This is a genomic window from Mycobacterium sp. E3198 (assembly GCF_001667015.1).
Lineage (GTDB): Bacteria > Actinomycetota > Actinomycetes > Mycobacteriales > Mycobacteriaceae > Mycobacterium.
In genome coordinates this window covers 1-46,573 of the sequence record NZ_LZIS01000158.1, presented here as the reverse complement: position 1 = coordinate 46,573, position 46,573 = coordinate 1, and the positions used below count along the sequence as shown (strand labels likewise).

The following is a 46,573-nucleotide window of genomic DNA, read 5'->3' as shown; positions in this document are numbered from 1 at the left end:
CAGCGACCCTATGAGCCAGACACCAGGTGATCAGGATCCAACCACCGCAACAAGCGGCAACCTCACCCTGACACTGACCAGACCCTACCGCGCCGATGAGCACAATGCGCGAAAGTCGGCCGGCCGTTGTCCCGGCGGCACTTTCGTGCCGTGCCGTCAGAGTTCGCGCGGCATCGGCGCGCCCGCCGCCGATTCCACGTATTCGGTGACGGCCTCGCGAGCGACCAGCCCGAAGCGGACCTGTAGGTCGATGGGGTTCAGCCCGAAGTACTTGGCGGCCCTGATCAGGTTGTCCGCGGTGATCAGCCTGCCCTCGCGGGCCGCCTTGTAGTAGGCAGACTTGCGGTACCCGAACGCCTCGTAGACCTCGGAGGCGGCGAGGGGCCGGCCCACCAGGTACCGCAACACCACCGTCGGGTCCTTGTCGCGGTCGTCCATAATCCGAAAACAGTAGCCGACGGCGGTGGGCGGCGCCTGTCATGCGGACACCGTCCGTCTCGGCGGATCGCACCGCCTACTATCAGCGCATGCGCGGCTCAAAGATCTTGATCACCGGCCCGACCGGCCAACTCGCCACCCCCATCGCCCTGGCACTGGCCCCCGAAAACGAAGTGTGGGGCATCGCCCGCTTCAGCAACCCCGCCGCACGAGAAGGCCTCGAGAAGGCGGGGATTCGGTGTCAGACCGTCGACCTGGCGGCCGGCGACTTCACCGGCGTCCCGGACGACTTCGACTACGTCCTGAACTTGGCGGTCGCCAAGAGCGGACATTGGGACAAGGACCTCGGCGCCAACGCGGAATCGGTCGGCCTGCTGATGGCGCACTGCCGCGGGGCGAAGGCCTTCCTGCACTGCTCCTCGGCGGCCGTCTACGACCCGCCCGGCGACGAACCCCGGACCGAGCAGGCCGCCCTCGGCGACAACCACAAGTTCTTGTTCCCCACCTATTCGATCTCCAAGATCGCCGGGGAGGTCGTCGCCCGCGCGATGGCGCGCATCCTCGACGTGCCGACGACCATCGCCCGCCTCAACGTGCCCTACGGGAACAACGGCGGGTGGCCCTACTACCACATGGAGATGATGCTGGCGGGCATCCCGATCCCGGTCCCGCCCGGCGGGCCCGCCCGCTACAACCCGATCCACGAGGACGACATCATCGCGACCGTCCCCAAGCTGCTCGAGGCGGCGTCGGTCCCGGCGACCACCGTCAACTGGTGCGGCGACCAGGCCGTGAGCCTCCAGGAATGGTGCGCCTACCTCGGCTCGCTCGTCGGCAAGGAGCCGGTGTTCGAGGAGAGCGCGCACGCTTTGCGGGGCAACCCTACCGACGGGGAGCGGATGCACGAGCTCATCGGCGGCACGACGGTCGACTGGCAGGACGGGTTGCGCCGGATGGCGGCGAAGTTCCACCCCGAGCTGGTCGGCGCGTAGGCGCTCGACGGGTCGGGCGGTACGCGCCGACGGCAACTCTTCCCGCGACACATAACCAGTTGCGAAGAATCGCCGACACACATCGCAGTGGCTTATGTCTCGGGGCCGGCGGCCCTGGTGGCAACATCGCGTAGGTGACCGCGAGCTCGGCCGAACAACAGCTGCGCGACCTGGCGCTGCTGCGCCGTGTCCGCGACCGGATGGACCGGGACTACGCGCAACCCCTGGACGTCGAGGCGCTCGCCCGCGGGGTGCACATGTCCGCCGGGCACCTGAGCCGTGAATTCCGGCGCGCCTACGGCGAATCGCCCTATTCCTATCTGATGACGCGGCGCATCGAGCGGGCGATGGCGCTGCTGCGGCGCGGCGACCTGAGCGTCACCGAGGTCTGTTTCGCGGTCGGCTGCTCATCGCTGGGCACCTTCAGCACCCGGTTCACCGAACTGGTCGGCATGCCGCCCAGCGCTTACCGGCGCCAGGGGGCCGACGTGAGCGCGGGGATGCCGCCGTGCGTCGCCAAGCAGGTGACCAGACCGATCAGGAATCGAGAAGCGCGGGTCGCCGGGCCGCATTTAGCGTAAGGCCATGGACATCACGATTCACTCGAGTTTCCTCCCGCACGACGACCCGGAAGCCTCGCTGGCCTTCTATCGCGACACCCTCGGCTTCGAGGTCCGCCTCGACGTCGGCCAGGGCAAGATGCGCTGGATCACGGTCGGACCTCCGGGTCAGCCCGGCACGTCCATCGTGTTGAACCCGCCGGCCGCCAATCCCGGCATCACCGACGACGAGCGCCGCACCATCGCGGAGATGATGGCCAAGGGCACCTACGCGATGCTCCTGCTCGCCACCAAGGACCTCGACGGGGCCTTCGAGCAACTGCAAGCCGCCGACGCCGAAATCGTCCAGGAGCCAACCGAACAGCCCTACGGTCTCCGCGACTGCGCCGTGCGCGACCCGGCGGGCAACCTCATCCGCATCCAGCAACTGCGCTGAGCCGGCCACGGGAAAAGTCCCGAATCTCAAGCAGATTCGGGACTTTCCGCTTCCAGCGGGCCGGATCAACTCCCCTTGAAATAGCGGGTCAGGAACGCGAAGGCAACGACCCCCGAGATGGCACCGATCACGACCCAGAGCAGCAGCTGCGGAATGATGGCGCCGGCGACCCAATCGAAGGTCATCGCCAGGTAGAACCCCCAGATCACGCGGTAGACGCTCCAGACCGCAACCAACGCGTTGGCGATCCCGATGTACAGGCTGCGCTGACGGTCGACGCGGTTGACCTGCTGTTCGAGGCTGGCGGGAACGAGCTTCATCTGTCTGACTTCCTTTCACGTGGCGCCGCCTGGGTGGCGTCGTCGTTGCGGTAAGTACAGAGCGCGCGATCGGCTACCGATCCCAAGAACCTCAGCCGGGGAGCGGCGTCAGGCGGCCTGGTCGAGCTCGGCCTGGAATTGGCGGTACCGCTCGGCGCGGCCGGGCCGGCGCCGGACCACGAGCCAGCCGGCCGCCAGGACCACGAACCACAGCGGAAACCATGCCAGGGCGATCGCGGTTTCGTGTTCGGTGCACAGCGTCCAGATCACGAACGCGAAGAAGCCGAGGATGGCCCAGCACATCACCGTGCCGGCCGGCATCCGGTAGGACGAGTCGGCGTGACGTTGCGGGTACCGGCGCCGGTAGGCGAGGTAGCTGACGACGATCACCGCCCACACGAACATGAACAACAGCGAGGCGACGGTGGTCACCAGCGTGAACGCACCCATGACCGAACCGCCGACGTAGAGCAGCGGAATGGAGGTCAGCAGCAGCGCCGCGGTGAGAAAGAGGGCGACCGAGGGCACGCCGCGGCCGTTGAGCCGACGAAAGGGCGACGGGGCGCTGCCGTTGTCGGCCAGACCGAACAGCATGCGGCCGGTGGAGAAGACCCCGGAGTTGGCCGAGGAGGCGGCCGCCGTGGTCACCACGAAGTTGACGATCGATGCCGCGGCGCCGAGCCCGGCCAAGGCGAACATCATGACGAACGGGGACTGGCCGCCGGCGAAGTGCCGCCACGGGACGACGGTGAGGATCGCCAGCAGCGCACCGAGGTAGAAGATCGCCACCCGGATAGGGACGGCGTTGATCGCGCGGGGGAGGGTGCGGCAGGGATCGGCGGTTTCGGCCGCCGCGGCGCCGACGAGTTCCACCCCCACGAATGCGAAGAACGCGATCTGGAACCCACCGACCACGCCCATGAACCCCGTCGGGAAGAACCCGCCGTCGTTCCACAGGTTCTCGACTGTCGCCCGATTGCCTTGCGGCGACACGAAATCCGTCGCCACCAGCACGGCGCCCACCACGATGAGGCACCCGATCGCCGCGACCTTGATCAGGGCGAACCAGAACTCCATCTCCCCGAAGTTGCGGACGCTGGACAGGTTGAACACGAGGATGACGCAGCCGGTCACCAGCGGCGGCAGCCACAAGGGCACGTCGGGCCACCAGAACTTCGAGTAGCCGGCGATCGCGACGATCTCGGCGATGCCCGTGACGATCCAGGCGAACCAGTAGGACCAGCCGACGAAAAAGCCGGCCGCCGGGCCCAACAGGTCGGCGGCGAAGTCGACGAACGACTTGTAGTTCAGGTTCGACAACAACAGTTCGCCCATCGCGCGCAGCACGAAGAACACGAAAAACCCGATGAGCGCGTACACCAGCAGTACCGCCGGGCCGGCGAGCGAGATCGTCTTTCCGCTGCCCATGAACAGCCCGGTGCCGATCGCCCCGCCGATCGCGATCAGCTGGATGTGCCGGTTGGCGAGGCCCCGGCGCAGCTGCGGGGCGGCGTCCGCGGCCGTCGTGGGTGAGGGAACGCCGGATGCCATGGCGAAGACATTAGAGGCGCGGCCCGCGGGCCGCGACAGTTGTGACGCGTCTCGGATTACGCCAAAAAGACGCCTGACGAGGTGATCACGTCCCCGGCGGCGAGATCGTTTTTGTCGAGCGCCTTGAAGAGCAATCCGACGTTGTCGCCGGCCGTCGCGGTGTCGATCTTCTTGCGGAAAGCCTCGATCGCATCCACCCGCACGGTCGGGCCGTTGTTGATCTGCACCTGGTCGCCGACGCGCAGCTCCCCGTATTCCACGCGGCCGGTGGCCACCGCCCCGCGACCGCGGATCACGAACACGTCCTGGACCGTCATGCGAAACATGCGGTAACGGTAGTGGCCGGCGGCTAGTTCGACAGCTTCACCACGAGCTTGCCGACGTTCTTGCCGTCGAACAGCATGTTGATCGCCGTCGGCAGCTGTTCGAAGCCCTCGACGACGGTCTCGAGCGGCGTCAGCGTGCCGTCGGCGATCAGGCCGGCGATCTCGGTGGCCGCCTCCGGCGCCCGCCCGAGGTGGTCGAGGACGATGAAGCCCTGCACCGTCGCGCGCTGGATGAGCAGGTTGCCGAAGGCGCGCGGTCCCGGCGGGGGATCGGCCGCGTTGTAGCCGGAGATCAGGCCGCACAGGGCAACGCGTGCACCGATGTTCAGCCGCGCGAAGACGGCGTCCATGATGTCGCCGCCGACGTTCTCGAAGTCGACGTCGATGCCGTCGGGGGTGGCCGCGGCGAGCTGGGCGGCCCAGTCGGCGGCGCGGTGGTCGACGGCCGCGTCGAGGCCGAGTTGGTCGGTGAGCAGGGCGCACTTCTCGGGTCCGCCGGCGATCCCGACGACGCGGGCGCCGGCGGCCTTGGCGAGCTGCCCGGCGACCGACCCGACCGCGCCCGCCGCGGCGGACACCACGACCGTCTCGCCCGGCTTGGGCTTGCCGATGTCGCGGATGCCGATCCAGGCGGTCAGGCCGGTCGATCCCAGCGCGCCCAGGTAGGCGCTCGGCGCAATGCCCTCCGCGATGTCGACGGGCATCACGAACGCGGTGGGCGAGATGACGGCGTAGTCCTGCCAGCCGAGCAGGCCTTGCACGGCCTGACCGACCGGATAGTTCGGATTCTTCGACGCGACGACCTCACCGAGGCCGGCGGCGCGCATGACCTCGCCGATGCCCACCGGCGGCAGGTAGGTCGGCGTGTCGTTGATCCACATGCGGTTCGTCGGGTCGAGCGATATCCAGTCGACGCGCACCAGCGCCTCACCGTCGCCGATCTCCGGGACCGCCTCCTCGCTCAGCTCGAAGGTGCCGGGGCCGATGCGGCCGGTGGGGCGTTCGCGGAGCAGAAAACGGCGGTTTCGATCGGACATATGCGCACCGTACCCTTCAATAATGTCGCGAGTTGCCCTGATGCCCCTTGCCGTAATGGCGGCGGCGGTTTTGTCGCTGCCGGTCCCCGCCGCCGCCGATCCGCCGCCGACCCAGCAGATCAGCGTGATGGCCGTCGGGCCCGACGGCCAGCCGATGAACGGATACCGGGAGTCGCCCCCGGAGGGCAACGTCGTCACCGTCGAAGGCTGCGAACCGTCGCCGTCGGCGACGGCCGACAACGTCTACTCCTGCTCGCCCAGCGCGGCCGGCGCCGGCACCTGCTGGCCGTCCACGCCGGGATCGCTGCTGTGCGTGAACAATCCCTGGACCAAGACCATGCACCGGGTGAAGTACCAGGGTTCGCTGCCGCCGGTGCAGCCGACCGCCACGCCAGAGCCGTTCGCATTGACCCTCGACGACGGCACCCAGTGCCGGCTGCGCAACGGCGGCGCGGGGGGTGGCCGCGCCGACGGGTACGTGGCCGCCTATTACTGCGCCGACCCCTACGCCAACGTCAACGTGCTGTGGCTGCCCAGCCAGGGCGCCGGGAGCTGCATCGACCGCTCGTCGGCGACGTGGACGGTCAAGGTCGGTCCGCTCGGCACGCCGGACACCGTCTATCCACCACCCCAGACCCGCGCGGTGACAGAAGTGTGGTTCGCCGGACCCAAGGCCGGTCAGTAGGGCGGCGATGTGGCTGCTATAACGCACATATGTCAGCCCCCAGACACACGATCACCCACGTCTCGGACACTGCTCGGTGGACGGCGTTGCACCGGGCGACCGAATCGGCCCGTCCCGACGCGCTTTTCAGCGACCCGCTTGCCGAGCGCCTCGCGGGCGAACACGGCCGCGAAATCGTCGCCAACGTGCCGCGGTCGACCCGTAACGGCTGGTGGCTCGTCGCGCGCACCAAGATCATCGACGACGCCATCGCCGAAGCGATCGCCGCCGGCTGCGACCGGGTGCTGAACCTGGCCGCGGGTTTGGACACCCGGCCATACCGTTTGGGCCTGCCGGCCGACCTGACGTGGATCGAGGCGGATCTGCCGAAGTTGCTCGAGGAGAAGACGCAGCTGCTGGCCGACCAGACGCCGCGCTGCCGGCTGACGCGGACCGCCGTCGACCTGGCCGACGCGGCGGCCCGGGGCGCGTTCCTCGATGAGGCGCTGGCCGGCGCCCGCAAAGCGCTGGTACTGACCGAAGGCCTGTTGATGTACCTGGACGAAAGCGACGTCATCGCGCTGTCGGCGGCGTTCACGCGCCCCGAAATCAATTGGTGGATGCTCGATTTCGCGGGCCCGGGCCTGAAGCGGATGATGAATAAGAAGATGGCCGGCATGCTGCAGAACGCGCCGTTCAAGTTCGCGCCCGAGAACGGCCTGGCCTTCTTCGAGGGCCTCGGCTGGCGCACGGTCGAGGTGCAAGCGCTCTACGTCGCCGCCCACCGGTTCCGCCGCTTGCCGCTGTGGATGCACCCGATGACCTGGCTGCCCGAACCGGACCCGCGTCGCCCGGGCCGCAGGGTCTGGAGTGCAACCGCGCTCCTTGCGCACTGACACCACGATGAGTCGGGCCAACGACAAGGTGGACGCCAGGCTGCTGACGGGCGTCTCGGAGACCGCACTGTTGACCCTCTACGGCAGGGCCGACCAGGCGGGTCGTCCAGACCCGATCATCGACGACCCGATGGCCGTCGAGCTCGTCGAGGCCATCGACTTCGACTTCGAGAAATTCGGCCGTAAAGGCCAGGAGATGGCGTTGCGCTCACTGGCCGTCGACCGGTGCGCGATCGGGTACCTCACCAAACATCCCGAGGCAACCGTCGTCGCACTCGCCGAAGGCTTCCAGACGAGCTTCTGGCGTCTGGACGGCGCGCTGCCACACGCGCACTTCCGTTGGGTCTCAGTGGATCTGCCGCCCGTCGTCCAACTTCGGCAGCGCCTGTTGCCGCAATCCTCGCGGATCACCCACCTGGCACAGTCGGCGCTCGACTACAGCTGGATGCCCGCGGTTAACAGCAGCAACGGCGTATTCATCACCGCCGAGGGCCTGCTGATGTACCTGCAACCACACGAGGCTATGGGGCTGATCGCAGAATGCGCCAAACGGTTTCCCGGGGGGCAGATGTTCTTTGACCTGCCGCCGATCTTCGTCAAGAAGCTGGCTCCGAGGGGACTGTTGTCGTCCAGACGCTACCGGGTGCCGCCGATGCCGTTCAGCCTGTCGACGCGTCAACTGGCGGATCTGGCGAACACCATGCCCGGGGTCCGAGCGGTGCACGACATCTCGATGCCGAAAGGGCGGGGCTTGTTTTTCGGGACCCTGTTCCCCGCGTTCTGGCGGTTCGGCCCCACGAAGCCGCTCCGCGGGGCGTACACCCTGCTGGAATTCGGCTGACGCCGGTCCTACCAGACGCGTATCCAGTCGATCAGCATGTCGGCGGGATAGGTTCCCGGTCCGGGGTCCTCTCCGCCGGAACCGGCGACCGCGAGGTTGAAGACCGGGAAAACGGTGTAGCCGGGGCGGTTGAACGGCCAATCCGGCAGCGAGCTCGCCGGGACGTCGAAGTAGGGCGCCGCCCCGTCGGTGTAGTCCTTCCAGAACCGGATGCCGGCGTCATCCCACTGGGTGCGCCAGGTGTGCCAGGCGCTGTCCACCGCGATGTTATGGGTCTTCCATTCGCCGCCGTTCGCCTTGGCGTGGACGGTGGTGGCCGAGGGCCACTTGCCGTTGCCGTACCACTCCATGACGTCGATCTCGCCCTGATCGTCGTTGCCCAGCCAGTAGGCCGGCCAGGCGCCGGCGGTCAGGCAATTGAGCTTGATCCGCGCCTCCCAGGTGTGCCCCACGCCGCCGCGCCACAGGCTTTGGACCTTGCCGCTGTAGTAGGTGGGTCCGTCCTTCGCGGCGCGCAGGACGAGGTTGGAGTTGCCGTCGAGAAAGACGTTCTTGCGGTCATCGCGGTACTGCCCGATGTGCTCGGGCAGTTCCCAATACGTCGGGTCCTTGATCGTCTCGCGGGCTTTGGCCACGCCCCACTTCGACGCATCGGGGGCCGAGCCGGCCGGGCCGTCGAACTCGTCGGAGAAGATGTAGGCCCCGGCCTGGCCGCTGGGCGCGGCGGGCGGTGGGGCCTCGGGCGATCCGGGTCGGCGCGGGTGGGCCCGGGCCTCGGGGAGCGGCAGCGCGGCTGCCAGCACTCCGATCCCGGCCGTCAGGATCATGCGGCGGCGGTCGATCTCTGGCATAAGCAACGCACGATAGCAGCAGGCGCAGTGCGGATGCGAAACGGGAAATGTTGTCGGTGACCGCCGTTAGGGTGTGGTTCGCCGCCGGACGCAATCGGACGACGGCAGGTTAGCGGTTTTGGATTGCGCCGAAATTCATGGCTAATTCTCACCTTGGCGTGTGGTTTGGTCTCAGGATTGGCAGGGCATTCTGGAATCACGAACCGATAACCACTGTTGATAGCTTTGCGGGTTGCTCGGGAGGAGTTGGAATCGTGGCGGATGCACCGGGGGCGACGGTCATTTTCCTTCAGTCTCATCCGGCGTGGATTGCTGCTCGCCGCCAGGAACGCGAGCGCCGCGCGGCGATGCGCCGCCATCCGTCTTATTTAGCTCGTCGGCAGGCCGCCGCGTCGGGCGGCCGGGTTACCCGCGACTTCAAGCTGTACTCGAGCACCGACACCCCCGCCTGAATTCCGCTTCTTTTAGATCACGAGAGTGCAACTAGCGACGGTGCTTCTCGCGGAAAATGCGTCGGCAGTTGCACTTTCGCGGGTCGGCCGGCCGATTTAAGCCGTTTTCTTCGCGTCGAAAGCACCCAAACGACGGCGCTCGTTGAGCGCGATATCGAGGCGCACACCTGAGATAGCCGCCGGCCGAGCCGACCGGAAACGGAAATTTCACCAGCGACATGGTGACCGTGGTATATGGTCCAGCCAGGTCTGGGTTGATCAAGCAGTCGGTCCCCCAAATTTTCATGACGCGCTCCTGGTGAGCGAGGGGGACCGATGGCTGTTACTACCGGCGACGCACCCAAGACAACACCCCTGTCTCTGGGAGCCAGGCTGTCGCGAACGACCATTCGCCTCGCCATCGCGGCGCTCCAGCGCCGCTACGGGCTGGACGATCAGGCGGCCTTCGACGTGTTGCGGGACGTCTCGCAGCGTCGCAATGTGAAGCTGCGTGCCGTGGCCGCCGAATTGCTGTCGCCTGGTAGCGACGGACGATCGACGCCCTCCGGGTCGCCGCCGCCCCTGCCATTCACTATCGGGGGCCGCGCGTGTTCGAACCGCAGCGAGGTGCTGACGGAGTTGATGCGGGCTGCGGTCACCCGCTGCGGCACCGACCGGGGCACCGTTCAGCTGCGCGACCCGGTGCACGGCGGGCTGCAGATCGAAGGCACGCGCGGTTTCGGGCAGGACTTCGCCGACGCGTTCAGCTACCTGGACGAACCCGGAACGCCGTGCGGGCACGCGTTTGGCGGTGCCCGCCAAGTGGTGGTCGCCGACGTTGACAGCTCGCCGTTGTTCAGCGAGGCCGCCCGGGAAATCCTGCAGGCGAACGAGGTCCGCTCGTGCGTGTCCACCCCGATCGTCGACGACGACGGAAAGGTCCGGGGGATCGTCTCGACCCACGACCGTCGCCGCGACACCGTTCCGGACGATGCCGACCTGCGGCACGTCCGAACGCTGGCGAATCAATGCGGCCGCTGGCTGCAGTGGTACGACGGCGCGGTGCTGCCCGGGATCGTGGGCGAGGTCCATCAGGCCGCCGCCGCCCAAGCCAAGCGCGCGGGTCCCCGTCGGGCCGCGAGCCGGAGTAACCCGGCTGCCAACATCGCGGCCGCCGCCCGGCTGCTGTCCGAGCGCTACGGTGTCGCACCGAGTCACGCCTCCGACGTGCTCGCCGCGCTCGCGGCCGCGCGCGGGATCGCGCTCGACGACCTGGCCGCGCAATTGACCGATAGCTGCGTTAAGCCGCCCACCTGATTGACGCCGCGGGTGGCGCTAGTTCGTCGCATTGGGGGCATTCGGCCCTACTGCTTCTCCACTGACGGTGGGAATGTGCGCAATTGAGCACTCGAGGTGGGGAGACGGGGTTGACGGAAGCGCCCGACAAATTGACCGACTTGCCGCTGCCGCAGCTGCTGACCGAACTGGACAGCTCCGCGGCCGGTTTGACCGCCGCCGAAGCGCTGCAACGGCTTCAGCAGTACGGCCCGAACGAAATCGTTGAGCGCCAACGCAATCCGGTGCTGGAATTTCTGGGATACTTCTGGGCGCCCATCCCGTGGATGATCGAGGTCGCACTGGCGCTGTCGCTGGCCGCCCGGCACTGGACCGACGCGGTGATCATCGGGGTGCTGTTGGCGATGAACGGGCTGGTGGCCTACTTCGAGGAACACCAGGCGGCCAACGCGATCGCCGCGCTCAAGCAGCGGCTCGCTACCTCCGCGCGGGTGTTGCGCGACGGCGCGTGGGCAACGGTCGCGGTGCGCGAGTTGGTGCCGGGCGACGTGGTGCGGGTGCGGCTCGGCGATGTGGTGCCCGCCGACCTACGGGTGCTCGACGACGTCACGCTCGAGGTGGACCAGTCGGCGCTGACCGGCGAATCGCTGGCCGTGCACCGCGGGCAGGGCCAGAGCCTGTATTCGGGGTCGGTGCTGGTGCGCGGCGAAGCGGACGCGCTGGTGTGCACCACCGGGGCGTCGTCGTTCATGGGGAAGACCACCGCGCTCGTGGAAAGCGCCGGCACGGTCAGCCACTTCCAACGCGCGGTGCTGCGCATTGCCAACTACCTGATCGTGATCGCGGTCGCCCTGGTGACGTTGACGGTCGCGGTCTCGCTGGTCCGGGGCAATCCCGTGCTGCAAACCCTCGAGTTCGCGCTGGTGGTGACGATCGCGTCGATTCCGGTGGCGCTGCCGGCGGTGCTGTCGGTGACGATGGCGGTCGGTGCGCGTCAGCTGGCGCGCCAACAGGCTGTCGTCAGCCACCTGCCCTCGGTCGAGGAACTGGGCGGCATCGACATGTTGTGCTCGGACAAGACCGGCACGCTGACCCAAAACCGTCTCGCGGTCGCCGCCCGCTGGACCGTCGCCGCCGTCACCGACGACGAGCTGCTCGCGGTCGCCGCGCTGGCGTCGCGCGCCGAAGACAACGACCTCATCGACCTGGCCGTGCTCGCCGCCGCCGGCGAGGCACCGGCCATGCGGGTGGACCGGTTCGTCCCGTTCGACCCGGTCAGCAAGCGCACCGAGGCATCGGTGCGCGACCCCGGCGGTCGGGCGTTCCGGGTCAGCAAGGGCGCCCCGCAAATCATCGCCGCCCTGTGTGACGGCGACGGCGCCGCCACCGAGGTCGGCGACGTGGTCGAACGGTTCGCCACCCACGGCTACCGATCCCTGGCGGTGGCCAGGACGGACGGCGATGGCTCGTGGCGCCTGATGGGGGTGGTGGCCTTGGCCGACCCGCCCCGCGAGGACTCCGCGGCCACCATCAGCGCCGCGAAGGAACTCGGCATCGACGTCAAGATGGTCACCGGCGACCAGGTCGCGATCGGGCGCGAGATCGCCCGCCAGGTCGGCCTGGGCGAGCAGATCCTGGACGCCGGCACCCTGGACGACGGCGCCGACGACGACCATGCGGGCGCCCGGGTCGAGGCCACCGACGGTTTCGCACAGGTGTTCCCGGAGCACAAATACCGCATCGTGCGGTTGCTGCAGGCGCGCGGGCACATCGTGGGGATGACCGGCGATGGGGTCAACGACGCCCCCGCACTCAAGCAGGCCGACGCCGGCATTGCGGTGGCCGGGGCCACCGACGCGGCCCGGGCCGCGGCCGACGTGGTGCTGCTCGCGCCGGGGTTGTCCGTGATCGTGGCCGCGATCGCCCAGGCCCGCGAGATCTTTGCCCGCATGACCAGTTACGCAACCTACCGGATCGCGGAAACCATCCGCGTGCTGCTGCTGATCACCCTGGCGATCGTGTTCATGAATTTCTTTCCGGTCACCGCCGTGATGATCGTGTTGTTGGCGCTGCTCAACGACGGCGCGATCCTGGCCATCGCCTACGACCGCGCGCGCGGCTCCGCTAAGCCCGTCAAATGGGACATGCGCAGTGTGCTAACCATCGCCACCACCCTCGGGCTGCTGGGCGTCGTCGAGACCTTCTTGCTTTTCGCGCTGGCAGACAACGTCTTCGGCCTCAGTCACGACCTGATCCGCACACTGATCTACCTCAAGCTGTCGGTCTCGGGACATTTGACGGTGTTCGTTACCCGTACCCGTGACCGGTTCTGGTCGCGACCCCTTCCATCCCCTGTCTTGCTCACGGCGGTCGTCGGGACCCAGGGCATCGCCACCGTGATTTCTGTCTACGGCGTGGCGATGACGCCACTCGGTTGGGGCTTGGCCGGGGTCGTATGGGCCTACGCCGTGTTTTGGTTCCTCGTCGAAGACCGGGTCAAACTGATTGTCCACCACTGGCTCGACCACCATCCCGCCGGGAAAACCCAAACCGTCCGCGCGACAGGCTGATTCGACGCTCGCGCCCAACCGGAGCCGCGGCGACACGGGCACGCTCGCCGCCGGCATTGCGGCCGCCTGTTCAATGGATACAAAAGGACTGGGAGGCGAATGTGAGCAGCGACTGGAAACGGCTGGCGGACGCGACGCGCGTCAAGCCGGGCTCCAAGGTCGACCTCGCCAAGGATTTCGATCCCGGCCGCCGCGACGAAGGGCTCGGGAAGGACGCCGGCCTTGCGGCACTGGCCGATGCCACCGCCGCATTGGTGGAACTGCAGGACCGCTTCTTCGCGCAGGCCGATCGCGCGCTGCTGATCGTTCTTCAGGCGATCGACGCGGCCGGTAAAGACGGCACGATCAAACACGTCATGAGTGGGCTGAACCCCGAGGGTGTCGACGTGCACAGCTTCAAGGCGCCGTCGGCGACCGAACGGGCGCACGACTACCTGTGGCGCCACCACAAGGCGTTGCCGGAACTCGGACGGATCGCGGTGTTCAACCGATCCCACTACGAGAACGTCTTGGTCACCCGTGTGCACGCCGACCAGTTGTGGCCGCCGGCGGTGACGCCTGACTCGAAAGGCATTTGGAAGCGGCGGTTCCGCGACATCAACAACTGGGAGCGCTACCTCACGGACAACGGGACGATCATCGTCAAGATCTTCCTCAACGTGTCCAAGGACGAGCAGAAGCGCCGGTTTCTCCAGCGCATCGAGGAACCCGAGAAGAATTGGAAGTTCTCGGTCGCCGATCTGCGCGAGCGCGCGTTTTGGGACGACTACCAGCGTGCCATCTCAGACATGCTGAGCCACACCAGCACCCAGTGGGCGCCGTGGCATGTGATCCCCGCCGACCACAAATGGTTCAGCCACCTGTCGACCTCCGCGGTGCTTGTCGAGACGCTCAACGGCCTTGATCCGCACTATCCCCGGGTCGACGCCGCGACCACCCAGGAGCTGGCCGACGCAAAGCAGAAGTTGCTGGCTGCGGATTAGAGCTTGCCCGCGACGAAGTCGGCGGCCTGGTTGGCCATGCCGGCATCGATGTACGCGCTGGCCAGGTGCTGCGGCCAGTTTTCTTTCCAGGTGTTCGGGTCGGCCGGGTTGCAGATGGGATCCGCGCCGTGGCACAGCTCGATGGTCCGGTCGTTGTAGGTCGGGTTGAAGTTCGTGATCGGACCGACCCACTGGCTTCCGTTGCCGAACAGCGCGACGGCGGCGATGTGCTGATCGATCCCCGGCGGCAGCGGGCTGTCGAAACCGAACGCGCTGATGGGCGCCGCCAGCACTACGTCGGTGACCGCCGCGCCCAGCGAATAGCCGCCCAGCACCAGGCGGGTGTTCGGGCAGTCGTTGACCATGCCCTGGATGTGGTGGCTCATGTCGTTGGCGCCGATGTCGATCTGCGTGTCGGCTGGGTAATTCACGGCATAGACGCCGATGTTCTTCGACACCTTGGACCGCAAGGCGCTGATGAACGCGTTGCCGAGCGCGCCGGTGCCCGGCGATTCGTAGCGGCCGCGCGCGAAGACGACCTGCACCGGGGGACAGCTCGCCGCGGCGGCCGTCGGCGTCGTGGACGGCAGCATCGTGAGCCCGGCTGCGATCACGACCACCGCCACGCCGGCATCGACCCAGTTGCGGGCAGACACGCGCACAGCACGATGGTAAAGCGATTCGGACGATCCCGCTGGCCGGGGGCTTGAAGGCGCCAGCTAGGTTCGGCTGATGAGCCGCGCCGACGTCAGTCCAACCGAGCGCCTGTTCGCGATGGCCGAGCGGGTGCAGGGCTTCATGCCGCCCGACGAGGGGCGCGCGCTCTACGACGCCGCGCTGCGCTACCTCGGGGGCGGCGTCGGCGTCGAGATCGGCACCTACTGCGGCAAATCCACCCTGTTGCTCGGCGCGGCGGCGCAACAGACCGCCAGCGTGCTCTACACGGTCGACCATCACCACGGCTCGGAGGAACACCAAGCCGGCTGGGAGTACCACGACGCCACGATGGTCGACGACGTCACCGGGCTTTTCGACACGCTGCCCACCTTCCGTCGCACGCTGGACGCCGCGGGCCTGGACGACCACGTCGTCGCGGTGGTGGGCCGCTCACCGGTGGTGGCGCGCGGCTGGCGAACACCGCTGCGGTTTTTGTTCATCGACGGCGGCCACTCCGAGAAGGCGGCGACCGAGGACTTCGACGGCTGGGCCAAGTGGGTGGACGCCGGCGGGGCGCTGCTCATCCACGACGTCTTCCCGGACCCGCGCGACGGCGGCCGCCCGCCCTACTACATCTATTGCCGCGCGATGGATTCCGGTCAGTTCCGCGAGGTGTCGGCCACGGGGTCGCTGCGGGTGCTCGAGCGCACCGGCGGGCGGGCGGGCGAGCCCATCCTCAGCCGCTGACCACGCATTCGCAGTCGAAGTCGGTCTGCAGTCCCATCGGCAGCCCGTCGCCGCGGAAGATCGCGCTGCCTCCGGTGGTGTCCGACAGCGCGTCGGCCGCCAGGATCATCGCCGCGCCGGTCCAGGTGGTGCGCTCCTCGGGCCAGCGCTTCCCGTCGGCGAAAACCAGTCCGGTCCAATAGGACCCGTCCTCCTCGCGCAGGTGCTGCATCGCGGCGAACTGCCGATGCGCGGCCGAGCGGTGCCCGATCGCGTCGAGGGCCATCACCAGCTCGCACGTTTCGGCGCCGGTCACCCACGGCCGGTCGCCAACGCAGCGAATGCCGAGGTCGCCGACCACGAAGGCGTCCCAGCGCTCCCTGATGCGCGCGGCGGCCGCCGGGCCGCGCAACGCACCGCCGAGGATGGGGTAGTACCAGTCCATCGAGTAGCGGTCCTTCTCGGTGAACGCCTCCGGATGCGCGGCGATCGCGTGGCCCAGGCGCCCGAGTGCCAGTTCCCACTCCGGTTGCGGTTCGCCGACCAGCGCCGCCAGCGCCAGGGCGCAGCGGATGCTGTGGAAAACGCTGGCGCATCCGGTCAGCAGCGCTTCCGGCAACGGGCCGTCTTCGCTTCGGGCCCAGGCAATCTCGCCGTAGCCGAACTGCAGGTCGATGACGAAATCGATCGCCTTGTGCACCACCGGCCACATCCGTGCGGCGAACGACTTGTCGCCGGTGATCAGCACGTGATGCCACACGCCGGTGGCGATGTAGGCGCAGAAGTTGCTGTCGCTGTTGTGGTCTTCGACGACCCCGGCGCGGGTTTGGATCGGCCAGGAGCCGTCGGGGCGCTGCGTGCGGCGACTCCAGTCGAACGCGGCCCGCGCCGGCTCCAGCAGCCCGGCGACCGTCAGCGCCATCGCGCATTCCACGTGATCCCACGGATCGGTATGCCCGCCCTCGAACCAGGGGATGGCACCCGACGGCTCTTGGGCGGCGGCTATCGACCGCGCGGTCTGCCGGCATTGGTCGGAGGTGAGAACACCCGGAACGGCCGGCGCGCTACCCTGATGCAACTGAATACCCCAGGGCCGCTTCGCTTTCCGTCACGCTCGATTTGGTGAAGTACATCGCCACGCTCTTGCCGACGAGCGGGTTGAGCAGCGATTCGGCCAACTGAGTGACCTTGGGCCGTTGCATCAGGTCCCACACCAGCAGCTTGTGGTAGGCGGCCACCGCGGGATGGTCGGGGTTCGACACGCCGACAGCGCATTTCAGCCACCAGAACGGCGAGTGCAGCGCGTGCGCGTGATGTGCATGCGTCAATTCCATGCCGCCACCGGCGATCTTGCGTCGCAGCTCGCTCGCCTTGTAGATGCGCACGTGGCCGCCCTCGTTGGCGTGGTATTCGTCGGAAAGCAGCCAGCACACGCGCTCGGGCAGCCAGCGCGGGACGCTGACCGCCAGCGTGCCACCGACTTTGAGGACCCTGACCAGTTCGGCGATCGCGGCGTCGTCCTGGGGGATGTGTTCGAGGATCTCCGAGGCAATGACGCAGTCGAACGTCTCGTCGGGATAGGGCAGGCTCAGCGCGTCCCCGAGGACGACCTTTGCCGACGCCGCCGCCGGCGCCTCCCCGGTTTCGGCCATCGCACGCAGAATGGTGTCGACGGAACGCAATTCGGACCCGTCGCGATCGAAGGCGATCACGTCGGCGCCTCGCCGGTAGGCCTCGAACGCATGCCGGCCCGCCCCGCACCCGACGTCGATCACCTTCGTGGACGGCCCGATAGCGAGCCGATCGAAATCGACGGTCAGCATCGCGCGATCGCCCGCTCGTAGACCCGCACGGTCTGAGCGGCCACCGCCTCCCAACTGAACACGCTGATCGCGCGCTCGCGGCCGGCCTTGCCCATGGTGCGGCGCTTTTCCGGCGAGTCGAGCAGCTCACCCAGCGCGCGGGTGAGGGCGTCGACGTCGGCGGGCGGCACCAGCTCGGCGCAGGCGCCGTCGGTGCCCAGCACCTCGGGGAGCGCGCCCACCCGGCTCGCCACGATCGGCGTTCCGCTGGCCATGGCTTCCACCGCGGGCAGCGAAAACCCTTCGTAGAGCGACGGAATGCAGGCGACCTCGGCCGAGGCGAACAGCGCGGCGAGCGCCTCGTCGGACAGCCCGCTGGTGATGTGGACGATGTCGGAGATCCCGAGTTCGGCGATGAGTTTGTGGGTGGGGCCGTTGGGTTCCACCTTGGCCACCAGCCGCAGCTCGACGTCTCGGCGGGCGCGCAGCTTGGCGACCGCGTGCAACAGCGTGCGGACGCCCTTCAGCGGGGTGTCGGCGCTGGCGATCGCGATGACCCGGCCCGGGTGCCGGGGCCGCGAACTCGGCTGGAACAGTTCGGTGTTCACCCCCAACGGCACCACGTGCAGTTGTTCGGGGGAGACGCCGAAGTCGGCGACGATGTCCGCGGCCGACGACGACGAGACCGTCAACAGGTCGGGGATCCGGCGCGCCACCTGTTCCTGCATCTTGGAAAAGCCATACCAGCGGTGCACCAACGGCTTTCGCCACCATCGCGCGGCGGCCACGTCGAGCACCCGGTCGCGGGTGATGGGATGGTGCACGGTGGCCACCACCGGGAGGCCCGCGTCGGCGATCGCCAGCAGGCCGGTGCCCAGGCTCTGGTTGTCGTGCACCAGGTCGAAGTCGTTGGCCCGTTCGGCCAGCAGCCGGGCGACGCGCATGGTGAACGTCCGCGGTTCGGGGAAGCCGGCCGTCCACACGGTCAGCAGTTCCAGCAGGTCGATCGAGTCGCGGATCTCGCTGGGGCGCGGCACCCGGAACGGGTCGGGCTCGCGATAGAGGTCCAGGCTGGGCACCTTGGTCAGCCGCACCCGCGGATCGAGCAGCTCCGGATAGGGCTGGCCGGAGAAGACCTCGACCTCGTGGCCGAGTTCGACCAGGCCGCGGCTGAGATGGCGCACGTAGACGCCCTGTCCGCCGCAATGGTCCTTACTGCGATAGGACAGCAGGGCAATTCGCATACTCAACTCTTATCCGCCGACGAAACAACGCGGGCGACCGCCCCCCGATCCATCGCTCTCAACGGACTCCCGAACCCCGCGACAGCAAACTGGACATGTGTCCAGACTATAGTTCGCCCACCTAAATGACGCAACGAGGCCCGAGCGCACCGCGTTTGGGTGTGCTGCCAGGGCTTTCCGGGTGAGCCCAGGGCGCGATCGGGCGCCGATTTGCGCCCTGAGCTCACACTCGAAGCCGCCAGCGCACAACGGCGTGAACCCCTCGGCTCGCCGATTCGTGGATTAGGTATAGGTAGCTATACCCAGCCGCGATCGAGGAGCAATCAGTGGGTGCTGTGTTGGAGGCGCGTTACGACGTCATCGTGTGCGGGGCGGGATCGTCCGGCTCGGTGATCGCCGGCCGGTTGGCGGCGAACCCCGACGTCAAGGTGCTGCTGCTGGAGGCCGGCGGCCCCGACGACGTCCCCAGCGTCACCGAGGCTGGCCAGTGGCCGCTGAACCTCGGGAGCGAACGCGATTGGGGGTTCGCGTCCGAGCCCGACCCGCGAATTCACGGCCGCTCGATCCCCTTTTCGATGGGCAAGGTGCTCGGCGGCGGATCCGGCATCAACCTGATGGTGTGGGCGCGGGGGCACCGCAGCGACTGGGACCACTTCGCCGCCGAGTCCGGCGAACCGGCCTGGGCGTACGAACAGGTCCTCGATCTGTACCGGCGCATCGAGGATTGGGACGGCACCGGCGAGCCCAACCATCGGGGCAGGGGCGGTCCGGTGTTCGTGCAACCGGCGCCGGAGGCGCATCCGCTGGCCGCGGCGACGCTGTCGGCAGCGCGGGCGGTAGGGATCCCCACCTACCAGAGCCCCAACGGGCGCCTGATGGAGGACGCCCGCGGCGCGGCCATCGCGGACCTGCGCTGGCGAGCCGGGAAGCGCCTGTCGGTGTTTCGCACCTACACCGCCCCATACCTGGACAAGCCGAACCTGACGGTGCTGCCGCACGCGCTGGTCGCGCGGGTGGTTTTCGAAGGCAAGCGGGCCGTCGGCGTCGAGGTCGTCCACGGGGGGGCGGTGCACCGGATCGCCGCCGATGTCGAGGTGGTGCTGTCGCTCGGCGCGATTCACACGCCCAAGGTGCTGATGCAGTCCGGCGTCGGCGACGACGCGGAACTGCGTGGCGTCGGGGTGACGGTCCGCCAGCACCTGCCCGGCGTCGGACGCAACTTCCAGGACCACTTCGGATTCGATTGCGTGTGGGAATTTCCCGAGGATCTGCGCGGCAACACCCAGGTCGCCGCGGCGCTGTTCTGGGACTCGGGGGCGGCCGACATCGGGGGCCCGGATCTGTTCGCGTGCCTGGGACCCTTTCCCAAATCCACCCCGGAGAGCGTCGCGAAATACGGCCTGCCACAAAACAGTTGGATCCTGTTCGGCTCGCCCACGCACCCCAGCAGCCGCGGTCGGTTGCGCTTGTCCGGCCCCGACCCGTCCGATGCGATCCGGATCGAGGCCAACGCGCTGTCGGACCCCGAAGACCTCAAGACCGCGATCGCCTGCATCGAGACCCTGCGCGAGATCGGCAACGCCCCGGAGCTTCGTCCGTTCGTCGCGCGGGAGGTCATGCCGGGCGACCTGTCGGGCGCCGAGTTGGACAGCTACCTCCGCGACGCCGTGACCACCTACTGGCACGAATCCGGAACGGCGAAGATGGGCCGCGACACCATGTCGGTGGTCGACGGACGCCTGAAGGTTTACGGTCTGGAGAACCTCCGCGTCGCCGACGCATCGATCATGCCGCGCATCACCAGCGCCAACACGATGGCGCCCTGCGTGGTCATCGGCGAGCGGGCCGCGCAATTCATCGCGGCCGAGCACGGAATCTGACTTTGTTACCATCGCGCCGTGCGATCGGTCTCACGGCGCGACGTCCTCAAATTCGCCGCACCGGTTCTCCTGGGCCTCGGCGCGGCGGCCGCGCCGGTCAACGAGGCGCGGGCCGCCGACGTGCAGCTGATCGATTTCGCCGAGAAGCGCATCGCACCCGAGGAGATCAAGGGGGCCGGCTACGCCGGGGTGGTGAACTACGTGTCCGAGTCGCGGCCGGGCGCGAACTTCGAGGCGAAGCCCCTCACGCGCCAGTACGCGGACTCGCTGCGCGCGGCCGGTCTGCAGATCGTCAGCAACTTCCAGTACGGCAAGCCCGGCTGGCCCGATCCGTCGGACTCCACCCGCGGCTACGACGGCGGCGTGGCCGACGCCCAGACCGCGCAGCGGCTGCACGCCGCGGCCGGGGGACCGGCTTCGGCGCCGATCTTCTTCAGCATCGACGACAACATCGACGAGAACTTCTGGAATACCTCTGGGGTGCAATGGCTTCGGGGGATCAACTCGGTGCTCGGCGTCGGCCGCACCGGCGTCTACGGGCATGCCCAGACCTGCGGGTGGGCGATCCGGGACGGCGTCATCGGCAACTCCAGCACACCCGGCCACCGGTGGGCGTGGCAGACGAGGTCGTGGTCGAACGGGGCGCGCGAACCGGCGGCGGTGCTGTATCAGGCCGTCGTCAACAGCCCGTCGAACCCGAGTCCGCTGCTGGGCGGGATCAACGTCGACATCGACGACGTCCTCGCGCCCGACTACGGCCAGTGGGATTTCGCCCGCTGACCGCGACATAAACCTGTGCGACCGCCCGCGGCGCGTCGTGTGCGTGAGTTATAGGTCGCGGAGAATGACCGGCCTGAGCACCCGTACGCACGACACCCCGCGAGCCGATGGCCCGCGGGGTGTCGCTTGGTATCCGGCTATTACTTCAGGTCGAACCGGTCGGCGTTCATGACCTTGACCCAGGCCGCGACGAAGTCCTCGACGAACTTCCCCGCATTGTCGTCCTGGGCATAGACCTCGGCCAGCCCGCGCAGCACCGAGTTCGACCCGAACACCAGGTCGTTGGCGGTGGCCGTCCACTTCTTCTGACCCGACTTGCGGTCGACGACCTCGTAGACGTTCTCCGCCGACTCCGACGCCTTCCACGCGTTGTCCATGTCGAGCAGGTTGACGAAGAAGTCGTTCGTCAGGACACCGGGCCGGTCGGTGAACACGCCATGCTTGCTGCCGCCGTGGTTGGCATTGAGCGCGCGCAGGCCACCGACGAGCACCGTCAGCTCGGGACCGGTCACGCCCAGCAGGTAGGCGCGCTCGTGCAGCAACTGCTCCAGCGGCGCCTTCTCGCCGGCCCGGATGTAGTTGCGGAACCCGTCGGCCCGCGGTTCGAGCACCGCGAACGACTCCACGTCGGTGCTCTCCTGCGAGGCGTCGGTCCGCCCCGGCGCGAAGTGCACCGTGATCTCGTAGCCGGCGTCCTTGGCCGCCTTCTCGACCGCCGCGGATCCGGCCAGCACGATCAGGTCGGCCAGCGAGATCTTCTTGCCGCCCGACGCCGACGCGTTGAAGTCCTGCTGGATCTTCTCCAGCACGGGCAACACCTTGTCCAGCTCCGACGGCTCGTTGACCTCCCAGCTGCGCTGCGGCTCGAGGCGCAGCCGCGCCCCGTTGGCGCCGCCCCGCTTGTCGGTGCGCCGGAAGCTGGACGCCGCGGACCAGGCCGTCTTGACCAGCTGCGGCACCGACAGGCCGGAGTCGAGCACCTTTTGCTTGAGCGCCGCGACGTCCTTGTCGCCGACCAGCTCATGGTCGACGGCCGGGACCGGGTCCTGCCACAGCTGCGGCTCGGGAATCCACGGCCCGAGGTAGCGGCTGATCGGGCCCATGTCGCGGTGCAGCAGCTTGTACCAGGCCTTGGCGAACGCCTCGGTCAGCTCCTCCGGGTGGTCCAGCCAGCGCCGTGTGATGTCGCGATAGATGGGGGACTCGCGCATCGAGATGTCGGTGACCAGCATCGTGGGGGCGCGACCGGGGCCGCCGAACGGGTCGGGGATGGTGCCCGCACCGGCGCCGTCCTTGGCGACGAACTGCCAGGCATCGCCGGGGCTCTTCTGGAGCTCCCACTCGTAGCCGTACAGCGTCTCCAGGAAGGTGTTGTCCCACTTGGTCGGAGTCGGCGTCCAGACCACCTCCAGGCCGCTGGTGATGGCGTCCTTGCCCACGCCGGTGCCGTGCGAGCTCTTCCAGCCCAGGCCCTGTTGCTCGATCGGGGCGGCCTCCGGCTCGGGGCCGACCAGATCGCCGCTGCCGGCGCCGTGGGTCTTGCCGAAGCTGTGCCCGCCGACGATCAGCGCGGCGGTCTCCTCGTCGTTCATCGCCATCCGCCCGAACGTCTCGCGGATGTCGATCGCGGCGGCGATGGGATCCGGCTTGCCCTCGGGGCCTTCGGGATTGACGTAGATCAGGCCCATCGTGGTCGCGCCGTAGGGCTGGGCGAGGTCGCGCTTACCGGAGTAGCGCTTGTCGGTGCCCAGCCAGGTGTCCTCTTCGCCCCAGAGGATTTCCTCGGGCTCCCAGACGTCCTCGCGGCCGAACGCGAAGCCGAAGGTCTTGAATCCCATCGACTCCAGGGCGCAGTTGCCGGCGAAGATGATCAGGTCGGCCCAGGAGATCTTGTTGCCGTACTTCTTCTTGACCGGCCACAGCAGCCGGCGGGCCTTGTCCAGGCTCACGTTGTCCGGCCAGCTGTTGAGCGGGGCGAAGCGCTGCATGCCCTGGCCGCCGCCGCCCCGGCCGTCGAAGATGCGGTAGGTGCCGGCGGCGTGCCAGCTCATCCGGATGAACAGGCCGCCGTAGTGGCCGTAGTCGGCGGGCCACCAGTCCTGCGAGGTGGTCATCACCGAGATCACGTCCGCCTTGAGCGCGTCGACGTCCAGCTTGGCGAACTCCGCGGCGTAGTCGAAGTCGTCGCCGAGCGGGTTGGACTGCGGGTTGTGCGGCTGCAGCGTCGACACGTCGATCTGGTCCGGCCACCAGTCCCGGTTCGTCAGGGGCGCATGCGATTTAGGCTCGGGCGCGGGAATTACCGGGTTTTCGCTCTCAGACACAACATTCCTTTCGGTGTTAGGTGAATCGGGCTGTGATCACCGGAGTGATCAAGAATCTGCGGTCGAGCAATCGGGGCACATTCCCCAGTAGATGACTTCGGCCTCGTCCAGGACGAAGCCCTCCAGCACGCGGTTGTCGTCCAGCGGGGTCAAGCACGGCGCCTCTCCGACCGCGCAGTCGACGTCGGCGATGACCCCGCAGGCGCGGCACACGACGTGGTGGTGGTTGTCGCCGACCCGGGCCTCGTAGCGGGCGACCATGCCCAGCGGCTGGATCCGGCGCACCAGGCCCACCGCGGTCAGCGCGCTGAGCACGTCGTAGACGGCCTGGCGCGAAACGTCGGGCAGCTCGTCCCGCACCGCGGTGAAGATGGTGTCCGTGTCGGCATGGGGGTTGGCGTGCACCACCTCGAGGACGGCAAGCCTGGGCCGGGTCACCCGCAGGTCGGCCATGCGCAGCCGATCCGCGTTGCTCGGCGATGAGGACACGTGGTCCATATCACTCTCTTATTTGGAATCAGTCAAGACTTTCCGGGGAGGGCGTTGCGCGAATACGCGGTGAACGTTGACCATCCGGTCGTCGAGCGGCGCGGCTGTGGCGTCGAACGACGTTGACTGCGAGCGAAACTCGGCGCAGCCCCTAGGACGCCGGCTGCAACGCGCTGCCCTTGCGCCACTGGTCCCAGCTCAGCGTCCAGTCACCGTTCTGGGCGAGCGTCAACGGCGGTCCGCCGCTGTTGCGGACCTCGACCACGTCGCCGGGTACCGAGAAGTCGTAGAACCACTTCGCGTTGTCGGCGTTGAGGTTCAGGCAGCCATGCGAGGTGTCCCGGTGCCCCTGGGCCCACACCGTCGCGTCGAGCTCGTGCAGGTAGATGCCGTCGATGCTGATCTTGGTGGCCCAGTTGATCGTCTCGCGATAGCCGAGGCGTGAATTCTTGGGCAGCCCGAACGTCGAGGAGTCCATCACGACCGGGTTGCCTTTGCTGAGCACGGTGTAGACCCCGGGCGGGGTCCACAACGAGATGGTGTGCCCGGCGACGTCCTCGGTGCCGCCCATCCCCATCGACGTGGGCATGGTCCTGACCAGGGCGCCGTTGTCGAACACGCTGACCTGATGGGTGGCGTCATCGGCGATGGACACGTGGGCGTCTCCGATGCGGAACGACACCCGCGTGTCGTCCTGCCCGAATAGCCCGTCGCCCAAGGCGATTCCGTAGATCTTGGCCTCGGCGGTAACGGTGGTGCCCGGGGCGTAGTAGCGCTCGGGGCGCCAGTGGGCGTTCTGGTCGTCGACCCAGAACCACGAGCCGGGCACCGGTGGGTTGGTCGTCACCTTGAGCTGCCGCTCGGCGGCGGCCCGGTCGGCGATCTGCTCGTCGAAGTGGGCGACGACCACGGTCCCGACGCCGTAGGTGCCGCCGTCGTGCAGGGCGGCCTCGGCCGTCGTGGTGAACGAAACCCTGGTCTGGTTGGAAGGCCGCAGGGTCGAGAATGACGAAACCTGCGTGACCGCAACGCCGTTGGCGCCCTGGCCGGTGGCGGTCAACGTGTAGGTGCGACCGTACCCCAGCGGGACGGTGGGCTTCCAGACGGTGTTGTCCGGGGTCATCACGCCCTGCACCGATTTGCCGCTCTCGTTGACCATGCGCACGTCGGTCAGCGTCCCCGCGTCGGCTTTCACCATGACCGGTGCCAGCGGGTCGACGTCGCCCGCGCCCGCACCCGGCGTGATCGTTATGTGCGCGGCGGCAGGCGTTTTCGCGGCGGCCCCGGGGCGGTGGCAGGTGCTGTGCGGGCACGACGTCAACGACGCTGTCTCGATCACGCCCATGATGCCGACGAAGACCAGCACGGCCAACACGAACCGGCGAGGCCAAACCTGCGAATCCGCGTTCGCATCGCTTGCGGGCATGACCATCACATAGCCCCGTGCGTTCACAACGAAACGTCAGCCGGGGATCATGGCGTCATGGCCGACGACGAACTCGACCGTCTGTACTCGGCGGAACCCGACGCCTTCACGGCACTGCGCACCGAGTTGGTCGCCGACGCGAAGCGCCGCGGCGACGCCGCGGCCGCCAAGCGGATCTCGGCGGCGCGCAAGCCGACGACGGCGGCCTGGATCGTCAACCGGCTCGCGCTGCGGCGCACGGACACCAAGAAGCGCCTGTCCGACCTCGGTGACCGCCTGCGCGCCGCACACGCGGAGATGGACGGCGAACGCATCCGTGACCTGTCGGCCGAGCAACGCAAACTGATCGACGCGCTCACCCGGGCCGCACTGGAAGCCGCCGAGGTGAAGCGGCCGTCGGCGTCGGTGCGCGAGGACCTCACCGGCACGCTGCAGGCCGCGGTCGCCGACCCCGGCGTCGCCGAGCGGCTCGGCCGGCTGACCAAGCCCGAAAGCTGGTCGGGGTTCGGCGTCGGCGACGCGGCGCCCGCATCGACACCCCCCAAGCGCCCCACGGCCGCGCAGCGACGCCTGGACAAGCTGAAGTCGGCCGTCGCCGATGCCGAGCGGGACAAGGCCGAAGCCGCCGACGCCCTGGCGCGGCGGAAAGCCGAGCGCGACGAGGCGCGGGCGGCCCTGCGCGAAGCCGAGCGCCGACTCGAGCGGGCCGAGGCCGCCTACGACAAGGCGGAGCGGGCCGACCGCGCCGCCGCCGAATCGGTCAAAGAGGCGAAAGCGCAGCTCAAAGGGGCGTGATCGCCGCTGTTCGGGGGGCGGCCAGGTTTTCCCGGGCGCTCCGCGGGTATCAGCCCAGCCGTGACTTCTTTGTGGTTGGCCGACCGAGCCGAACAGCCTTGGGCTGCAAGCCAGCTTGATGACGGTCCCCGTTCCGCCGACGTCATCGTCGTCGGTGCCGGGATCACCGGCCTGATGACCGCCGTGCTGCTGGCCCGCGCCGGCATGGACACGTTGGTGCTGGAGGCGCGCATGGTCGGTGCCTGCGCCACCGGAAACACCACCGCCAAGATCAGCTTGCTGCAGGGCACCCAGCTGTCCCGGCTGCTGCCCAGGCACGGCAGGGACGTGGCGCGGGCCTACGTCGACGGCAACCGGGAGGGCCGGGACTGGGTGCTGCAACACTGCGAGTCGCACGGCATCGCGGTGCAGCGCGAGGACGCCTACACCTATGCCCAGTCCGCAAAGGGCGTCTCGTCCGCGCGGGCGGAGCTGAAGGCCGGCGAGGCGGTGGGGCTGCCGGTGGTGTGGGACGACGACGCGGACGTGCCGTTTCCGTACCACGGCGGCGTGCGGCTGCCCGACCAGGCGCAGTTCGACCCCATGCCGTTCCTGGACTCGCTGGCCACCGAGCTCCTCGACCGCGGGGGACGGCTGGTCGAGCACACGCGGGTCCGGCGGGTGTCGTGGCGCGGTAAGGGCGTGCGCGTGCACGTCAACGACGCCGCGCAGCGCGATGTGGAACTCGAGGCCGGCCAGCTGGTGCTGGCCACGGGGATCCCGATCCTGGATCGCGGCGGCTATTTCGCGCGGGTGAAGCCGAGCCGGTCGTATTGCCTGGCCTTCAAGGTCCCCGGCAAGATCACCCGGCCGATGATGATCTCCACCGATTCGCCGACGCGTTCGGTGCGCTACGCGCCCGTCGCCGACGGGGAGCGGCTGATCGTGGGCGGGGCCGGCCACACGGTGGGTCGCAAGAAGAGCCCGTCGAAATCGCTGGCGGAGCTCTCCGACTGGGCGCGCAAGCACTACCCGGGCGCCGTGCAGACCCACTTCTGGTCGGCGCAGGATTACACGCCCATCGACCACCTGCCGTATGTGGGGCCCATCCTTCCGGGCACCGAAACCATCTTTCTCGCAACGGGTTTCAACAAGTGGGGCATGACGAACGGCCCCGCCGCCGCGCTCGCGCTGTCGAGCCGCATCCTGGGCGGGCGGATGGACTGGTCCAGCGCGTTCGCCAGCTGGAGCCCGCACGAGCTGTCGGGCCTAGTGACGGCCCTGCAGGCCAACCTCGAGGTCGGCTTCGACCTGGCGAAGGGCTGGATCACGCCGGCAATCCGCACCGGCCGTCGCAGCCCGGTCAACGGCGAGGGCGGCGTGGTGAGCGGGCCCCCCTGGCACCTGGAGGCGCGCTGCCGGGTCAACGGCACCGAGCACCGCGTCTCGCCGGTGTGCCCGCACCTGGGCGGGATCGTGAACTGGAACGACGCCGACAACGCGTGGGAATGCCCGCTGCACGGGTCGCGCTTCGCGCCGGACGGCACCCTGCTGGAAGGGCCGGCCACCCGGGACCTGACCGCCTAGGTTCCGCGCCGAGCGTGTCCTGAGGGCGAGAAATCCGCCGCATCCTCGCCATGAATGCACGTTCGGCGCAGGGGGATTCAGCCCGTCTTCTGGTAAACGAGCCAGCGCAACTCGATCGGCGACTCGTCACGCGGGACGTCGAACACGTCGAGGCCGCTGGCCCAGCCCTCGAACCAGCCCGTCGGGGGCCAGGCCCCTTCGGGCAGGTGGGCCTTTTCGTACTCGTAGGCCGAATCGTCGGCGCTGAGCGCCAGCGGCAGCTGCGCCGCGGCGCCGGTCACCTCGTCGCGGGTGAAGATCATGGTGTTGCACTGCTGCCCGAGTTCCCGCGCGCTGCTGTCGGGGGTGTAGCCAGGCCGCGCCACGAAGGCGTTGAACACCAGCCGCCCGCCGGGCGCGAGGCAGTCGGCGGCGAGTTCAAACAGGCCGCGCAGTTCGTGGGTCGTGCGGAAGTCGGGTACCACCTCGGAGAGCACCACCAGCTGGTACTCGTCGTGCACACCCTCTACGGCCGTGAAGACGTCGTTTTGGATGACGCGCACCCCGAGCGATTCGCGTTCGGCCTCCGAACGCATGACCTCGGCGAACTTCGGCGCCATCTCGACCGCGTCGACGGGGTGCCCGAGCCGGGCCAGGGCCAGCGCGTTGCGGCCAGTTCCCGCGCCGACGTCTAGCACGCGAAACGTCGTGGGGTCGGTCGCTTCGCGGGCCAGCGCCACCACGCGCGCGTCGGGTTCCGTGCCGAACAGCGGCGGCGGGCGGGTGGCGACCCAGTTGTCGTAGTCGGCCTCGACCGTCCGCCACTCGGCTTTGACCTGGTAATTCAGGCCGGTGCCGAAGGGCAGCTGAAACGAGATCGCGATGTCGGAACGTTGGGAGGCCTTGAACGCCTTCGCCAGCTCGCCCTCCAGCACCTTCCTGAGCTGCATCGACTGTTCCGGCGTGTAGGGAACGCCCAGGGTGGCGCAGAGGTTGGCGCACAGCTGGACGTACTCGTCGATCATGCCCGGGACGGCCGGTACGGTGATTTGGCCCTCGGCCAGCGACCGCCGATACAGCCGCCTGACCATTGCGTCGTGCAACATCGACCGATCGAACGATTTGGGAGCCTCGTCCACCAGACTCTTTTACACGACCGGGCCCGTCGGTGGCACGGTGGCCGCCTTCGTCATCGAGCCTTAACCCGTCCGTTCGGCGCGGTATTGGCGCCATTGGGGTGGCGGACATGTACTACTGAAGAAGTGCGATCGTTTGCTGGCTCGGTTGCGCCAGTACGCGTCACCGCAGCCGCCGACGCGTAGCGGTTGCGAACCGATCGGAGGGAACGACATGGATTACGCAGCGCTGCCGCCGGAGGTGAACTCCGCGCGCATGTACGCCGGTCCCGGATCGGGTTCGATGCTGGCCGCGGCGTCGGCGTGGGACGGGTTGGCCGCCACCCTGCAGTCGGCCGCGAGCTCGTATCAATCGGAGCTCGCGGCATTGACCGCCGGGCCCTGGCTGGGCCCGTCGGCGGCGTTGATGGCCGCCGCGGTCGCGCCGTACGTCGCGTGGACCAGGGTGTCTGCCACCCAGGCCGAGCAGACCGCCAACCAAGCCGCGGCCGCGGCCGCCGCCTACGAGACCGCGTTCGCGGCGACGGTGCCACCGCCGGTGATCGCGGCCAACCGGAGCCTTTTACTCGCCCTGATCGCCAGCAACATCTTCGGCCAGAACACCCCGGCGATCGCGGCCACCGAGGCGCAGTACGCCGAGATGTGGGCCCAGGACGCCGCGGCCATGTACGGCTACGCCGCCTCCTCCGCGCTGGCAACGGTGCTGACGCCGTTCGCGCCACCGCCGCGGAGCACCAACGAAGGCGGGCCTTCGGCTCAGGCCGCCGCCGTGTCGCAGGCCACCGGCACCTCGGCGGGCACCGCGCAGGCCGCGGTGTCCAACGCCCCGCAGGCGATGTCGGCGGTTCCTAACGCGCTGACCAGCCTCGGGGCGGCACCCGCCCAGTTCACGCCGCTGGACGTGCTCGGCCTGCTGGCGGACTTCAGTGGCGTTTTCATCGACCCGGAAGTGGGCCTGGCGAGCCTTGGCGTCGACACGGGAGTCGCGCTGCCGGCTCTTCCGTTCGACGTTGCCGGCGCGCTGACCGGTTTCCACACCGACGACATTGTCAGCGGCTGGGCGGGGATCCAGGCGTGGCCCGGGTCGGCGCCGGTGCCGCCCTCGCCGTTCCCGGTGATCACGAACCTGGCCGGCGGCTCCGTGGCAACGGCGGGCCTGGCCGAGGCGAAAACGATTGGGGCGCTGTCGGTTCCGCCGGCCTGGACCTACGAAACCACGATGATCCGGCCCCTGGCCGTCGCGTTGCCGGCGGCCACCGCGGCCGCCGCGGATGCCTCCGCCGGGAGCGCGGGAAGCCTCTTCAGTCAGATGGCGCTGGCCGGCATGGCCGGGCGCGCGATGGCCGGCACCGGCGGCACCGGCGGTGGCCCCGGCCGGCGGGAGCGGATCGGGCTGCCCACGACGAGCGGGAAGACCGATGCCAAGGAGGCGCCGCCCGAGGCCCCGGCCGGCGGCCCGGTCACCAGCATCGCCGCGGAGCTGCGCGAGCTGGCCTCCCTGCGCGACGCGGGCGTGCTCACCGAGGAGGAATTCACCGAGCAGAAAAAGCGCCTGTTGGCCCATTGAGCCCATAGAAAATTGTCGATCAGGGCAATAGTTGCCATTCGAAAAAAAGTTAATCGGCAGCATTCTTAGCGTCCCATTGCTGCCCGTCGGTTAAGCGCGCGTTACCACTTCTCGGGCCGCCGGAGAATATGAGAGCCAGCTGTGCGATTTTCCGCCGACAGGGCGTCCGGGGAGTGCTACGTTTGCACGCAATTCGAATCGACGACTGGCCTGCCCGAGTGATCACGTTCCATTACCGGATCGAAGCCGCGGCGCGCACAACAGCGGCGGCCGCGTGCCTCGCCGTGGCGTGCCTACTCGCGGGAAGCCCGGCGGCGACGGCCACCGACGGCAGCTACGGCGACCCCACCGCGGCGGCCAAGTACTGGCAGGCCCAGTCGCTCGAGGACAACTGCGGTCTGGTGGCCGTGGCGGACGTCGTCGGCGAGGTCACCGGCGAGTCCCCGACCGAGCGCCAGATGATCAAGCTGGCCCAAAACACGCCGTCGGGGACCAACCCGGGCCCCATCTACGTCCCCCGCGGGGACCCCAGCCACACCAACGGCAACGGCGGCATCGAGATGGCGGACGAGGTCGTCCTGCTCAAGCACTTCGGCGTCAAATCGACCATGTTCTGGGACGAGCAGCCCGACGACCGGACCGGACTGCCCGCGCTGGAGCACTACCTCAGCGACAACCGCAAGATCATCGCGTACGTGAACTACGCATACCTCTGGCGCACCGACGACCAGCACAAAGCCGCCGATCACTTCGTGGTCGTCACCGGGATCGACATCAGCAAGCAAATCGTCCACCTCAACGACCCGGCCGCCGAGCACGCCGACACCCAGGTTCCCGTCGCCGCCTTCACAAATGCCTGGCGCACCGGCGAGGACTCAATCGTCGTCACGTCCTAATCGGCTCGCTTCAAGTTTCGATATTTTTAATATTCGTTTATCGTGAACGCTCATATACTGGCGACACACTCGCGGATAACAAAAGAAGGGGTATGAAATGTTTGCACCTCGCTGGCTGGCCAAACTGACTATCCCGGTGATGGTCGGCGCCGCTCTGACCGCAAGCACCGCAATTGCATCTGCCGACAGCACCGACGATGCATACCTCTCGAAGCTGAAAAACCTCGGCGTCACGTGGCAATCGGGGGGTGACTCCGACATGATCGCGATGGGGCACGCGGTCTGCGCCGACCGGATGGCCGGCAAGACTCCCGATGCGATCGCCGCGGACCTCCACTCCCAGCTGGTCTCGAAGGGTTACTCGTATGCGGACATGACCGGCTGGGTCAGCGCCGCGGAGTCGACCTACTGCCCGGACTGATCCTCCCAGCAGCCGGCCGCCGTAACCGCATACCCTTTCCCGTGAACGGACTCTCACGGGAGAAGGGTTGTGGAGGAACAACTGCGGGTCGAAAGCCTGCGCCGGTACCCGGTGAAGTCGATGCTCGGCGAGAGCGTGGACAGCCTGTTCGTCGACGAGGGCGGCGCCGAGGGCGACCGGCGGCTGGCCCTGATCGACACCGAGACCGGGCACGTGGCCAGCGCCAAACAGGCGCGGCTTTGGCGCGGGCTGCTGAAGTGCACCGCCAATGCGGACACCGGACGGGTGAGCATCCGGCTGCCCGACGGGACGATCCTCGCGTCCGACGACCCCGGCGCCGACGACACGCTGTCACGGCTGCTGGGACGCACGGTCCGGCTGGTCAGGCAGCGGCCTGCCGGCGCGACGCTGGAACGCCCGGAACCGGAGAAATTGCTGGAGCTCGGGTTGGACGCCTCCGAGGCCGAGGTCGGCGGCCGCATCCTCGAGATCGCTCAGGCGACCCCGGGCGACTCGTTCACCGACGAGGCCCCGCTGCACGCGATCACCACGGCCACCCTCGACCACGTCGGTGTCGAGGCGCTGCGCTACCGGCCCAACGTGGTGATCGCGACGCCGCCGGGCTACCGGCCGTACGCCGAAACCGACTGGATTGGAAGGGAACTCGCGGTCGGGGAGGCGCGCCTGCGCGCCCTGACGTCCACGTCGCGGTGCGTGGTGCCGACGCTTGAGCACGGGCCGTTGCCCCGAGCGCCGCAGGCGCTGCGCATACCCGCGGCCGAGAATCGTTGGAACACGGGCGGTCACGGACCGCAGCCGTGCGCCGGCGCGTACTTCGAGGTGCTGTCGGCGGGCGTCATCCGCGTCGGCGACCCTGTCACCCTCGGGCCGTAGCAGCGTTCAGTCGGTGATTGCCGCGAAGTCCACCCACAGGTGTCGCGGCCCGCGGAACACCTGGTTGTGCCGGTACGGCGGCGGGTCGACGACCAGCTTGGGGGACTCGACGCGGCGCAGGAAGGCCTCCAGCGCCAGGTTGACCTCCAGGCGCGCCAACGGGCCGCCCATGCACGTGTGAATGCCGCTGCCCCAACCGAAATGCTCGTTGTCCTGGCGCAGTGGATCGAAGCGATCCGGGTTGTCGAACCGTCGCGGATCCCGGTTCGCCGCCGCGTAGATGAGGTGCACCGCCGACCCGGCCGGGATCAGCGTGCCGCCGATCTCGATGTCCGCGGTGGCGCTGCGGCTTGGGAAGAACTGCACCGCCGACTGCAGCCGCTGCACCTCCTCGATGGCGCGTGGGATCAGCTCCGGGCGCTGCCGCATCAGGTCCCAGGACCCGGCGTTGCGCAGCAGCGTCATCACGCAATTGGTGATCGTGTTCACCGTGGAGTCGTGGCCGGCGACCAGCAGCAGCATGGCGTTGGACGTCGCCTCCTGCACCGACATCGGGCCGTCGGGCCCGTCGTCGTGCAGCAGTTTGGACAGCAGGCCGTCGCCCGGCGTCTGCGCGTACGTCCGCACCAGGCCGCCCAGGTAGTCCTGCAACGCGGCGGTGCTGGCGCGGCCCTTCTCGGCCAGGGCCCGGCCCTCTTCGGTGGCCCCCTCCGGGCCCAGGTCGCTGCCCATCATGAAGTCGAAGATCCAGCCGTGGAACATCGGCTCGTCCTCGACCGGCACGCCGAGGATCTTGCAGATGACCGCGACGGGTATCGGGTAGGCGAAGTCCTCCACCACGTCCAGACGTGTCTTGCCGCGGGCCTTCACCCGGTCCAGCATCTCGTTGGCGAGTCGCACGACGAACGGCTCCATGCCAGGGATCAGGTCGGGGGAGTGCGGCGGACCGAAATGGCGCATCACCTGGCGGCGGGCCCGGTCGTGATCGGGCGGGTCGGACACGATGATGCTGGGGAGGCGGTCGTAAGCCTGCATGTGTTCGCTTCCGGGAGCGGGCTTTTCGCCGCCCAGGCCCGCGGGGCTGCGGCGGGCGTCGGAGCTGATCCGCGGATCGTGGGCCAGGGCGAGCAGCTCGCGATACCCGGTGACGACGTACGTATTGGCGGAAACCTTCGCCACCGGCGTCTCGCGCAGCTCGCGGAAGAAGGGGTACGGGTCGGGGCGGTTCTCGAACTTCATCGCCTCGGCCCAGGCGGTTTCGGCGTCCATCATCGGCTCCTGGGCCGGAACTCCGCCCCGCGGGAGGTGGGATCGTGTCCGGTCAGCACCACGTCGGGGATGGCGGTCGGTTCGCGGGGGCCTACGGGTACCGCGGCCGCATCGTCGGTGCGGTGACGTTCAACCACGGCAAGTGGCTGCCGTACTACGCGTCGCTGATCGAGCGGTCGGCGCCGTTCCCGCCGCCCCCGCCCGGCTACGACCGCCCCGTCATCTTCGAGCCGATGCGGCCGCGGTACCCGTAGGCCGCCGCGAACCGGCGTTGCGCGGGCGAGCCCTGCGTGAACACGATCTCGTCGCCGAACGAGCACACCCCGACGCTCTTGATGTTGACGCCGAACTGGCCGGACCAGAACGACGGCAGCGGCAGGTGCGGCCGCCGTCCCATCTCCAGGCTGATCATGTTGTTGGCCGCCACCTCGGCGCCGAAAACGGCGTTGTCCCAATGCTCTTGGGACATGAACTCGTATTCGTAGAGGACGTGCGGGGCGCGGGCCACGTCGCCCGCGACGAAGATGTTGTCGGTCACCACACCGTTGATGTCGAAGGCGCGGCACCCGGCGTCGCACGCCACCCCCCAGAACCCGGCCGCCAGCTGGGCGCCGTCGAGCCATTCGACGTTGCGGATCGAGCCCAGGCAGGCCACCACCACGTCGACGTCGAGCACGGTGCCGTCGGAGAGCCGGGCCTGGCGGACGTGGCCGTCGGCGTCGCCGTCCAGTCCCTCCACCGCCACCCCGGTCCGCAGGTCCACCCCCGCGTCGATCTGCATCCGGGCGGCGATGTCGCCGATCACGCCGCCGAGCGCGCCGGTCAGGGGCGCCTTGCCGCGCTCGGCCACGGTGACCGGAAGGTCGAGATCGCGGCAAACCGAGGCGATTTCGGAGCCGACGAAACCCGAGCCGACGATGAGCACGCGGCGCGGTCGCTCCCGCAGCGCGGCGGCGAGCCGCGCCGCGTCGTCGCATGTGCGCACGGTGAACAGCCCCTGCAGGGCGGCCTCGTGCGCGTTGAACCACGGGCGGGCCCGGGTCCCGGTGGCGATCAGCAGGCGGTCGTAATCGACCTTCTCGCCGTTGGCGAGCAGCACCTGGCGGTTGGACCGGTCCAGGCCCACCGCCGCCACGCCCAGCCGCCAGTCGGCGTCGATCCGACGCAGGCGGGGCAGCTTCGTGTGATCGGCAGGCACCCAGCCCTTGAGGACCTGCTTGGACAGCGGCGGCCGGTCGTAGGGTTCGTGCGGCTCGTCCCCGATGATGGTGAGCGGTCCGCGAAAGCCCCTCTCCCGCAAGGCTTCCGCCCCCCGCAGGCCGGCCAGCGACGCGCCCACGATGACGATGCGGCCCTCGGCCTTGAACGCGTCGACGAGCCCGCTGACGAGCGAGGCGGCCGTCATCGGGTGTCCCGGTCGGCCGGCGGATCGACCTCCAGGATGATGGCTTGCACGGGGCAGGACGCCGCGGCGCGCAGCACCCGCCGGCGCTGGGAGTCGTCGGGGTTGGGGTCGTAGGCCAGGGCCTCCTCGCCGACCATCTGGAGCACCTCGGGCGCGAGCGGCACGCACTGGGCGTAGCCCTGGCATTTGTTGAGATCGACCACCAACCGCATATCCCGAGCCTTCCGCCCGCGGGCCACCTGATTCCCTGGCGCGCAGATTACTTGAGGCTCAGCGCCACTTGATGCCGCACCCGATCGACGGCCGCTGATCGGGGTCGACGGGCTGTCCGGCGAGCACGGCGTCGACGGCCGCGCGGACGTCCGCCGCCGTCACCTGCTTGCCGTTGCCCGGGCGGGAGTCGTCGAGCTGGCCGCGGTAGACGAGCCGACGCTCGCCGTCGAAGACGAACGTGTCGGGCGTGCACGCCGCGGAGAAGGCGCGCGCGACGTCCTGGGTCTCGTCGTAGAGGTACGGGAACGTCCAACCGTGAGCGCGTGCCTCGGCGACCATCTGCTCGGGCCCGTCCTGCGGGTAGGTGACGACGTCGTTGCTGGAGATGCCGACCATCGCGACGCCCTTGTCCGCGAGGTCGCGGCCCAGCGCGGCCAGCCCGGCGGCGACGTGCTTGACGTAGGGGCAGTGGTTGCAGATGAACGCGACGACGAGCGCGGGACCCGTGAGGTCGTCGAGGCTGACCGTGGCCCCGGTGGCCGGGTCGGGCAGCGAGAAGGGCGGCGCGGGGGTGCCGAGGGCGAGCATGGTGGACTCGATGGCCATACCGGCCAGACTAGTCCGGCGCTACAGCTTGGAGCCAAGCCCCGCAACGAGATTGATCGTGACGGCCAGGACCACCGCGCCGAGGAGGTAGGACAGCAGCGCCTGGCGCAAAACCGTCGCCCTGATCGAGGTCAGGTCGATCTCGGTGTCCGACACCTGATAGGTCATCCCGACGGTGAAGGCCACGTAGGCGAAGTCCCGGAACCGCGGCGGCTCAGGGTCGTGAAAGTTGATCCCGCCCGGTTCGTCGACGTAGTAGAGCCGCGCGTAGTGCACGGTGAACAGCGTGTGCACGGCGAACCAGGACGCCGCTACGGCCGCGATTCCCAGCAGCGCGGCCAGTACGGCTTTGGGGCCGGCGTGCGACCCGGCCGCCACCACATAGCCGACGCCGACGAGGCTCGCGACGCTCGCCGACACGATGACCGTGTCGGCCACCCACCGGGTCGGGTCCTCGCGGGTCACATAGGCGCGGGTTTGGTCGGCGTCCATTCCGGCGAGCAGGAGCCACGTCCACCCGACATAGGCGCCGGCGGTGACGACCCACCCGATCAGGGCGAACCGCCAGCCGACCGTGTTGCCGACCGTGACGGCGACGGCGACGCCGAGCGCCACGGCCAGGAAGATCCGAACCGCGACGGTGTCGCGGGACATCGCAAGGAGGGATTTCACGCTTCCGACCTAAGCACTATCGGAAGCGTGACCGGACGAAACTAGCCGTTCTGGGGCCGCGCCGGCGCCTGCCCGAGCTTGTTGACCGCGAAGGTCGCCGCCTGATTGACCATCCCGTTGTCGATGTAGGACATGTGCGACATGATGTTGCCGCCCGGGGAGCAGATCGGGTCGTCGGGGGCGCACAGGCTGATGGTTTTGCCGACCAGCGCCGGGCTGATCGTGGGCAGCGGCTGGCCGCCCCACAGCATGCTGGAGAACCCGCTGGTGGGCTCGCCGAACAGGGCGACCGCGGCGACGCGGTCGGCCACCGGGGCGGGCAGCGTCTGGCTGGCCAGATCGATCACCGTCGAGCCCTGCGAGTACCCGCCGAGAACCATCTTCGTGTTGGGGCAGCCGGCGGCGACGTCCTGGATGTGCGCACTGGCGTCGTTGGAGCCGGCCGTCGCGCTGTTGTGGTAGTCGTCGTTGGCCGGGTAGTTGACCGCGTAGGCGCTGACGGACCGTCCGCCGAGCTGTGAGGTCAGCGAGTCGACGAACGCTTGCCCGACGTTGGCGAGTCCGGGCTCCTGATGGGTGCCGCGTGCGAACACCACCGCGACGTCGGTGCAGGGGTCGGCCGACGCGGCCGGGACGGCGAAAGGCGCGCTCAGCGCCGCCCACGCCGTCACGGCCGAAACACCGACGATGCGGGCGAGGCTGCGTGAATTCATGTCCAAATGCTGACATACCGTCGGCGGCGGTGACGCATGCGGGCCGAGCGCTCGCCGCCGCGCGGCATGGAAACGTTTGGTGAATACCGAGAATTTCGAGCCGGAGTTTCCTAGAGTCGGGCATACCGGCCTGTGGCGTGAGCTGCCCATCCCCGGTATGGAACGTGGTTGTGGGATAGAGGGGAAGGACACCGGGGGATGAGTTTCCTGACGTCGCCGCCAGAGATCATCTCGGCGTTGCTCCATGCGGGCGCCGGCCCCGAGCCGATGCTGGCCGCGTCCGCGGCGTGGGACGGGCTGGCCACCGAATTGGGGTCGGCGGCGCAGTCGTTCTCCTCGATCACCGCCGGCCTGGCCGGTGACGCCTGGCAGGGGCCCGCCTCGGCGGCGATGCTGTCCACCGCGACGCAGTACACGGGTGTGCTGAGCGCGGCGTCGGCGCAGGCGCAGACGGCCGCCGTCCAGGCCCAGGTGGTGGCCGGCGAGTTCGAATCCGCCCTGGCCGCCACCGTGCACCCCGCGATGGTCTCCGCCAACCGCAGTCAGCTGATTCAGCTGGTGTTCTCCAACCTGTTCGGGCAGAACGCGCCGGCGATCGCGGCGACGGAGGCCCAGTACGAGCAGATGTGGGCCCAGGACGTGTCGGCGATGGTGGGCTACCACGGCGGGGTTTCGGCCGCCGCGTCCCAGCTGTCGTCCTGGGCGTCGGCCATCCAGGGCCTGCCGGGCCAGGCGGCGGCCGCGGCCTCCGGCAGCCCCGCGGCCGCGGGCGCCCCAGCGGCCGACAACCCCATCGTGGGGCTGCTCGGGGGCGTCGAGAACGAGGCGACCAACGTCGTCGCCCAGGCCGAGCACTACGCCGTCGCCATCATCAACGCGCCCACCTCCCTGTTGTTCGGCTTCCCCCTCATCGGCGGCGGCGCCTCGGCGCCGCTGGGTGGCACGATCACCGGCGGCAACACGGCGACCGCCCCCCTGACCATCTTCGGCGGGACCGAGCCACTGGTGAACGCCTCCGTCGGCCCCGGTGCCGGCATGCCGCTGCTGGTGGACACCGGATCGACGGGCCTCGTCGTCCCCATGACGAAGGTCGGCGGCCTGCTGGGAATGCTGGAGATGGGCATACCGATCGGAGGGGGAATCGGCGGCTACAGCGGCGGGCTGGACTACGCGTACCTCACGTACAACGCGCCGGTGAATTTCGGCGGCGGCCTCGTCACCGCGCCGACGCCCGTCAACGTCGAACTCTTCGCCTGGCCGGTGTCCATCTCGTCCGCGATGAACAGCGGCCTGACGTTCCAGTCGTTCTTCGCGACCGACGGCGCGTCCGGCGTCCTGGGTGTTGGCCCGAACGCCGGCGGCCCCGGCCCGAGCATCCCGCTGCAGGCGCTGTCGTCGCCGTTCAACTCCGGCCTGCTGATCAACCAAACGGGTGTCAGCCAGACTGGTCCCACCGGTCCTTATCTGCAGTTCGGTAGCCCCTCGACACTGGGAAACACTCCAACGTTGACGACAATCACTGGATCGCCGATTCCAAATGCCGGCCTGGACGTTGCGATCACTCACGGCATGACTACCACGTCGTACTCAAATGTCGGATCGATCGTCGATTCCGGTGGCGTGGAAGGAACCCTTCCGGCGAGTCTGAACGCGCAGCCGGGAGACACAATTGTGGTCTCCGCCAACGGCAAGGACCTGTATTCGTTCGTTTACAACCAGGACTACTTCCCGACGCCGATCACGAGTGGGTTGATGAACACCGGGAACATGATCTTCGCCGAGCACCCGGTGTACGTCGACTTCAACCAAAACACCTCGACCATTTACTCGTGATCTGAGGCTTCCTGCGCGGCCTCAATCACGTTGTGGGCCAGGGCAATCGGTGGCGCGATCGTCGCGTCGGTTCCTATCTCACGGCGCGAGCCTGACGAAGCCGGGGCCCGCGTCGGCACCGCCGCCGGCGCCCCCGTTCCCGGTGCCTCCACCGCCACCGCCGTTGCCGCCAGCGCCACCGCCAGGGCCACCGCCGGTGACACCGCCGCCGGCGGGGCCGCCCGCGCCGCCCGGCAGGGGACCGGCGGCCGGAGGCGGCGGCGGCTGCTTTGGTGGGGGCGGCGGCTGCTGCGGGCGAGGCGGCAGGTGCTTCGGTGGCGGCGGCTTCGCGACCGGTGCGCGCGGCGCCAGCAGATGCGAAACCGGCGGCGGGGGCTCCGGAATCTGCGGCGGATCCGCAACGCCGCCCTCCATCAGGTTCTGCGGCCACACCACCCCGACGGTCGTCGTTCCCCGCAGCCGGTAACTCGCCAAGGCGGCCGGGTGCCTTGTGTAGGCAACTGGATCGGCGGGCTGCCTCAAACCCGGCGTGGGATCAGCCATCAGGGGAGCCAACTTGCCTTGCTCCCCGGGGCAATACGCCCCGACCGCCGCCGCGATGAATCGCGCCATCGTCCGGGCGAGGCGGTCGACCGGGTATTGCCGCTCGATCGGGTCGGCGCCGTACGCCTCGATGATTTTCTCGTCCACCAATTGGCCCACCGGCATGCCGTTACTGAGTTTGCGACAGTCGATATGCGCCGTGGCGATGAGGCTCGGCACATTCCGGACGGCGGGGATATTCTCGCTTTCGAGCAGTGCCAGGAACTTGTCGTCTTGATTTGTGTCTGCCGCTGCGGCGCTGCAACGCAAAAATGCGGCGCCGGTCAGCACCGCGATTGTGGCAACGACGGCGCCGGAGTGGCTGGTGATGCCGGTGAACATGAGAGGGTTCCGTTTCCGCTTTACCGTGGGTGATAACTCCTGATTTCGGTCGCACCGGATGGTGCGTCTTCAGGCTTCCCTGGTAACCATTGACGAAACCGTAAAATCCCTGTCAGTTGGCATCGAATGCCCGGCAGGGACCTGGCGGTCCTCCCAATTCGGCGCCCTCAACACGGGCCCGACCGAATGAACGCGCGGCCACAATTCGCTTTCACCCCGTTGTGTGTCCCTATCTCCGGGACACGACTCCGTTGTTTGTCTCGATCGTCTTTGGTGACGGCGCCCCGGCCGAGACCGCGCCCACGACGCTCGCCGGCTCCGGTCGGACGGCCCCAGCGGAGGACACCACTCAACTTGGCACCGCTGCCGTCCGGTACGCCGGCTATCGCCTCGGCCGGACGGGGCGGTTACGCCACGGGCCCCGCTACGGCGCGCAGCCCAAAGTGCTGCCCGCACAGGCGTTCGCGTGGACGCCGGGGCCGCGAGGCACGAATTCCGTTGGCGGGAAGCCGCATTTTCAGGTCCGCGCCCCGGCCTTTTCCTAATGTTTGCTGTACCGGTCGAGGCCTGCGCGGAGGGGAAGGAACTCGGGGATGAGCTTTTTGCTCTTACCGCCAGAGATCAATTCGACGCTCATGTACGCGGGCGCGGGCTCGGCGCCGATGCTGGCCGCCGCGACGGCGTGGGACGGGTTGGCCGCGGAGTTAGGCTCAGCGGCGCAGACGTTTTCGTCGATCACCTCCGGTTTGGCCGGCGAGGCCTGGCAGGGGACCGCCTCGACGGCGATGCTGTCGACCGCAGCGCAATACGCCGGGGTGCTGAGCGCCGCTGCGACGCAGGCACAATCGGCTGCTGCGCAAGCCGAGACGATCGCCACCGCGTTCGAATCCGCCGTCGTCGCCACCGTGCATCCCGCGTTGGTGAGCGCCAACCGCAACGAGCTGGTGCAGCTCGTCGTCTCAAATCTGTTCGGGCAGAACGCGCCCGCGATCGCCGCCGCCGAATCTGACTACGAGCAGATGTGGGCCATGGATGTCGCCGCGATGGTCGACTACCACGGCGGTGTTTCGGCAGCGGCGTCGCAACTCACGTCATGGTCGGCCGCGCTGCGGGGCCTGCCCGCCCAGGCATCCGCGGCGATCAACGCCACTCCCGTTGCGGCAGCATTGAATTCAGTGAGCCCGGCGGCCAGCGACCCCCTCGCCACCGTCGAAAAGTACGCCATCGCCGCGATCAACGGGCCCACCGAGTTTCTGATCGGGCGCCCGCTGATCGCCACCGCTCCGGCGGTAGGCCTCGGCGGCACCGTGAGCGGCGGGACGGCAACCGCTCCGCTGACCCTCTACGGCGGCGCGGAGCCGTTGGTGAACGCCTCCGTCGGCGGCGGGGCGCCGGTGCCGTTGCTGGTCGACACCGGGTCCACCGGGCTGGTCATCCCGTTCCAAAACGCCGGGGGATTACTGGGAACCCTTCAGCTGGGCTTGCCCGCCGGTTTCGGCATCGGCGGTTACAGCGGCGGAATCAACTATCTGTACGCGACGTATAACGCGCCGGTGAATTTCGGCGGCGGACTCGTCACCTCGAGGACGCCCGTCAACATCGAACTCTTCGCGTGGCCGGCCTCCATCTCGGCGGCGATGAACCACGGCCTGACGTTCCAGTCCTACTTCGCTCCAGACGGTGCGAGCGGCGTGTTGGGAGTCGGCCCGAACGCCGGGGGCCCAGGCCCGAGCATCCCCACTCAGGCATTGCCGACGCCCTACAACTCGGGCCTGCTGATCAACGAAACCGGGCAGCATCCCTACCTGCAGTTCGGCGCGCCGCCGACGAACCTGAACCCCATCGCCACGTTCTCCGGGTCTCCGATCGCCACCCTTGGGATCAGCACGGGCCCGCTGGGCTGGTTGGGCCCTCAGTATTCGGTCAACTCGGTCATCGATTCCGGCGGCGTCTCGGGAACCATCCCGTCGGGTCTCAACGCGGTGCCGGGCACGGCCGTGTACGTCTATGCCCCCAACGGCGCGCTGCTGTACTCCTACATCTACGACGGGACGTACTTCCCGACGCCGTCGCCGTACATCATGAACACCGGGGCGCTGCCCTTCCTCGCGCATCCGGTGTACGTCTCCTACAGCCCCGGCGGGGTCGGGACGACGACCTTCTACCAGTGAGCTGTTAGGCGGGGTCGGTCTGGACCGCGGTTGCGAGTAGGTCGAGTGTCTGGGTGATGGCGGGCTTGTTCCGTCGGGGCCAGCCCAGCACCACCAAGAGGCGGCGGCCGACGGGATGCCAATAGCTGTAATCGAAGGTTTCGGTGACTCGGGTGCCGGATTGGGTGGGCTCCAGTTGAAACCGCCACCGCTGCGGTTCGAAGTGACGCCAGGCGATCAAGCGGTCGTCCTCGAACTCGACCACCCGGTTGCGCACCCGGTACGGAACGCCCCACAACCGCATTGCCACGACGAACGTCGAACCGAGGCGCAAGCGGTCGGGCCCGTCGAGGCAGCGTCGCAGCATGTGCGAGCCGTCGATTTCGACGTGCCGCCTCGGGTCGGCGAGGACGGCGAAGATCCGGGAAGCGGGCGCGGCGATCTCGATCGACGCGGACACCTCGAATTGGCTCACCATCGTTGCCCCTCACTCCCGGCGTTCCGCGACCAGGACGCCGGCGGGGAAACCCCGTGCGGTCAGCGTGATGTCGGTGTGGACGGCCCAACACGCGGTATCAATCAGGTCCGCCAGCACGACGGGACGGCACCCACCCAGCAGGGTCGGTGCTCGTCGGGCCACGACGCTCCACGCCGAAGAGAAGGCACGACTGGCTCTCGTGGTGCCCTGGACGAGGCTCGTGAGGCACAACAGGCCCCCGGGCGCGAGGACCCGGTGCGTGTCGGCCAGCAGCTGTCGGGCGTAGTCGGTGGCTAGTAGATCCACGACGAACGCCGCCACGACGCGATCAGCCGCAGCCGGCGGCAGGGGCAGCGGGAGGGTGCCGTCCCAGTGCATCACGCGGGCCCGGGCAGACCATGCCGCCAGCCTGGCGGTCGCGATCCGGCACATCCGCGGGCTCACGTCGAGCCCGACATAGCGGCAGTGCAGACCGCATACGTTGATGAGCAGGTCGCGTGCGAATCGACCTGTCCCACAACCTATCTCGACCACATTGCGGGCTTCGGAAAGTCGGCCGTCGGCGGTCAGCCGCGCCAGCGCCGGTCCCTCGAAAACCACCTGGGTGTCTTGAAGCCGCCCGATTCGGTCATAGACACCGGCTGCTTGACGCGGGGCCAGGCCCGCCGTTCGGGGATCAGGCCCGCGGTGCGCCCTGTCACTCATCGGGGACCCCTGGGTCGTGCCGACGCAGCGAGAGCTGCCGGCGATGGTGGCGATAATGTCTGGGCGCCCATTGGAGCAGGTCGGCGCGGTCCATCCACGGTGTGAAGTAAGGGTCCCAGGACGCGGGGACGGTCATTCCACGGTGCAGGGCCTGCGTATCGGCTTGGTCATACCAGTTCAGGATGGCGCGCGTCACCCGGTCCATCTGTCGCCGCATCGACGCGACGCTGTTGATGCGTCCGCCGACGACACCACCAAACCAGTTGAGCTCGTTGTACGGGCGGGTGGCCGCAGTCAGGGTGCGGCTAAAGCCTCGAGACGCTCCGGGTGGCAGATGGGAGAAGCCGCCCATGATGACGATGACCATCCGTGTGATCCGCTGGCCCAACAGCATGTGGAACAGCAGTTGTCTGTTAGTCCAACGGGTTCCGACGCTCGGGGCGTCTAGCTCATCCGCGCGAGCCGAACCGAGCAGACAGGCGAAATCGGCGGCAACCCACGCCAAATCCGCCCTTACCGTGTCCGTTGAGTCGTTCATCGATTTACCCGGTCTCTCTGCCCAGACACACTCAACCTATACGCGCGACGTCGATGCGCAAGCCGCCGCCGGGACGGGCAGAGCCGACAAGGCATAGAGTGCCCAGTCAAATGGGCTTGTGGGACAGCGGTTTCCTGCGCGAGCAGACACAAAAGCCCCCGACACGCCGCGCGAAAAGGGGCTTTTGCGACCGCTCGCGCGGCAGAAGCGGCCCGGTTAGGGCGCTGGCAGTGGTGATCGCGGCGCTGCTGTCGTCGATCGGCTGCGTCGCCGCCACGGCGTCGGCCGAACCCGTCGTCACGGCGCCCGCCGAACGGGCGGTCGGCTGGGACGTCTACCGCCGATTGGATCTGTTGCCGTATCTGAGCACAGACACACAAAGCCTGGAGGTGTCGAGCTTCGATCGAAGCGGTGGTGACTTCGACATCTCCACCGGCAACAAGAACGGCAGCGGCGGGTGCCTGGCGTCCGGCGGGGCGGGCTGCGTGATCGCCGAGGATCGCGGTGCCGGAGAGGTGGATTCGATCTGGTTCACCCGCGACGGCGGCAATGTGCGGGCGATCGGGGCGATCCGCATCGAGTTGGACGGCCAGACGGTGGTGGACACACCGCTGCAATCGTTGGTCGACGGCGCGATGGGCGCGCCATTCGTGTGGCCGCTGGTTGCCAACGCCGCGCAGTCGCCGGGCGGCGTGTACATCAAGGTGCCGATGCCCTACCGGCGGTCGATGCGCATCAGCGTCGCATCGCACCTGGAGTACTACCACGTCGACTACCGCAAGTTTTCCACCGCCGACGGCGTCACCACGTTCTCGCCCACCGATCCCGCGCTCGACGTCGTCGACGCCTTCCGCGCCGCGGGCACCAGCGACCCCAAACCGGCGACCCCGGAAGCGGCGCACACCAATCGGGTCGTCGAGGTGCCCGCCGGCGCGGGCGCGACGCTCGCCGAACCCGCCGGCCCGGGCACCATCTCGGCGCTGCGCCTGCACCTGCCCGAACCGGCGGATCCGCTGCTGAGCGGGTTGCGGCTTCAGATCGAGTTCGACGGCCAAACCACGGTCGACGCGCCACTCGGGGAATTCTTCGGCGCCGGGCTCGGCGCCAACGACGTGCGGTCGCTGATGTTCGCCACGACTCCGCAACCCGACGGGTCGCTGTCGCTATCGGCATGGTGGCCAATGCCTTTCGCCCGCACCGCCCGCGTCACGCTGGTCAACACGACCGGAGACCCCGCGCCGCCCATCGACAGCGACGTCATGACCACAACCGACCCGCAGTGGGCGCCCGCACTGGCCAGCGGCCGCGCCGGTTACTTCACCGCGCGCTCACACGCCGGGCCGACCGCCCCGGGCCAGGACTGGTTGTTCGCCGATGAGCGCGGTCACGGCAAGTTCGTCGGCGTCAGCCACACCATCCGCGGTTCCCGGATCAAAACGTCGTTCAGCGACGACGCCCCTTATTTTCTGGAGGGAGCCGAACGGGTGTACACCGACGCTGCCCTGTCGCCGCAGTGGTACGGGACCGGCACCGAGGACTTCTACGAGGGCGGCTGGTATTTCAAGAACGGCAAGCACTTCAGCGCCCCGCTGACCGGACAACCCGACCAGCGCACGGCTACCGGCGGCTGCGCGGACTACTGCGTCGCCGCCTATCGCCTCATGCTCGCCGAAGCCATCGATTACCACTCGGCGCTCAGGTTCGGCATCGAGCACGGTAAACGCGACATGGTCCAGCCCGACTACAGCTCGACCGCATTCCTCTACACGCACCCGGACGACAGCATCGCGCCCGGCGACGACGTCTACGCCGGCGATCCGGTCAGCTGGCTGCTGCACGGCTACCGCGACGACGACGCCACCGATCAGCTGCTGCTCAGCCAGTACGAGGGCAACGACGACACCCGCCCCGTCGTCGGGTTGGTGCGCGCCACCGGCGCACCCATCAGCTTCGACGTCTCAATCGCCCCGGACAACCGCGGCGTCGTGCTGCGGCGCACGTCGGACCAGGCGAGGGGCTATCAAGCGGCGGATGTTGCCATTGACGGCACCCCCGCCGGGCTCTGGCTGCAGCCCCGCAGCAACGCCTTTCACCGCTGGCTCGACGACAGCTACCTGGTGCCCGGGTCGCTCACCGCGGGTAAGGACCGCGTCACCGTCGCGCTCACGCCGATCCCAGGCACCCCGCCCTGGACCGCGAGCCGCTACCACGTGGACGCGCTGACGGATTAGTGGGCCGACCCGGTTACAGCTCACGGTGTTCACGGTAGCCACACCGGCGGCAGATGCGAACC

The 46,573-nt window shown here is 68.6% G+C and carries 44 protein-coding genes and 1 pseudogene; 21 read left to right on the top strand and 24 right to left on the bottom strand.

From position 1 onward, the window contains the following. Window positions 1–156: 156 nt before the first annotated feature. Complete coding sequence (locus tag A5673_RS17885) at window positions 157–438, bottom strand: hypothetical protein (RefSeq protein ID WP_068235111.1); 282 nt, start codon at window positions 436–438, stop codon at window positions 157–159. Window positions 439–527: 89 nt separating this feature from the next. Between A5673_RS17885 and A5673_RS17880 the strand changes: the two genes are divergently transcribed. From A5673_RS17880 to A5673_RS17870, 3 genes are all read left to right on the top strand, one after another. Beyond that, window positions 528–1,430: an NAD(P)-dependent oxidoreductase gene (locus A5673_RS17880; RefSeq protein ID WP_068235138.1), complete on the top strand. Its 903-nt coding sequence runs from the start codon at window positions 528–530 to the stop codon at window positions 1,428–1,430. Between the two features lie 134 nt (window positions 1,431–1,564). Next, window positions 1,565–2,011 carry a helix-turn-helix transcriptional regulator gene (locus A5673_RS17875; protein WP_068235109.1) on the top strand — a complete coding sequence of 149 codons (447 nt, stop codon included), beginning with the start codon at window positions 1,565–1,567 and terminating at the stop codon, window positions 2,009–2,011. A gap of 4 nt (window positions 2,012–2,015) precedes the next feature. Further along, complete coding sequence (locus A5673_RS17870; RefSeq protein ID WP_068235108.1) at window positions 2,016–2,426, top strand: VOC family protein; 411 nt, start codon at window positions 2,016–2,018, stop codon at window positions 2,424–2,426. A 65-nt stretch (window positions 2,427–2,491) separates the two neighbouring features. On the opposite strand, the gene A5673_RS17865 is transcribed toward A5673_RS17870, so the two are convergent. The 4 genes from A5673_RS17865 to A5673_RS17850 all read right to left on the bottom strand — a co-directional run bounded on the left by A5673_RS17865 (window position 2,492) and on the right by A5673_RS17850 (window position 5,660). Next, complete coding sequence (locus tag A5673_RS17865; RefSeq protein ID WP_068235107.1) at window positions 2,492–2,746, bottom strand: hypothetical protein; 255 nt, start codon at window positions 2,744–2,746, stop codon at window positions 2,492–2,494. A 108-nt stretch (window positions 2,747–2,854) separates the two neighbouring features. After that, window positions 2,855–4,297 (bottom strand): amino acid permease, encoded by a 1,443-nt coding sequence (locus A5673_RS17860; protein ID WP_068235106.1) that lies wholly within the window; start codon window positions 4,295–4,297, stop codon window positions 2,855–2,857. A gap of 56 nt (window positions 4,298–4,353) precedes the next feature. Further along, the gene (locus A5673_RS17855; protein WP_068235100.1) at window positions 4,354–4,623 is read right to left on the bottom strand and encodes an EF-Tu/IF-2/RF-3 family GTPase; all 270 of its coding nucleotides are present in this window, start codon (window positions 4,621–4,623) and stop codon (window positions 4,354–4,356) included. 23 nt (window positions 4,624–4,646) lie between these two features. After that, the gene (locus A5673_RS17850) at window positions 4,647–5,660 is read right to left on the bottom strand and encodes an NADP-dependent oxidoreductase (RefSeq protein WP_068235097.1); all 1,014 of its coding nucleotides are present in this window, start codon (window positions 5,658–5,660) and stop codon (window positions 4,647–4,649) included. A gap of 22 nt (window positions 5,661–5,682) precedes the next feature. On the opposite strand from A5673_RS17850, the gene A5673_RS17845 reads away from it, so the two are divergent. From A5673_RS17845 to A5673_RS17835, 3 genes are read left to right on the top strand one after another with little or no spacing between them, the layout of a single operon-like run. Then, entirely contained in the window at window positions 5,683–6,345 is a 663-nt protein-coding gene (locus A5673_RS17845; RefSeq protein WP_068235094.1) for a hypothetical protein, read from the top strand. A 29-nt stretch (window positions 6,346–6,374) separates the two neighbouring features. Beyond that, window positions 6,375–7,220: an SAM-dependent methyltransferase gene (locus tag A5673_RS17840; RefSeq protein ID WP_068235091.1), complete on the top strand. Its 846-nt coding sequence runs from the start codon at window positions 6,375–6,377 to the stop codon at window positions 7,218–7,220. A 7-nt stretch (window positions 7,221–7,227) separates the two neighbouring features. Continuing rightward, the gene (locus A5673_RS17835) at window positions 7,228–8,061 is read left to right on the top strand and encodes a class I SAM-dependent methyltransferase (RefSeq protein WP_068235089.1); all 834 of its coding nucleotides are present in this window, start codon (window positions 7,228–7,230) and stop codon (window positions 8,059–8,061) included. 8 nt (window positions 8,062–8,069) lie between these two features. On the opposite strand, the gene A5673_RS17830 is transcribed toward A5673_RS17835, so the two are convergent. After that, window positions 8,070–8,912: a family 16 glycosylhydrolase gene (locus A5673_RS17830; protein WP_068235087.1), complete on the bottom strand. Its 843-nt coding sequence runs from the start codon at window positions 8,910–8,912 to the stop codon at window positions 8,070–8,072. A 767-nt stretch (window positions 8,913–9,679) separates the two neighbouring features. Here A5673_RS17830 and A5673_RS17825 point away from each other — a divergent pair. The 3 genes from A5673_RS17825 to A5673_RS17815 all read left to right on the top strand — a co-directional run bounded on the left by A5673_RS17825 (window position 9,680) and on the right by A5673_RS17815 (window position 14,192). Further along, window positions 9,680–10,660 (top strand): GAF domain-containing protein, encoded by a 981-nt coding sequence (locus A5673_RS17825; RefSeq protein ID WP_082958810.1) that lies wholly within the window; start codon window positions 9,680–9,682, stop codon window positions 10,658–10,660. A 110-nt stretch (window positions 10,661–10,770) separates the two neighbouring features. Beyond that, entirely contained in the window at window positions 10,771–13,209 is a 2,439-nt protein-coding gene (locus tag A5673_RS17820; protein WP_068235083.1) for a plasma-membrane proton-efflux P-type ATPase, read from the top strand. Window positions 13,210–13,310: 101 nt separating this feature from the next. Continuing rightward, window positions 13,311–14,192 (top strand): polyphosphate kinase 2 family protein, encoded by an 882-nt coding sequence (locus A5673_RS17815; protein WP_068235081.1) that lies wholly within the window; start codon window positions 13,311–13,313, stop codon window positions 14,190–14,192. Here the strand turns inward: A5673_RS17815 and A5673_RS17810 are convergent. Beyond that, window positions 14,189–14,785 (bottom strand): cutinase family protein, encoded by a 597-nt coding sequence (locus A5673_RS17810; RefSeq protein WP_156748338.1) that lies wholly within the window; start codon window positions 14,783–14,785, stop codon window positions 14,189–14,191. The genes A5673_RS17815 and A5673_RS17810 overlap by 4 nt on opposite strands. Window positions 14,786–14,924: 139 nt before the next feature. Between A5673_RS17810 and A5673_RS17805 the strand changes: the two genes are divergently transcribed. Then, complete coding sequence (locus A5673_RS17805) at window positions 14,925–15,596, top strand: class I SAM-dependent methyltransferase (RefSeq protein WP_068235079.1); 672 nt, start codon at window positions 14,925–14,927, stop codon at window positions 15,594–15,596. Here A5673_RS17805 and A5673_RS17800 read toward each other — a convergent pair. The 3 genes from A5673_RS17800 to A5673_RS17790 are packed head-to-tail and all read right to left on the bottom strand — an operon-like array spanning window position 15,586 to window position 18,621. Beyond that, on the bottom strand, window positions 15,586–16,653 hold the full coding sequence (locus tag A5673_RS17800) for a prenyltransferase (RefSeq protein ID WP_068235076.1): 1,068 nt from the start codon (window positions 16,651–16,653) through the stop codon (window positions 15,586–15,588). The two genes, A5673_RS17805 and A5673_RS17800, sit on opposite strands and share 11 nt — an antisense overlap. Further along, on the bottom strand, window positions 16,640–17,398 hold the full coding sequence (locus tag A5673_RS17795) for a class I SAM-dependent methyltransferase (RefSeq protein ID WP_068235073.1): 759 nt from the start codon (window positions 17,396–17,398) through the stop codon (window positions 16,640–16,642). Before A5673_RS17795 ends, A5673_RS17800 begins: the two co-directional genes overlap by 14 nt. Further along, a complete protein-coding gene (locus A5673_RS17790) occupies window positions 17,392–18,621 on the bottom strand; it encodes a glycosyltransferase family 4 protein (protein ID WP_068235072.1) in 1,230 nt (409 codons plus the stop codon). Before A5673_RS17790 ends, A5673_RS17795 begins: the two co-directional genes overlap by 7 nt. Window positions 18,622–18,947: 326 nt before the next feature. Between A5673_RS17790 and A5673_RS17785 the strand changes: the two genes are divergently transcribed. Then, window positions 18,948–20,501 carry a GMC family oxidoreductase gene (locus tag A5673_RS17785; protein ID WP_068235070.1) on the top strand — a complete coding sequence of 518 codons (1,554 nt, stop codon included), beginning with the start codon at window positions 18,948–18,950 and terminating at the stop codon, window positions 20,499–20,501. Window positions 20,502–20,519: 18 nt separating this feature from the next. Next, window positions 20,520–21,281, top strand: a complete 762-nt coding sequence (locus A5673_RS17780; RefSeq protein ID WP_068235068.1) for a DUF1906 domain-containing protein — start codon at window positions 20,520–20,522, stop codon at window positions 21,279–21,281. A 140-nt stretch (window positions 21,282–21,421) separates the two neighbouring features. Here the strand turns inward: A5673_RS17780 and katG are convergent, their stop codons facing one another. The 3 genes from katG to A5673_RS17765 all read right to left on the bottom strand — a co-directional run bounded on the left by katG (window position 21,422) and on the right by A5673_RS17765 (window position 25,526). Continuing rightward, on the bottom strand, window positions 21,422–23,605 hold the full coding sequence (katG, locus tag A5673_RS17775; RefSeq protein ID WP_068235065.1) for a catalase/peroxidase HPI: 2,184 nt from the start codon (window positions 23,603–23,605) through the stop codon (window positions 21,422–21,424). A 48-nt stretch (window positions 23,606–23,653) separates the two neighbouring features. Continuing rightward, on the bottom strand, window positions 23,654–24,103 hold the full coding sequence (locus A5673_RS17770; protein ID WP_369806496.1) for a Fur family transcriptional regulator: 450 nt from the start codon (window positions 24,101–24,103) through the stop codon (window positions 23,654–23,656). 142 nt (window positions 24,104–24,245) lie between these two features. After that, window positions 24,246–25,526, bottom strand: coding sequence for an Ig-like domain-containing protein (locus A5673_RS17765; protein WP_082958808.1), 1,281 nt, complete (start codon window positions 25,524–25,526; stop codon window positions 24,246–24,248). Between the two features lie 51 nt (window positions 25,527–25,577). Between A5673_RS17765 and A5673_RS17760 the strand changes: the two genes are divergently transcribed. After that, entirely contained in the window at window positions 25,578–26,315 is a 738-nt protein-coding gene (locus A5673_RS17760; RefSeq protein WP_068235062.1) for a hypothetical protein, read from the top strand. Between the two features lie 60 nt (window positions 26,316–26,375). Then, a complete protein-coding gene (locus tag A5673_RS17755; protein WP_068235059.1) occupies window positions 26,376–27,881 on the top strand; it encodes an FAD-dependent oxidoreductase in 1,506 nt (501 codons plus the stop codon). A gap of 77 nt (window positions 27,882–27,958) precedes the next feature. Here A5673_RS17755 and A5673_RS17750 read toward each other — a convergent pair whose 3' ends face one another. Next, window positions 27,959–28,966 (bottom strand): bifunctional 2-polyprenyl-6-hydroxyphenol methylase/3-demethylubiquinol 3-O-methyltransferase UbiG, encoded by a 1,008-nt coding sequence (locus A5673_RS17750; protein ID WP_156748333.1) that lies wholly within the window; start codon window positions 28,964–28,966, stop codon window positions 27,959–27,961. 244 nt (window positions 28,967–29,210) lie between these two features. Here A5673_RS17750 and A5673_RS17745 point away from each other — a divergent pair, with 244 nt between their 5' ends. The 4 genes from A5673_RS17745 to A5673_RS17730 all read left to right on the top strand — a co-directional run bounded on the left by A5673_RS17745 (window position 29,211) and on the right by A5673_RS17730 (window position 32,774). Continuing rightward, a complete protein-coding gene (locus A5673_RS17745) occupies window positions 29,211–30,563 on the top strand; it encodes a PPE domain-containing protein (protein ID WP_068235053.1) in 1,353 nt (450 codons plus the stop codon). Window positions 30,564–30,781: 218 nt separating this feature from the next. Continuing rightward, complete coding sequence (locus A5673_RS17740; RefSeq protein WP_156748331.1) at window positions 30,782–31,459, top strand: C39 family peptidase; 678 nt, start codon at window positions 30,782–30,784, stop codon at window positions 31,457–31,459. A 97-nt stretch (window positions 31,460–31,556) separates the two neighbouring features. Beyond that, the gene (locus A5673_RS17735; protein WP_068235049.1) at window positions 31,557–31,880 is read left to right on the top strand and encodes a DUF732 domain-containing protein; all 324 of its coding nucleotides are present in this window, start codon (window positions 31,557–31,559) and stop codon (window positions 31,878–31,880) included. A 69-nt stretch (window positions 31,881–31,949) separates the two neighbouring features. Then, window positions 31,950–32,774: an MOSC domain-containing protein gene (locus tag A5673_RS17730; RefSeq protein ID WP_068235046.1), complete on the top strand. Its 825-nt coding sequence runs from the start codon at window positions 31,950–31,952 to the stop codon at window positions 32,772–32,774. Window positions 32,775–32,780: 6 nt separating this feature from the next. Here the strand turns inward: A5673_RS17730 and A5673_RS17725 are convergent, their stop codons facing one another. The 6 genes and pseudogenes from A5673_RS17725 to A5673_RS17695 all read right to left on the bottom strand — a co-directional run bounded on the left by A5673_RS17725 (window position 32,781) and on the right by A5673_RS17695 (window position 37,652). Beyond that, the gene (locus A5673_RS17725; protein ID WP_068235123.1) at window positions 32,781–34,043 is read right to left on the bottom strand and encodes a cytochrome P450; all 1,263 of its coding nucleotides are present in this window, start codon (window positions 34,041–34,043) and stop codon (window positions 32,781–32,783) included. An 8-nt stretch (window positions 34,044–34,051) separates the two neighbouring features. Continuing rightward, a pseudogene (locus A5673_RS17715) lies at window positions 34,052–35,448 on the bottom strand (NAD(P)/FAD-dependent oxidoreductase); the annotation flags it as partial. Beyond that, a complete protein-coding gene (locus tag A5673_RS17710) occupies window positions 35,445–35,660 on the bottom strand; it encodes a ferredoxin (protein WP_068235041.1) in 216 nt (71 codons plus the stop codon). The pseudogene A5673_RS17715 and the gene A5673_RS17710, both read right to left, overlap by 4 nt. A 58-nt stretch (window positions 35,661–35,718) precedes the next feature. Next, window positions 35,719–36,267: a thioredoxin family protein gene (locus tag A5673_RS17705; RefSeq protein ID WP_068235039.1), complete on the bottom strand. Its 549-nt coding sequence runs from the start codon at window positions 36,265–36,267 to the stop codon at window positions 35,719–35,721. A 21-nt stretch (window positions 36,268–36,288) separates the two neighbouring features. Further along, window positions 36,289–36,921 (bottom strand): DUF1345 domain-containing protein, encoded by a 633-nt coding sequence (locus tag A5673_RS17700; protein WP_068235036.1) that lies wholly within the window; start codon window positions 36,919–36,921, stop codon window positions 36,289–36,291. Window positions 36,922–36,980: 59 nt separating this feature from the next. Further along, window positions 36,981–37,652: a cutinase family protein gene (locus A5673_RS17695; RefSeq protein WP_068235033.1), complete on the bottom strand. Its 672-nt coding sequence runs from the start codon at window positions 37,650–37,652 to the stop codon at window positions 36,981–36,983. 198 nt (window positions 37,653–37,850) lie between these two features. Between A5673_RS17695 and A5673_RS29185 the strand changes: the two genes are divergently transcribed. After that, window positions 37,851–39,485: a PecA family PE domain-processing aspartic protease gene (locus A5673_RS29185; RefSeq protein WP_068235031.1), complete on the top strand. Its 1,635-nt coding sequence runs from the start codon at window positions 37,851–37,853 to the stop codon at window positions 39,483–39,485. 78 nt (window positions 39,486–39,563) lie between these two features. Here A5673_RS29185 and A5673_RS17685 read toward each other — a convergent pair whose 3' ends face one another. Further along, window positions 39,564–40,409, bottom strand: a complete 846-nt coding sequence (locus A5673_RS17685; RefSeq protein ID WP_068235029.1) for a DUF732 domain-containing protein — start codon at window positions 40,407–40,409, stop codon at window positions 39,564–39,566. A 593-nt stretch (window positions 40,410–41,002) separates the two neighbouring features. On the opposite strand from A5673_RS17685, the gene A5673_RS17680 reads away from it, so the two are divergent. Then, window positions 41,003–42,580, top strand: coding sequence for a PecA family PE domain-processing aspartic protease (locus A5673_RS17680; protein ID WP_082958807.1), 1,578 nt, complete (start codon window positions 41,003–41,005; stop codon window positions 42,578–42,580). Between the two features lie 4 nt (window positions 42,581–42,584). Here A5673_RS17680 and A5673_RS17675 read toward each other — a convergent pair whose 3' ends face one another. From A5673_RS17675 to A5673_RS17665, 3 genes are all read right to left on the bottom strand, one after another. After that, window positions 42,585–43,037, bottom strand: a complete 453-nt coding sequence (locus A5673_RS17675) for an SRPBCC family protein (RefSeq protein ID WP_068235024.1) — start codon at window positions 43,035–43,037, stop codon at window positions 42,585–42,587. A 9-nt stretch (window positions 43,038–43,046) separates the two neighbouring features. Continuing rightward, the gene (locus A5673_RS28550; protein ID WP_197518413.1) at window positions 43,047–43,637 is read right to left on the bottom strand and encodes a class I SAM-dependent methyltransferase; all 591 of its coding nucleotides are present in this window, start codon (window positions 43,635–43,637) and stop codon (window positions 43,047–43,049) included. 97 nt (window positions 43,638–43,734) lie between these two features. Then, a complete protein-coding gene (locus A5673_RS17665) occupies window positions 43,735–44,280 on the bottom strand; it encodes a DinB family protein (RefSeq protein ID WP_082958805.1) in 546 nt (181 codons plus the stop codon). A gap of 236 nt (window positions 44,281–44,516) precedes the next feature. Here A5673_RS17665 and A5673_RS17660 point away from each other — a divergent pair, with 236 nt between their 5' ends. Beyond that, window positions 44,517–46,511 (top strand): glycoside hydrolase family 172 protein, encoded by a 1,995-nt coding sequence (locus A5673_RS17660; RefSeq protein ID WP_369806497.1) that lies wholly within the window; start codon window positions 44,517–44,519, stop codon window positions 46,509–46,511. Window positions 46,512–46,573: the final 62 nt, after the last annotated feature.

Bases quoted from the DNA above. Each gene is read 5' to 3' on its own strand.
- A5673_RS17865 (WP_068235107.1), bottom strand. From the start codon at position 2,746: ATGAAGCTCGTTCCCGCCAGCCTCGAACAGCAGGTCAACCGCGTCGAC.
- A5673_RS17855 (WP_068235100.1), bottom strand. From the start codon at position 4,623: ATGTTTCGCATGACGGTCCAGGACGTGTTCGTGATCCGCGGTCGCGGG.
- A5673_RS17795 (WP_068235073.1), bottom strand. From the start codon at position 17,398: ATGCTGACCGTCGATTTCGATCGGCTCGCTATCGGGCCGTCCACGAAG.
- A5673_RS17850 (WP_068235097.1), bottom strand. From the start codon at position 5,660: ATGTCCGATCGAAACCGCCGTTTTCTGCTCCGCGAACGCCCCACCGGC.
- A5673_RS17705 (WP_068235039.1), bottom strand. From the start codon at position 36,267: ATGGCCATCGAGTCCACCATGCTCGCCCTCGGCACCCCCGCGCCGCCC.
- A5673_RS17665 (WP_082958805.1), bottom strand. From the start codon at position 44,280: ATGAACGACTCAACGGACACGGTAAGGGCGGATTTGGCGTGGGTTGCC.
- A5673_RS17765 (WP_082958808.1), bottom strand. From the start codon at position 25,526: ATGGTCATGCCCGCAAGCGATGCGAACGCGGATTCGCAGGTTTGGCCT.
- A5673_RS17840 (WP_068235091.1), top strand. From the start codon at position 6,375: ATGTCAGCCCCCAGACACACGATCACCCACGTCTCGGACACTGCTCGG.
- A5673_RS17885 (WP_068235111.1), bottom strand. From the start codon at position 438: ATGGACGACCGCGACAAGGACCCGACGGTGGTGTTGCGGTACCTGGTG.
- A5673_RS17695 (WP_068235033.1), bottom strand. From the start codon at position 37,652: ATGAATTCACGCAGCCTCGCCCGCATCGTCGGTGTTTCGGCCGTGACG.
- A5673_RS17735 (WP_068235049.1), top strand. From the start codon at position 31,557: ATGTTTGCACCTCGCTGGCTGGCCAAACTGACTATCCCGGTGATGGTC.
- A5673_RS17835 (WP_068235089.1), top strand. From the start codon at position 7,228: ATGAGTCGGGCCAACGACAAGGTGGACGCCAGGCTGCTGACGGGCGTC.
- A5673_RS29185 (WP_068235031.1), top strand. From the start codon at position 37,851: ATGAGTTTCCTGACGTCGCCGCCAGAGATCATCTCGGCGTTGCTCCAT.
- A5673_RS17675 (WP_068235024.1), bottom strand. From the start codon at position 43,037: ATGGTGAGCCAATTCGAGGTGTCCGCGTCGATCGAGATCGCCGCGCCC.
- A5673_RS17685 (WP_068235029.1), bottom strand. From the start codon at position 40,409: ATGTTCACCGGCATCACCAGCCACTCCGGCGCCGTCGTTGCCACAATC.
- A5673_RS17830 (WP_068235087.1), bottom strand. From the start codon at position 8,912: ATGCCAGAGATCGACCGCCGCCGCATGATCCTGACGGCCGGGATCGGA.
- A5673_RS17880 (WP_068235138.1), top strand. From the start codon at position 528: ATGCGCGGCTCAAAGATCTTGATCACCGGCCCGACCGGCCAACTCGCC.
- A5673_RS17760 (WP_068235062.1), top strand. From the start codon at position 25,578: ATGGCCGACGACGAACTCGACCGTCTGTACTCGGCGGAACCCGACGCC.
- A5673_RS17725 (WP_068235123.1), bottom strand. From the start codon at position 34,043: ATGGACGCCGAAACCGCCTGGGCCGAGGCGATGAAGTTCGAGAACCGC.
- A5673_RS17810 (WP_156748338.1), bottom strand. From the start codon at position 14,785: ATGCTGCCGTCCACGACGCCGACGGCCGCCGCGGCGAGCTGTCCCCCG.
- A5673_RS17770 (WP_369806496.1), bottom strand. From the start codon at position 24,103: ATGGACCACGTGTCCTCATCGCCGAGCAACGCGGATCGGCTGCGCATG.
- A5673_RS17750 (WP_156748333.1), bottom strand. From the start codon at position 28,966: ATGTTGCACGACGCAATGGTCAGGCGGCTGTATCGGCGGTCGCTGGCC.
- A5673_RS17870 (WP_068235108.1), top strand. From the start codon at position 2,016: ATGGACATCACGATTCACTCGAGTTTCCTCCCGCACGACGACCCGGAA.
- A5673_RS17790 (WP_068235072.1), bottom strand. From the start codon at position 18,621: ATGCGAATTGCCCTGCTGTCCTATCGCAGTAAGGACCATTGCGGCGGA.
- A5673_RS17680 (WP_082958807.1), top strand. From the start codon at position 41,003: ATGAGCTTTTTGCTCTTACCGCCAGAGATCAATTCGACGCTCATGTAC.
- A5673_RS17845 (WP_068235094.1), top strand. From the start codon at position 5,683: ATGTCGCGAGTTGCCCTGATGCCCCTTGCCGTAATGGCGGCGGCGGTT.
- A5673_RS17700 (WP_068235036.1), bottom strand. From the start codon at position 36,921: ATGTCCCGCGACACCGTCGCGGTTCGGATCTTCCTGGCCGTGGCGCTC.
- A5673_RS17745 (WP_068235053.1), top strand. From the start codon at position 29,211: ATGGATTACGCAGCGCTGCCGCCGGAGGTGAACTCCGCGCGCATGTAC.
- A5673_RS17860 (WP_068235106.1), bottom strand. From the start codon at position 4,297: ATGGCATCCGGCGTTCCCTCACCCACGACGGCCGCGGACGCCGCCCCG.
- A5673_RS17805 (WP_068235079.1), top strand. From the start codon at position 14,925: ATGAGCCGCGCCGACGTCAGTCCAACCGAGCGCCTGTTCGCGATGGCC.
- A5673_RS17710 (WP_068235041.1), bottom strand. From the start codon at position 35,660: ATGCGGTTGGTGGTCGATCTCAACAAATGCCAGGGCTACGCCCAGTGC.
- A5673_RS17825 (WP_082958810.1), top strand. From the start codon at position 9,680: ATGGCTGTTACTACCGGCGACGCACCCAAGACAACACCCCTGTCTCTG.